Source organism: Mycoplana sp. BE70 (genome assembly GCF_031455855.1).
Classification (GTDB): domain Bacteria; phylum Pseudomonadota; class Alphaproteobacteria; order Rhizobiales; family Rhizobiaceae; genus Mycoplana.
In genome coordinates, this window is record NZ_JAVDTM010000010.1 from 167,115 (window position 1) to 214,326 (window position 47,212).

The 47,212-nt window shown below is 62.2% G+C and carries 43 protein-coding genes and 1 pseudogene (1 of these 44 running past the window's edge); 13 read left to right on the forward strand and 31 right to left on the reverse strand.

What is annotated here, in order from left to right; genetic code table 11:
- The 3 genes from J2Y48_RS19215 to yajC all read right to left on the reverse strand — a co-directional run.
- Positions 1–161: the 5' portion of an Mth938-like domain-containing protein gene (locus tag J2Y48_RS19215; protein WP_310421272.1), read on the reverse strand. The gene continues 226 nt to the left of window position 1, outside the view; only the first 161 of its 387 coding nucleotides appear in the window; the start codon lies at positions 159–161; the stop codon falls past the left edge of the window.
- Positions 162–163: 2 nt separating this feature from the next.
- On the reverse strand, positions 164–2,647 hold the full coding sequence (gene secD / locus J2Y48_RS19220) for a protein translocase subunit SecD (protein ID WP_310421180.1): 2,484 nt from the start codon (positions 2,645–2,647) through the stop codon (positions 164–166).
- Positions 2,648–2,745: 98 nt separating this feature from the next.
- Entirely contained in the window at positions 2,746–3,081 is a 336-nt protein-coding gene (gene yajC / locus J2Y48_RS19225; protein WP_310421182.1) for a preprotein translocase subunit YajC, read from the reverse strand.
- Positions 3,082–3,280: 199 nt separating this feature from the next.
- Here yajC and J2Y48_RS19230 point away from each other — a divergent pair, with 199 nt between their 5' ends.
- Positions 3,281–4,150, forward strand: coding sequence for an ATP-binding protein (locus J2Y48_RS19230; RefSeq protein WP_310421184.1), 870 nt, complete (start codon positions 3,281–3,283; stop codon positions 4,148–4,150).
- A gap of 49 nt (positions 4,151–4,199) precedes the next feature.
- Here the strand turns inward: J2Y48_RS19230 and J2Y48_RS19235 are convergent, their stop codons facing one another.
- From J2Y48_RS19235 to J2Y48_RS19305, 15 genes are all read right to left on the reverse strand, one after another.
- Positions 4,200–5,684, reverse strand: a complete 1,485-nt coding sequence (locus J2Y48_RS19235) for a peptidoglycan DD-metalloendopeptidase family protein (protein WP_310421186.1) — start codon at positions 5,682–5,684, stop codon at positions 4,200–4,202.
- Positions 5,685–5,849: 165 nt separating this feature from the next.
- Entirely contained in the window at positions 5,850–6,476 is a 627-nt protein-coding gene (locus tag J2Y48_RS19240) for a biotin biosynthesis protein BioC (RefSeq protein WP_310421188.1), read from the reverse strand.
- Positions 6,477–6,732: 256 nt separating this feature from the next.
- Positions 6,733–7,389, reverse strand: coding sequence for a protein-L-isoaspartate(D-aspartate) O-methyltransferase (locus J2Y48_RS19245; RefSeq protein WP_310421189.1), 657 nt, complete (start codon positions 7,387–7,389; stop codon positions 6,733–6,735).
- Positions 7,390–7,403: 14 nt separating this feature from the next.
- On the reverse strand, positions 7,404–8,159 hold the full coding sequence (gene surE / locus J2Y48_RS19250; RefSeq protein ID WP_310421191.1) for a 5'/3'-nucleotidase SurE: 756 nt from the start codon (positions 8,157–8,159) through the stop codon (positions 7,404–7,406).
- Positions 8,160–8,175: 16 nt separating this feature from the next.
- Entirely contained in the window at positions 8,176–9,459 is a 1,284-nt protein-coding gene (gene serS, locus J2Y48_RS19255) for a serine--tRNA ligase (RefSeq protein ID WP_310421193.1), read from the reverse strand.
- 68 nt (positions 9,460–9,527) lie between these two features.
- Positions 9,528–10,370, reverse strand: a complete 843-nt coding sequence (tatC, locus tag J2Y48_RS19260) for a twin-arginine translocase subunit TatC (protein ID WP_310421195.1) — start codon at positions 10,368–10,370, stop codon at positions 9,528–9,530.
- On the reverse strand, positions 10,367–11,104 hold the full coding sequence (gene tatB / locus J2Y48_RS19265; RefSeq protein ID WP_310421197.1) for a Sec-independent protein translocase protein TatB: 738 nt from the start codon (positions 11,102–11,104) through the stop codon (positions 10,367–10,369). Before tatB ends, tatC begins: the two co-directional genes overlap by 4 nt.
- A gap of 45 nt (positions 11,105–11,149) precedes the next feature.
- Positions 11,150–11,341: a twin-arginine translocase TatA/TatE family subunit gene (locus J2Y48_RS19270; protein ID WP_310421199.1), complete on the reverse strand. Its 192-nt coding sequence runs from the start codon at positions 11,339–11,341 to the stop codon at positions 11,150–11,152.
- 37 nt (positions 11,342–11,378) lie between these two features.
- Positions 11,379–12,446 (reverse strand): ABC transporter ATP-binding protein, encoded by a 1,068-nt coding sequence (locus tag J2Y48_RS19275; RefSeq protein ID WP_310421201.1) that lies wholly within the window; start codon positions 12,444–12,446, stop codon positions 11,379–11,381.
- Between the two features lie 139 nt (positions 12,447–12,585).
- Entirely contained in the window at positions 12,586–13,251 is a 666-nt protein-coding gene (scpB, locus tag J2Y48_RS19280) for an SMC-Scp complex subunit ScpB (protein WP_310421275.1), read from the reverse strand.
- A 46-nt stretch (positions 13,252–13,297) separates the two neighbouring features.
- Positions 13,298–14,104, reverse strand: coding sequence for a ScpA family protein (locus J2Y48_RS19285; RefSeq protein WP_310421203.1), 807 nt, complete (start codon positions 14,102–14,104; stop codon positions 13,298–13,300).
- Between the two features lie 91 nt (positions 14,105–14,195).
- The gene (gene nagZ, locus J2Y48_RS19290; RefSeq protein WP_310421205.1) at positions 14,196–15,215 is read right to left on the reverse strand and encodes a beta-N-acetylhexosaminidase; all 1,020 of its coding nucleotides are present in this window, start codon (positions 15,213–15,215) and stop codon (positions 14,196–14,198) included.
- A gap of 130 nt (positions 15,216–15,345) precedes the next feature.
- The gene (locus J2Y48_RS19295; protein ID WP_310421207.1) at positions 15,346–18,693 is read right to left on the reverse strand and encodes an SPOR domain-containing protein; all 3,348 of its coding nucleotides are present in this window, start codon (positions 18,691–18,693) and stop codon (positions 15,346–15,348) included.
- A gap of 60 nt (positions 18,694–18,753) precedes the next feature.
- A complete protein-coding gene (gene argS / locus J2Y48_RS19300; RefSeq protein WP_310421209.1) occupies positions 18,754–20,514 on the reverse strand; it encodes an arginine--tRNA ligase in 1,761 nt (586 codons plus the stop codon).
- Positions 20,515–20,580: 66 nt separating this feature from the next.
- The gene (locus J2Y48_RS19305; RefSeq protein WP_310421211.1) at positions 20,581–21,798 is read right to left on the reverse strand and encodes a deoxyguanosinetriphosphate triphosphohydrolase; all 1,218 of its coding nucleotides are present in this window, start codon (positions 21,796–21,798) and stop codon (positions 20,581–20,583) included.
- 212 nt (positions 21,799–22,010) lie between these two features.
- Between J2Y48_RS19305 and erpA the strand changes: the two genes are divergently transcribed.
- The gene (gene erpA / locus J2Y48_RS19310) at positions 22,011–22,343 is read left to right on the forward strand and encodes an iron-sulfur cluster insertion protein ErpA (protein WP_310421214.1); all 333 of its coding nucleotides are present in this window, start codon (positions 22,011–22,013) and stop codon (positions 22,341–22,343) included.
- A 59-nt stretch (positions 22,344–22,402) separates the two neighbouring features.
- Positions 22,403–23,185 (forward strand): exodeoxyribonuclease III, encoded by a 783-nt coding sequence (gene xth / locus J2Y48_RS19315; RefSeq protein ID WP_310421277.1) that lies wholly within the window; start codon positions 22,403–22,405, stop codon positions 23,183–23,185.
- Between the two features lie 57 nt (positions 23,186–23,242).
- Here the strand turns inward: xth and exoR are convergent, their stop codons facing one another.
- The 6 genes from exoR to J2Y48_RS19345 all read right to left on the reverse strand — a co-directional run bounded on the left by exoR (position 23,243) and on the right by J2Y48_RS19345 (position 32,679).
- On the reverse strand, positions 23,243–24,046 hold the full coding sequence (exoR, locus tag J2Y48_RS19320; RefSeq protein WP_310421216.1) for an exopolysaccharide production regulator ExoR: 804 nt from the start codon (positions 24,044–24,046) through the stop codon (positions 23,243–23,245).
- Between the two features lie 452 nt (positions 24,047–24,498).
- A complete protein-coding gene (locus J2Y48_RS19325; protein ID WP_310421218.1) occupies positions 24,499–25,821 on the reverse strand; it encodes an OmpP1/FadL family transporter in 1,323 nt (440 codons plus the stop codon).
- Between the two features lie 348 nt (positions 25,822–26,169).
- The gene (locus J2Y48_RS19330) at positions 26,170–29,010 is read right to left on the reverse strand and encodes a valine--tRNA ligase (protein ID WP_310421220.1); all 2,841 of its coding nucleotides are present in this window, start codon (positions 29,008–29,010) and stop codon (positions 26,170–26,172) included.
- A gap of 319 nt (positions 29,011–29,329) precedes the next feature.
- The gene (locus J2Y48_RS19335; protein ID WP_310421222.1) at positions 29,330–30,115 is read right to left on the reverse strand and encodes a DUF2497 domain-containing protein; all 786 of its coding nucleotides are present in this window, start codon (positions 30,113–30,115) and stop codon (positions 29,330–29,332) included.
- A gap of 167 nt (positions 30,116–30,282) precedes the next feature.
- Positions 30,283–31,686, reverse strand: coding sequence for a TolC family outer membrane protein (locus J2Y48_RS19340; protein ID WP_310421279.1), 1,404 nt, complete (start codon positions 31,684–31,686; stop codon positions 30,283–30,285).
- Between the two features lie 342 nt (positions 31,687–32,028).
- Positions 32,029–32,679, reverse strand: a complete 651-nt coding sequence (locus J2Y48_RS19345) for a protein-L-isoaspartate O-methyltransferase (RefSeq protein ID WP_310421224.1) — start codon at positions 32,677–32,679, stop codon at positions 32,029–32,031.
- Positions 32,680–33,003: 324 nt separating this feature from the next.
- Between J2Y48_RS19345 and J2Y48_RS19350 the strand changes: the two genes are divergently transcribed.
- Together J2Y48_RS19350 and J2Y48_RS19355 are read left to right on the forward strand one after the other, a co-directional pair.
- Complete coding sequence (locus J2Y48_RS19350; protein WP_310421226.1) at positions 33,004–33,171, forward strand: hypothetical protein; 168 nt, start codon at positions 33,004–33,006, stop codon at positions 33,169–33,171.
- 578 nt (positions 33,172–33,749) lie between these two features.
- Positions 33,750–34,004: a hypothetical protein gene (locus J2Y48_RS19355; RefSeq protein ID WP_310421228.1), complete on the forward strand. Its 255-nt coding sequence runs from the start codon at positions 33,750–33,752 to the stop codon at positions 34,002–34,004.
- A gap of 531 nt (positions 34,005–34,535) precedes the next feature.
- On the opposite strand, the pseudogene J2Y48_RS19360 reads toward J2Y48_RS19355, so the two are convergent.
- Positions 34,536–34,730: pseudogene (locus J2Y48_RS19360) on the reverse strand (hypothetical protein); the annotation flags it as partial.
- Between the two features lie 43 nt (positions 34,731–34,773).
- Between J2Y48_RS19360 and J2Y48_RS19365 the strand changes: the two are divergent.
- Together J2Y48_RS19365 and arsK are read left to right on the forward strand one after the other, a co-directional pair.
- Positions 34,774–35,115 carry a metalloregulator ArsR/SmtB family transcription factor gene (locus tag J2Y48_RS19365; RefSeq protein ID WP_310421230.1) on the forward strand — a complete coding sequence of 114 codons (342 nt, stop codon included), beginning with the start codon at positions 34,774–34,776 and terminating at the stop codon, positions 35,113–35,115.
- A 19-nt stretch (positions 35,116–35,134) separates the two neighbouring features.
- Positions 35,135–36,340 (forward strand): arsenite efflux MFS transporter ArsK, encoded by a 1,206-nt coding sequence (gene arsK / locus J2Y48_RS19370; RefSeq protein ID WP_405030261.1) that lies wholly within the window; start codon positions 35,135–35,137, stop codon positions 36,338–36,340.
- Here the strand turns inward: arsK and arsH are convergent.
- The 6 genes from arsH to J2Y48_RS19400 are packed head-to-tail and all read right to left on the reverse strand — an operon-like array spanning position 36,337 to position 39,859.
- A complete protein-coding gene (arsH, locus tag J2Y48_RS19375; protein ID WP_310421232.1) occupies positions 36,337–37,050 on the reverse strand; it encodes an arsenical resistance protein ArsH in 714 nt (237 codons plus the stop codon). The genes arsK and arsH overlap by 4 nt on opposite strands.
- Positions 37,043–37,465: an arsenate reductase (glutaredoxin) gene (gene arsC, locus J2Y48_RS19380; RefSeq protein WP_310421283.1), complete on the reverse strand. Its 423-nt coding sequence runs from the start codon at positions 37,463–37,465 to the stop codon at positions 37,043–37,045. The genes arsH and arsC overlap by 8 nt, the downstream gene beginning before the upstream one ends.
- Before the next feature lie 2 nt (positions 37,466–37,467).
- Positions 37,468–38,526 carry an ACR3 family arsenite efflux transporter gene (gene arsB / locus J2Y48_RS19385; protein ID WP_310421234.1) on the reverse strand — a complete coding sequence of 353 codons (1,059 nt, stop codon included), beginning with the start codon at positions 38,524–38,526 and terminating at the stop codon, positions 37,468–37,470.
- Entirely contained in the window at positions 38,526–39,053 is a 528-nt protein-coding gene (locus J2Y48_RS19390) for an arsenate reductase ArsC (protein ID WP_310421236.1), read from the reverse strand. Before J2Y48_RS19390 ends, arsB begins: the two co-directional genes overlap by 1 nt.
- Positions 39,054–39,068: 15 nt before the next feature.
- Entirely contained in the window at positions 39,069–39,509 is a 441-nt protein-coding gene (arsN2, locus tag J2Y48_RS19395) for an arsenic resistance N-acetyltransferase ArsN2 (RefSeq protein WP_310421238.1), read from the reverse strand.
- Positions 39,506–39,859 carry a metalloregulator ArsR/SmtB family transcription factor gene (locus J2Y48_RS19400; RefSeq protein ID WP_310421240.1) on the reverse strand — a complete coding sequence of 118 codons (354 nt, stop codon included), beginning with the start codon at positions 39,857–39,859 and terminating at the stop codon, positions 39,506–39,508. The genes arsN2 and J2Y48_RS19400 overlap by 4 nt, the downstream gene beginning before the upstream one ends.
- Before the next feature lie 125 nt (positions 39,860–39,984).
- Here J2Y48_RS19400 and J2Y48_RS19405 point away from each other — a divergent pair, with 125 nt between their 5' ends.
- The 6 genes from J2Y48_RS19405 (at position 39,985) to J2Y48_RS19430 (ending at position 46,823) form a co-directional block, all read left to right on the forward strand.
- The gene (locus tag J2Y48_RS19405) at positions 39,985–40,710 is read left to right on the forward strand and encodes a glutathione S-transferase (RefSeq protein WP_310421242.1); all 726 of its coding nucleotides are present in this window, start codon (positions 39,985–39,987) and stop codon (positions 40,708–40,710) included.
- A gap of 154 nt (positions 40,711–40,864) precedes the next feature.
- On the forward strand, positions 40,865–41,941 hold the full coding sequence (locus J2Y48_RS19410; RefSeq protein WP_310421244.1) for a murein L,D-transpeptidase family protein: 1,077 nt from the start codon (positions 40,865–40,867) through the stop codon (positions 41,939–41,941).
- A gap of 145 nt (positions 41,942–42,086) precedes the next feature.
- Complete coding sequence (locus tag J2Y48_RS19415; RefSeq protein WP_310421246.1) at positions 42,087–42,308, forward strand: heavy-metal-associated domain-containing protein; 222 nt, start codon at positions 42,087–42,089, stop codon at positions 42,306–42,308.
- A 559-nt stretch (positions 42,309–42,867) separates the two neighbouring features.
- A complete protein-coding gene (locus J2Y48_RS19420) occupies positions 42,868–44,343 on the forward strand; it encodes a multicopper oxidase domain-containing protein (RefSeq protein ID WP_310421248.1) in 1,476 nt (491 codons plus the stop codon).
- Positions 44,344–44,356: 13 nt separating this feature from the next.
- Positions 44,357–46,579, forward strand: a complete 2,223-nt coding sequence (locus J2Y48_RS19425) for a copper-translocating P-type ATPase (protein WP_310421250.1) — start codon at positions 44,357–44,359, stop codon at positions 46,577–46,579.
- Positions 46,580–46,601: 22 nt separating this feature from the next.
- The gene (locus J2Y48_RS19430; RefSeq protein WP_310421252.1) at positions 46,602–46,823 is read left to right on the forward strand and encodes a DUF2933 domain-containing protein; all 222 of its coding nucleotides are present in this window, start codon (positions 46,602–46,604) and stop codon (positions 46,821–46,823) included.
- Positions 46,824–47,212: the final 389 nt, after the last annotated feature.

The window sequence follows — 47,212 nt, forward strand, 5'->3', positions numbered from 1 at the left end:
GACTGCGCGTCCTGCTTGTCCCAGCCATAGATTCCCGAAGGCAGGAAGAGCACGGAACCGCGATGCGACATGTCGGCGAAGCGAAAGCCACCATTGCCGTAAGCGTCGATCGGTGCGCGGCCGGGGAAATGCGCCTGTCGAATTTCGATGCCCTTTGCCATCGTCATGCCTTTTCTGCCTCGGTCCCGCGACCGCCGAGACGATAGCGATCGGGCCGCAATCCAAACAGGATCAGCACGGGGCCGGCTATATAGATAGAAGAGAAGGTCCCGACCGCAATACCGAAGAACATCGCCACCGCGAATGCGCGAAGGATCTCGCCTCCGAAGATGGCCAGTGCCGCCAGCGCGATCAGCGTGGTCGCCGCCGTCAGCACCGTGCGCGACAATGTCTGGCTGATCGCGGCATCGATCAGCAACGGCAACGGCATCTGCCGGTATTGCCGGAGATTCTCGCGAATACGGTCATAGACAACGATCGTATCGTTCAGCGAATAGCCGACGATGGTCAGAAGGGCGGCCACGCTGCCGATGTTGAACTCCATGCCGGTCAGCGCGAAGAGGCCTGTCGTCAGGAGGATATCGTGCATCGTCGCGACGACCGCGCCGATGGCGAACTGCCAACCGAATCGAACCCAGACAAAGCCGATCAGAGAGACAAGCGCAAACGCCATGCCGATCGTGGCCGCGGCAATCAGGTCGCCCGAGACGGTGGGACCGACCACTTCGACCCGCCGTATGTCGTAGTCGGCCTCAAGCTCGCCGCGCGCGACCAGGGCCGAGGTCTGCTCGGCGTTCTCGCCGCCACCCTGCGGAGGAATGCGGATCGTCGCCATGGCGGGGTCGAGGCCGACCCGCACCGCGACGTCACCCAGATTCATCTCTTCCAACTGGCCGGCGATCTGCGCCGCATCGGCCTTGCCCTGTCTCGCCTTGACCTGGAGGAGCGCGCCGCCGGTGAAATCGATGCCGAGGTTGAGGCCATTCAGCGAAACGAGGACGGCCACGGCAATGGAGACCAGCGCGACCGCCGAGAAGACGTAGTTGCGGATCGCCATGAAGCGCAGATGCAACCCGCCGAACAGGCCGCTGCGGACGGTTCGGGGCAGATGCGAGATCTGCCGGCTCTTCACCCACCGCCAGGCGAGCCAGTGCGACAGCGTGAAGGTGATGAAGACGGTGGTGACAATGCCGATGCCGACGATGGCGGCAAAACCCTGCATCGGCCCGGATCCGAGGAAGAACAGGACGAGGACCGCGATCATGGTCGTCACGCCGGCATCTGCTACCGTCGAAAAGGCACGCGAGAAACCGGATGCGAGCGCCTCCGGCAAGGGGCGGCCATTGGCCGTTTCCTCGCGCATACGCTCATAGATCAGCACATTGGAATCGACGGCCATGCCGATCGTCAGCACCATCCCGGCGATGCCCGGCAGGGTCACGACGGTCCCGGTGAGCGCGACGATCGCCAGAATGAGCAACAGGTTGAAAGCCAGCGCGATCGCGGCGATGGCGCCGAACGCACCGTACCACCCGACCATGAACAGGGTGACCGCAACCCCGGCAACGCCGACCGCCAGAAGCGCCGAACGCAACGAAGCCGATCCGAGCGCCGGATCGACCGAGCGTTCCTCGACGACGGTCATGGAGGCCGGCAATGCGCCGCTGCGCAGAACCGCGGCGAGGTTTGCGGCGCCCTGCTCATCGAACTCGCCGGTAATCTGGCCGCGCCCGTCCGTAATGGGGCCGTCGATGGTGAAAGCGGTCAACACCTGATCATCGAGCAGGAGTGCCATCGTTCGCCCGACATTGTCGCGCGTCGCTTCCGCGAGCCGGGTCGTTGCCTCTGGCGATAAACGGTAGGCGATCGAGGTCGCGACCCCTTCCTCGCCCGACACGACCTCGGCGGCAACGAGATCGCCTGAGGTGAACAGGCTCGCTCGCCTCACGACGTAGCCGACCGGCGGCTCGCCCATCGTGTAGGCGACCTCGGTGCCGGGCGGCGGTCCATTTTCGAGCGAAGCGTTCGGTTCGACGAGACGGGCGGAAAACGCTCCGCGCTGCGCCAGTACGTCCTTGAGCCGCTGCGGGTCGGAAAAGCCCGGAACCTGCAAGGCAATGCGATCCTGCCCCTCGCGGCGAACGTTCACCGCCAATCCCCCGACTTCGCTGACGCGCCGGCTGACCACGTCCAGGCTTGCGGCCGCCGCCTCGTCCCGCGCGATGTCGAGCGATTCATTTGTCAGATCGAGCCGCACCACGCCGTCGGCTTCGATGGTCAGCGCGGTCCCGGATATCGTGGCGAGCGCAGCTTTCGCCTCTTCGGTGCGCGCGGCATCCGTGATTCGAACAGACAGGCTGCGCTCGGACCCGGCAAGCCCGGCATAGGGGATCTTCGCTGCCCGGAGTGCTGCCCCGGCCGCGTTGACCGCGGCCACCAGTCGATCGTTATCGATGTCCGACCGTTCGAGCTTGAGCACGAGACCGGCCCCGCCGCTCAGATCAAGGCCGGGCAGCAGCCGAGGAAGCGGCATGCCGGGAAGGTCCGACCGCCGATCTGTTCCCAGTGTATTGGGCAAGAGAACGACAAGGCTCGCCACAACGGCGAGCCAGGCGAGCAAGGTTTTCCAGCGGGCAGGTTGCAGCATCACACTCTCGAAATGCCCGGCAATCGTGCCGGCAGGAAACCCGACAAAACGACGTCGCCCGGAAGCGGTGGTACACCGCCGCCGGAACGAAGATCACATTATTCCTTTACCGGCTCGCCCTTGACGCGAACCTCGGAAATGCCGCCGCGCACAACCCGAACCTTGATCCCTTCTGCGAGTTCAACCTCGAGCTCCTTGTCGTCGATGACCTTCGTCACCTTGCCGACGATGCCGCCGCCGGTCACGACCTGGTCGCCGCGCCGGATGTTCTTCAAGAGTTCATCCCGCCGCTTTGCAGCAGCGCGCTGCGGACGGATGATGAGGAAATACATCACGACGAAAATCAGAAGGAACGGCAGCACGGACATCAGAAGATCCGTACCACCCGGTGCGGCAGCCGGCGCCGTCTGGGCGAAAGCCTCGGTAATGAACATTCAAAACTCCTTGAAACTGGTAGCACCGGGCGAAAATCCACTCGATGCAGTCGGCGCGAATATAGGCAAGCCAAGCTCGAATGCAACAGAACAGCCCCAATCCTGCCGGAAATTCAGGGATTTCTCTCTTTTCGCCCCAACACCGACATGCTACCGCCCCAGAGCAATGTTTGCCGTGGACGGCAAAGGAGTGAGAAACGTGCAGGAAGAACAAACGCAAGCGATCCTGAATGAAATCGCGGGCCTTCGGGCGGCACTTGAGCGACTTGCCGGCCCGCCACCGGCCGAGAATGACTGGAACGCCGCGGAATGCTTCGTCTGGGTACCGGCGCGGCAGTATCTGCAGCCGGTCTCCCGGCCGAATCGCGTCGATCTAAGCCTGATCCGCGGCGTCGACCATGTGCGGGACATCCTCGCCGACAATACCCTGCGCTTCGCCAACGGCCTGCCCGCCAACAACGTGCTGCTCTGGGGCGCGCGCGGCATGGGCAAGTCTTCGCTTGTCAAGGCGGTTCACGCCTCGACCGCGCGCGAAACGGGATTGCCGCTGAAACTGGTCGAGGTTCATCGCGAAGACATCGCCACCCTCCCCGCGCTGATGGAGATCCTCAAGGCTGCGCCGATGCCGGTCATCGTCTTCTGCGACGACCTTTCCTTCGACCACGACGACACATCCTACAAGTCCCTGAAGGCGGCGCTCGACGGCGGCGTCGAGGGGCGGCCGGACAACGTCATCCTCTATGCGACCTCAAACCGCCGGCATCTCCTGCCACGCGACATGATGGAGAATGAGCAGTCGACCGCCATCAACCCGTCCGAAGCCGTCGAGGAGAAGGTTTCGCTTTCGGACAGGTTCGGCCTGTGGCTAGGCTTCTACAAGTGCAGCCAGAACGAATACCTGGAAATGATCGACAGCTACGCCGACTACTTCGGGCTGGACGGCGACCGCGGCGAGATCCATGCCGAAGCGCTCGAATGGTCGACGACACGTGGTTCGCGCTCCGGCCGTGTTGCCTGGCAATTCATCCAGGACCTGGCCGGCCGTCTCGGCAAGTCGCTGACGAAATGAAAAAGGCCCGGTCTCCCGGGCCTTTTTTCTTGTTTGGTTTGCCACGTCGCTATTCGAGGAATGTCATCGGATTGACCGGCGAGGCGTTCTTGCGCACCTCGAAGTGAAGCTTCGGACGGGCGGCGCTGCCGCTCATGCCGGACGCAGCCAGCGTCTGGCCGCGCTGGACCTTCTGACCGCGCTGGACATTCAGGCTCGATGCGTGACCATAGACCGTCACGGTACCGTCGTCGTGGCGGACCAGAACGGCATTGCCGAGCTCCTTCAGGCTGCTGCCCGAATAGATGACCACGCCGTTCTCGGCGGCCTTGATCGGAGTTCCCTCCGGAACTGAGATATCGATGCCTTCGTTGCGGCTGCCCTCGACGTTTGCACCGTAGCCGGCAATGACCGCTCCGCGCACCGGCCAGCGGTACTTGCCGATGCCGGTCGACTCGGGTGCCGCCTCGCTCAGATCCGCCTTCGTCTCGATCTCGGCCACCGTCTGCGTCTTTGCCACCGGCGCGTAGGCTTCGGCCTTTTTCTCGACCGGTTCTACCGCCTTCTTCGCATCCGGGAGCGAAGCCGTCATCGTCTTGTCGGTCGCCGACGGGCTTGGAATGCTCAGCTTCTGACCGACACGGATCGACGCCGCCGTCAAGCCGTTTGCCTTCTTCAATTCGTCGACCGTGACGCCGTTCCTGGCTGCGATCTTGGCCAGCGAATCACCAGGCTGGATTTCGTAACCGCCGGTCTTGCCTCCATCGCCCGCTGCAAGCTTGGTCTTGTCGGCATCACCGGCAGCCTTGTCGCGACCCTTCGCGGAACCGGGAAGGATTGCCACGTCCTCGCCCGTTTTCTTGTCGGGCAGCGGCTGCCGATTGTCGGTGTTGAGCGCGGTATCGATCGAGGCCTTGGCAGCACTGGGCGTCGTGCCGAACACCGGGATCGTGATCTTCTGACCCGGCTCGGCATCCGATGCGCTCTTCATGCCGTTGGCCTTGAGGATTTCCTTCTCCGGAACGCCATAGCGGTTCGACAGCGTCTTCACGCTCTCACCGGGGCGCATCATGACGACCGGAGCGTTGGCAGTCGACCAGCCGTTGCTGCTCTTGCCGCCCTTCGAGGTACCGGTATCGACGGCGGCCTGCGCCTTCGGAGCCGTCGGTATCGGCTGTGCCATCGCGACTTCCCGCTGGCTGGAGCTCGACCCGGCCGTGGGATCGGCAAGCGCGGTGCGCTGTACGTCCATCGGCGTCGTCGCCATGCGGGCGCTGGAGCCACCTGCGCCGTTGCCGGCGTCCTGCACCGGGTAGGGTTGGTTCATGGCCACAGCCTGACCGGCGCTGTTCACATCGCCACGCGGAACGGGGCTACTGCTGCCGAACAGCGTGCGGCGCGGGATCGAATTGGTCGTTATGTCGTCGGAAGATGAAAACAGTCCGCCGAAGCGGGTGGCATCGGAACTGCAGCCAGTGGCCGCACCGGCCAGCAACACCGCCACGAGAAGCCGTGGCGCGGTCTTACCAAAACTCGGTGATACACTCTTACGCATGTCTGACAACCCAATCGAAACACAACAACAGCCGTGCAATGATTAAAGCGCGTTAGAGTTACTGCCCGGTTAAGACCGGACCAACAGCGTCAGATCTTTGAGATATTGCTAATCATGATCCGGCCGAAAAGCGGGACCGACCGCCTGGGTCTCCGGCAAAAGCGGTCAGAAGCTGCCGAGATACATGGACGTGGCGCGGGAGGCGGCAAAGCTTTGCCGGCCCAGGCCATCGGCACTAAGAGGGGCGGCCCCCGGCGACAGCATCTGCGGAACATCGCGACGAATCGTGTTGCCGCTGGCGAGGATTGTATCCAGCACCGCCGGCACCTCGGTTCCGAGGTCGTCATCCAGCGCCTTTTCCGCATAGGCGAGCGAGCGCAAGGAGGAAACCGCAATCTGGCGGCTGCCGATATAACGCGGGCTCGATTGATCCTGCGGCCTCAGGTTGTCGAAGTACTCTATGAAGGCGCGGTAGTAGCTCTTCATGTCGCCGTCATCGCGGAAGTGGCGGAAAGCGGCGTACTCGCGTTCTTCAAGCTCCGGCGAGACGATATTGTTGCGCTCATCCTCGGTCAGGGGCCGAAAGCGCTGAGTGTCGCGGGACGCACTCAGGACCAACAGGGCTTCGACGGAAAGCGAAACCTGGTCGGACGGATCATACGAGCCGGCTGTGAAGCCGTTCTGCCGCCCACCGTCTGTGGCCTCTTCACCGGCCTTGCCCGCGGCCCTGGCGGCAAGATTTGCAAGGCTGTCGCTCGTTGCGCTGCCGGCGATCCTGTTCGAGATTTGCATGCTCATCTCCATCGGATGGCGATCCATTGCTGGTTCGTTCGACGTGTGGATACATGTCGCTAGACAACCCGCTTAGGGATCGAACCTTGCGCGAGGCTTGCATTGGTTAACAAAAGATTAACAAGCAATGATTTCCGGACCTCGCTGCCCACTGCATGAATGGGATGTCGAGCAACCGAGCTGGCGAACCGACGAGCAGATGCGCACCGGTCAAAACGGCCAGTCGATTCGCGTCCGATGAGACGGGGGTGATCGGTTAGAGGCTCTTGGCCTGATGGGGCACGATCGGCAGGTATGGGACCTCGAACAGGTCCTCGCGATCAAAACGGCTGCCGGTCTTGACCAGCTTCACCATCCTGCATGTCTCGTCACTCACCATGACCGGGGCGAGCAGCATGCCGCCCGAGACGAGCTGATCGACGAACTGGCGCGGCATCGCCGGGAAGGCAGCGGTCACGAGAATCCGGTCGAACGTCCCCTCACCCACCAGGCCGTTGCTACCGTCGGCCTGGCGGACGATCACGTTGCGCACGCCGGTCTTATCGATGTTCTGCTGCGCCCCGGCGACGAGCGTCTTGTAGCGGTCGACGGTCAGCACCCGCTCCGTCAGGCGCCCCATGACCGCCGCGGTAAAGCCGCTGCCGGTGCCCACCTCCAGGACGCGCTGGCCGGATTTGAGATTGAGCAGATGCAAGAGCCGAACGGCCAGGTCGACCCCCTCCACGAAGGAGCCGCAGTCGATCGGCAGGAGCCGGCTCGAATAGGCGTCCCCGGAAAACTGCGGCGGCACGAACAGCGTGCGCGGCGTCTGCTCCACGGCGGTCAGGAGATCGAGGTTGTTGATACCCTCGCCGCGAAGCCGCAAGGCAAGTGCCGCGAAGCCTTCCTTCTCAATCACCCGTGCCGTGTTCAATCGCAACCTCCAGCTTAGCCAAGCGCACGCTTGACGCGGTCGAGGACCGCGTAGTCCGTCAGATCGAGCTTGAGCGGCGTCACGGAAATCGCATTCTCCCGCAGGGCATGGATGTCAGTGCCGGCGCGGAAATCACCGTGTCGATCGCCAAATCGCAACCAGAAATACGGGTACCCGCGGCCATCCTTGCGCTCTTCGATACTGATCCCGAAATCCAGCTTGCCCTGGGAGGTGACCTCAGTGCCGGCAACGGCATCGGCAGGGCAGTTGGGAAAGTTGAGATTGAAGAACGTCCCATCGGGAAGCTCGACGTCCATCAGACGACGGATCAGATCCGGCGCGTGCCGCTCCACGACTTCCCAGGGCACCATATGCCCGTCGGCATGGCGGAAGGCCTGGCTCAGTGCCATCGACCTTATGCCCTGCAAGGTGCCCTCGATCGCACCGGCGATCGTCCCCGAATAGGTGACGTCGTCGGCCATGTTCGCTCCGGCGTTGACACCGGACAGCAGCAGATCGGGCGGGCCCGGCAGGATCTCACGGACAGCCATGATCACGCAGTCGGTCGGCGTGCCGCGCAGGGCAAAGCGCTTGTCGCCCACCTTGCGCAGGCGCAGAGGCTCGGAAAGGGTCAGCGAATGCGCGAGCCCGCTCTGGTCGGTCTCCGGCGCCACGATCCAGACATCGTCGGACATCGTGCGCGCAATCCGCTCCAGGACGGAGAGGCCTTCGGCGTGCACGCCGTCGTCATTGGTCAGCAGAATGCGCATTCGCTCTTCCGTCTCCTCAAATCGCCTTTTCGATCTTCTTCAGCCCGCCCATGTAGGGCAGCAGCACGTCCGGGATCGTGACCGAGCCGTCCTCGTTCAGATAGTTCTCGACGACGGCGATGAGCGCTCGCCCGAGGGCGACGCCCGAACCGTTCAGCGTGTGCACGAATTTCGGGCTCTTGTCGTCCTTGCCGCGATAGCGCGCGTTCATGCGCCGCGCCTGAAAATCGCCGCAGACCGAGCAGGAGGAAATCTCGCGATAGGTGTCCTGCCCCGGCAGCCAGACCTCGATGTCGTAGGTTTTCTGGGCTCCGAAGCCCATGTCGCCGGTGCAGAGCGTCACGACGCGGTAGTGAAGGCCCAGACGCTTGAGAATCTCTTCGGCGCAGGCGGTCATCCGCTCGTGCTCGGCCACCGAGCTCTCTGCGTCGGTGATCGAGACAAGCTCGCACTTCATGAACTGGTGCTGGCGCAGCATCCCGCGCGTATCGCGGCCGGCCGAGCCGGCTTCCGAGCGGAAGCACGGCGTCAGTGCGGTGAAGCGCAGCGGCAGCTTCTCCTGGGCGAGGATTTCGTCGCGGACAAGGTTGGTCAGCGGCACTTCCGCGGTCGGGATCAGCCAGCGGCCGTCGGTCGTCTTGAACAGATCCTCAGCGAACTTCGGCAACTGCCCGGTGCCATACATCGCCTCGTCGCGGACGAGCAGCGGCGGTTGTACCTCGGTGTAGCCGTGTTCCTGCGTGTGGGTGTCGAGCATGAACTGGCCGAGCGCCCGCTCCAGTCGCGCCAGTTGGCCCTTCAGGATCGTGAAACGGGAGCCGGCGATCTTCGCCGCGCCCTCGAAGTCCATCCAGCCGAGTGCCTCGCCGATCTCAAAGTGTTCGAGCGGCTTGTGATTCCAGCCCGGCTTTGCGCCCCACTTGTGCTTTTCGACGTTGTCATTTTCATCGGCGCCGACGGGAACTTCGTCGAGCGGTATGTTCGGGATGCGGGACAGCGCATCGTTCAGCTCGGCGGTGATCCGGCGCTCTTCCTCTTCGGCTGCCGGAAGCATCGTCTTGATCTCGGCAACCTCGGCCTTCAGCTTTTCGGCAAGTGCCGTGTCCTGCTGGGCCATGGCAGCGCCGATCTCCTTGGAGGCGGCGTTGCGGCGCGACTGCATGTCCTGCGCCTTCTGGATGACGTTGCGGCGGGTCTCGTCGAGCGCGATCAGGCTGGCCGCGAGCGGCTCGGCGCCGCGCTTTGCCAGCGCTGCGTCGAGAGTCTCGGCGTTTTCGCGGATCCATTTGATATCAAGCATTGTCGCTCCAGGCGTAATAGGGTTGCGGCCCCTCCGCCCGGCAGCGTCCGCTTGCGCCAGCTATCGTGTCAAGCCTTGTCGGCTTCCTGCGATGCCGGCACGTCCGCCGCATCCTTTTCGGAGTCCGAATCCTGGGCGGCGCTCGCCCGCTGCCGTTCGATGAGTCGGGCCGTATAGATGCCAATCTCGTAGAGAAGGATGGTCGGTAGCGCAAGGCCGATCTGGGAGATTGGATCCGGCGGTGTAAGAACCGCCGCGGCAATGAAGGCGATCACGATCGCGTACTTGCGCTTGTCGACCAGCGACTGCGAGGTGATGAAGCCGGCGCGCACCAGGAGCGACGATACCACCGGCAACTGGAACACCAGGCCGAAGGCGAAGATCAGCGTCATGATCAGGCTGAGATACTCGGACACCTTCGGCAGAAGCTGGATCGAGACCTGCCCCTCACCGCCGCCCTGCTCCATCGACAGGAAGAACCACATCACCATTGGGGTGAAGAAGAAATAGACGAGCGCGGCGCCGATCAGGAACAGGATCGGCGAGGCGATCAGGAACGGCAAAAACGCGGCGCGCTCGTTCTTGTAGAGACCGGGCGCAACGAACTTATAGATCTGCTGGGCGATGATCGGAAAGGCGATCACCAGTGCGCTGAACATCGCCACCTTGATCTGGGTGAAGAAGAATTCCTGCGGCGCAGTGTAGATCAACTCGATATTGCGATGCGTCAGCCCGGCCCATTCGACCGACCACTTGAACGGCAGTACGAGCAGGTTGAACAGCCCCTTGGCGAAATAGAAGCAGACGAGAAACGCGACGAAAAACGCGCCGACGGCCCACATCAGCCTCCGCCGCAGTTCGATCAGGTGCTCGATCAGCGGCTGGGGCTTGTCCTCATAATCGCCGCTCATGCCTGATCCTTCTTGGGCTTGCGTGTCGTGGCCTTCTTGGCGGCTTCGCCGGCGGCCTTGCGCGCCGGCTTGGCAACCTTGTCCGCGGCCTTGGCGGCGCTGGCGGACTTCGCGGGCGCTTTCGCACTCGAAGGCTTCCGTGCCGGCTTCTGCTCCGGCTCCTTGGCCTCTGCCGCCGGCGCCGGCTTTGTGGTTGCCGGCCTTTTCGCCGTTGCGGCTTGTTCGATCGCCTTCGCGGTCGCCTCAACCGGATTGATCGGAGCCGATTTCACCGGTTGAACCGGGGCCGCCGCCACAGGCGAAGCAACGGTTGCCGACGCTGCCGCCCCGGCGGCCGGCGCACCTGCACCGTTTTCGGTGACGGCAGGTTGAGCCTCGCCGGGCGCCTCCGTCGAGAGCGAAGAAGCGGCAGTCGATTCCATCTGACCGACGCTCGTCGCCTTCTGCAGGTCCGACTTGATCTCGTCGCCCACCTGGCGAAGCGGATTGACCGCGTCCCGGATGGCGTTCATCGGGTTCAGCTTCTGTGCGTCGTCGATCGTCTTTCGGACGTCGTCGAGATCCGCTTCCCGCAGTGCCTCGTCGAACTGCTGGCGAAACTCACCCGCCATGCTGCGCAACTTGGTGACCATGCTGCCGAACGTCCTGAGCATCTGTGGCAGGTCCTTCGGACCCACCACGATTATCAGGACGATCGCAATGACAAGAATTTCGGTCCAGCCGACTTCAAGCATAAGAACATTTCCTCAGACCGCTGCGACCGCCGCGGCCATGGCCGGTCACTTGGTTTCGTCGGCCTTGTGCTCGACAGTCTTGGCCTTGTCGGCGGCTTCCTCGTCCGACATGCCTTTCTTGAAGTTCTTGATGCCCTTGGCGACGTCACCCATCAATTCCGGAATCTTGCCGCGGCCAAACAACAGCAGCACCACTGCCAGAACGATCAGCCAATGCCAGATGCTGAAAGAACCCATTCCCGTACTCCTTTAGAATTCCATCGATGTAAGACGTTCAGCCGTCTTTTTCAAATACTAGTATATCTCGCTCGTTAGCGGAAAGCTTGACCTCGCGCAATCCAAACGGAAGTTGGCCGGCACGAATACGGGCGCGAACCGGTTGATCCGTGCCTGGAACCGCCAGTTCCAACAGCTCGACGACCCCGAGGAAGCGCCGAGACAGCACGCGCGCCGGAACCGCGCCATCCGACTGCGACACCGCGACGCCCGAAAGCCGCACCGCGATGCGCACTTTCGCACCGTCCGGAAGCGGACCGGCCGCAACATTTCCCAACGGTGTCTCCACCTTTCCCGCCTGAACAGACCCGCGAAAGATGTTGATCTCGGAAAAGAACCCGGCAGCAAAAAGGTCCGCGGGCTTGAGATAAAGTTCCTCGGCTGTTCCGACCTGCACGAGCTTCCCGTCGCGCAGCAGCGCGATGCGGTCAGCCATCCGCATCGCCTCCTCTGCGTCATGGGTGACGACGATCGCGGTTGCACGGGAATGGCGCAGGATCGCCAGCGTATCGGCACGAATGGAGTCCTTCAGCCGCGAATCGAGCCCAGAGAACGGCTCGTCCATCAACAGCACCGACGGGCGCGGGGCGAGTGCGCGGGCAAGGGCGACGCGCTGCTGCTCGCCGCCGGAAAGCGCGTGGGGAAATTTGTCGGCGTAGTGCGCAAGCCCCACGCGCTCGAGCGCCAGATGCGCCTCGGCCACGGCTTCCTTCTTCGGCAGGGCTGTCAGCCCGAAGCGGACGTTGTCCAGCACCGACATGTGCGGAAAAAGCGCGAAATCCTGAAACATCAGGCCGACACCGCGACGTTCCGGTGGCAGGAAGACCTTGGGACCGGCAATCTCCTGATCGTTCAGGAGCACGCGCCCGCCCTGCTGCGCCTCGATTCCAGCAGCGATTCGCAACAGCGTCGTCTTGCCGGAGCCGGACGGGCCGAGCAGGCACAGGACCTCTCCCGGCTGCGCCGACATCGTAATGCCGCGGATCGTCTCCTTGCCGTGATAGCTGTGGTGAATGTTCTCGAAGGATAGCTTTGCGGCAAAGGTGACCGCCGATGCGGTTCGCATTGCGCTCCCGTTCAACTCAGACGAACCTGAAGCCATGCCTTGCCAATCCCTGCCTTCACGCTTGAGCGCAGGGAGGCCCCTGTCGCTCCTGCCCTTCGTCCGAAAAGCGCAGGCAATTCAGGACGACGATAAGCTTCCGCTATTCGTCTTCTTTTCCGCCCGGTGTCAAGAGGCCAAGCTCCTCCAGATCCAGCGATGTGATCGGATCCTCGTCCTCGGCGAGTTCATCCTCGCCGAGCGGCAATGGTATCTGGAAGTTCGAGGGGATGCGGCCGGACAGGAGGCCGGCCCCTTTCAATTCCTCCAGGCCCGGCAGATCTCGAAGCTCCTCCAGTCCGAAGTGATCGAGAAAGTCCTTGGTGGTTCCGAACGTTACGGGGCGGCCAGGCGTGCGCCGGCGACCGCGAAAGCGAACCCAGCCAGCCTCGAGCAGCACGTCGAGCGTCCCCTTCGACGTCTGCACGCCACGGATGTCTTCGATTTCCGCGCGCGTCACCGGTTGGTGATAGGCGATGATGGAAAGCACCTCGAGGGCCGCACGCGACAATTTGCGTACCTCACCCTCTTCGCTGCGCACGACAAAGGAGAGGTCCGCCGCGGTGCGGAATGCCCAATGATCGCCAACCTGAACGAGATTGACACCGCGTCCCGCGTACAGCGTCTGCAACTGCCGCATCACATGGCCGACGTCGACGCCGACCGGCAGGCGATCGGCGATGTATCCTTCGGCCACCGGGCCGGCGGAGGCGAAAACCAGGGCTTCGGCAATGCGGGCGGCCTCGTGCAGGCGACGGGGATCGACGATCGTCGCGCTATCGGACGCACTGGCCTTGCTTTCGACGTCGCTCGCCTCAGACACGGTCGTTATCCTCAGCGCTGCCTGTGCGCGGCGGCACGCCACGGCGCAGATAAATCGGCTGGAACGCACCTTCCTGCCGGATTTCGAGGTGTCCCTCGCGCACCATTTCGAGAGAGGCGGCAAAGGCGCTGGCGATCGCCGTCTTGCGCTCGGAAGGGTCCGTCATGTAGCGCAGCAGGAAATGGTCGAGGGCCGTCCAGTCATCGATCTCGCCGATCAGCCGATGCAGGATCTCGCGCGCATCGGCCAGCGACCAGACATTGCGCTTTTCGATCGTGACCTGGGTAATGGCGTGGCGCTGGCGGAGCGAGGCATAGGCGCTGAGCAAGTCATAAAGCGAGGCGTCGAAGGCCGACCTGCGCTGGGTCGGAATGTGCTCCGGTGCACCGCGCGCGAAAAAATCGCGGCCAAGCCGGTTACGGTTGATCAGCCGTGTCGCCGCGTCGCGCATCGCCTCCAGCCGCTTGAGGCGGAACGCCAGCGTCGCCGCCATCTCCTCGCCCGTCGGGCCTCCGTCCTTGGGAGCCTGCGGAATGAGGAGCCGCGACTTGAGATAGGCAAGCCAGGCCGCCATGACGAGGTAGTCGGCGGCCAGCTCAATGCGGATGCGTTGGGCGCGATCGATGAAATGGAGGTACTGTTCCACGAGCGCGAGGATGGAGATGCGCGCGAGATCCACCTTCTGGGTCCGGGCGAGGTGCAACAGCAGATCCAGCGGCCCTTCGAAGCCGGCGATGTCGACGACGAGCCCCTCTTCGTGCAGTCCACGACCGTCGTCGTCCTGCCACAGCTCTTCCATCGGCGCACTGTCCGATCCTTGAAGTTTCTGCGGCTTGAACCTCGATCCGTACACCTGTGCTCCTAGCGCACGCTTGCCTGACCGCGCAGCCTCAGGCGATCGCGATCAGGGCATTGAATTCCTCTCGCAGCGCCTGTTCGTCCGCGCCGTCGGCCTGCGGGAAAGCGGCCGTGACAGCGTCAGCCCGCTGCCGGCCTTTTCCTACCAGCGGCGGCACATTCTCCGCAACTGCAATCATTTCTTCCATGATGCCGTGGCAGTGCAGCACCAAGTCGAGACCGGCCGCGACGATCCCGCGCGCCCGCGCCGCGATATCGCCACGAAGGGCGTTCATCGACACGTCGTCGGACATCAGCAGTCCGTCAAAACCAATATGGCCACGGATGATGTCGCGAACGACCTTCGGCGAAGTCGTCGCCGGATTGTCCCGGTCGATTTCCGTGAAGACGATATGAGCCGACATGGCCATCAGTTCGTCCTTCATGCGCCGGAAGGGAACGAAATCGACTGCCTCAAGCTCCTTAATCGGCGCGTTCACCACCGGCAGATCGTGATGGGAATCGACCATGGTGCGGCCATGTCCGGGCATGTGTTTCATCACCGGCAGCAGGCCGCCCGCTTTCAGGCCCTCGGACGCCGCCTTCCCCATCACTGAGACGATCTCCGGTTCCTGCCCGTAGGCGCGGTTGCCGATGACGTCGTGCACCCCGGGGACCGCTACATCCAGCACCGGCAGGCAATCCACGTTGACGCCGAGGCGCGAGAGGTCGAAAGCGAACAGGCGCGACATCAGCCAGGCGGCGCGAAGCCCCTTTTCCTCGTCCTGCCGATAGATGGCCCCGAGTGCCGCAGCGTTCGGATACTGCGGAACATATGGCGGCTTCACGCGCTGAACCCGACCGCCTTCCTGATCGATCAGCACGGGAATGCGCGCGTCACCGCCGATGGTATCGCGCAGCGCGGCCGTCAGATCGGCAACCTGCGACGGCTCGCCGATATTGCGGCCGAACAGAATGAAGCCCCAGGGGCGTTCGTCCCTGAAGAATGCTTTTTCGTCATCGGTGAGGGTGAGCCCCTTGCAACCGGAAATGAAGGATTTTGATTCGCTCATGGGGTCGAATCATACGGGGCCTGACGCGAAAGGCGAGAGTGGTCACGGCTCTTTCACAAAAAAGCATGCCGCAAACGCAGAAGTGGCGCGGGATGACCGCGCCACTTGTCGATATGCCTTGTAGGTCAGCTTACCGCGTCACGAGGCAGCTGCCGCCTGCACTCTTGTACTTGGCACAAAGCGCATTGGCCTCTTCGCGCGACCCCGCCGGAATTCGGACGCGGAAGTAGGTTCCCTTGTTCGGGATATCGGCCTGCTTGATGTCCACGCCGCGACCGCCGATGACGCCGGAGAATTTCGCAGAAAGGCTGTTGTAAGACTTCTGCGCTTCCTCTGCCGACGGCAACGAAGCGATCTGGATGACATAGCCACCCGGATTGGCGGCGGCGGCCGGTGCCTGTTCAACGGCCGGCTGCTGAGCTGCGTCCGACGCGAGTGCCGCGGTCTCGGTGGGGTTGGCATCGGCCACGCGCCCGCGCTCGGTCACCGTTCCGACGACATTGACGGGCTGATCGGCCGGCCGGGTGACGGGGACGGCCACCTTTCCAGCCGCCTGTTCGCCGCCGGCCGAAGCCGTTGCATCGGCAGCAGCGCCGAGGGTTGTCGTCCGTACGACACGAACCGGCGCGCTGTCCGTAACTGCGGCGTCGGCGGCATCTTGCAGCGCGCGCGCGTTTTCATCCAAAGCTGCGGCGGCTTCGCCGGTACGCTCGGCCCGCAGTCCGGCCTCAGCCGTTGCCGAAGCGACGGCGGACGCAGGCGCGGTGGATGAACCTGCATTCGCATTGGTCCCGGCGCCCTCGACAGCATTATCAGCGGAAGCGAGCGCGCTTTCCGGTGCCGAGACGGGCTCCTCGCGGGCAACGAGCGTTCCGTCGGGCTTGACGATCATCGTGCGGACCTTGCGCGGCGAAACGACCGGCGATCTGTCGTCGTGCCTGCCGGGCTCCCCTGCGGTATCGTCGACGCCAGGCAACAGACGCTCGTCCACGGCGGTTGCATCGTCGGCCGGCATCTCGTCTTCCGGTCCGTCGAAGGGCAGCGATTCCGGCGCCAATGTGCGTTGGACAACGTCCACCGGCTCTTCGGTCGAGGTGACGAGCTGCTCCTGCTGCGGCCTCGCTTCGGACGATCCGGCAACGCGATCATAGACGGCCTTGTCCTGGTTCGGCACCGTCTTCCCGCCCTTTTCTTCGGGCACGATCTTCACCGGCTCTTTGTCAGCCATAATGACGCGCGGTTCTCCACCACCGGTTCCGATCGCGCCCGAACCAGCCATGAAGGCATAAACACCTGCACCACCAAGGACGACCACGGCCGCCGCGGCGGCAACCAGCAGCCCCCTGCCGCGACGCACCGGTTCGTCATAACCATCGCCGACAAAATCGCCGTCGACCTGTTGCGCATCGAGCGGGATGGCGTGGCGCTCCGGCTGGGAGAGCGAGCGGCGCAGATCCTCCTCCAAGGCCTTGTCGAACTCGTCGGTCTCGACGGATCCTGCTTTCGCCGCGGTCGCGGCGGGCGCGGCAGTGCCGGCCCGCTCGCCATCGCGAGCCTCCCCGGCCCCGGGATTTGCGAACAGCTGTGCCATTTCGGCATCGATGTCGAAATCGAATTCCGGCGGATGAACCGGCGGCTTTTCCTTTTCGATTGCCGGCAACTGCGGCACATCCAACTCGGCGACGGGCGCGACGCCGGTATCGGTGTCGGCGATCAGCGACGGATCGAACGGCAAGACGCCATCATTGTCGAGCGGCTCGGGCGCATTTGCCACTGCAGTTTCGACCGGCAATGCAGGCTCGAAGCGCGCCTGTGCAACCTGACGTGAAAGCGGCTGTGCCGGCACGCCCGCAACGTCCACCGTTCCGGTTAGGGGAACGGATACCGAAACGGGCGCCGGTTGCGGCGCCAATTGCGCAGCCGCGGGCTTCGCCTCATCCCCCAGCACGAGCTCGGCAGGATCCAGGTTGAACTCAACGTCGGAGAAATCGATCTCGAAATTCGCGAAGGCGTCGTCGACTGCAGCTTCGGCAGCGTCGCGATCGCCCACCGGCTCCGCCGGCTGCTGCACTGCATAGCGAGGCGCCGCAACTTCCGGCAGCGACTGGACAGCCACGACAGCCGGAGGCACCGCCGGCGCAACCGCCTGGGCCGGTGCAACCGGTGTCGGCGCGGCCGGCAGCGGCTGTGCCGCAGCACTGGCCTGCTGCCGATCGAGCGCAATCGGGGTGGCGCGGCCGAACTTGATGCTCGAAAAGCCGTCCAGCGTTCCAGGGCGCGGGCGCGACGTCTCCAACGGGGTCGTAACCGGTGTACGGCTCTCCGGCACAGGGAAGCGTTCGACCTCGGCCAGCAGTTCATCGAGCTCGTAGCCATTTTCCGCGCGCGCGGCAGGTGCAACCTCGTAGGACGGCTCGGGCTCGAACGTTTCGATTGTTTCCGCTGCGGATGTAGCCAGCGCATCCTCGGCGACAGCCAAAGGAGCATCGACCTGCTGTTCGGGCAGCCAAGCAGGCACGAAATCGACCGAACCAACCTCGACCGGGAGCTCCGCAGCCGCGAAATGCGCCCCATCGCCGCCTTCCGGACCTACCGGCATCAGCTCCGAATAGGCAGGCGGCGGCAAATCCGCGTCCGCACGATCGGACGCGTTCCCCGTGAAAAGTGATTCGATGATTGAGCCGCTCACCGCACCGACGTTCGCGTCGTCGGCAACCAGGCCGGCCGCGGCTGCGTCATAGGATCGGGCCGCTTCCGGCAGGCGCGGTGTATCGGCATGATGCGTCTGCGCCGCAACGTGCGAGACTTCCGTTGTTTCGGCGAACGCATCCCCGAGCGACAGTTCCAGCTCACGATCAAGGTCGAGCGGAGCCGGTTCGACGGCTGCGTCAGAAAACTCGGCGGGCTGCAACCCGAGGAACACGGGCTCATTTGTTGGCGACGCATCGTGAGCGAGCACAGGCACAGGCGTTGCTGGCACAGGCGTTGCGACAGGCCACCATTCGACATCCGAAGCCGACAGATCCGGCACCGGCTCCGCCGTACCGGGGTTGTCGGCTGCGACACCGTGCGGCCCTTCGTCAGGCGGCAACGTGCCAGCGGCCGGCAGCGGATCGAACTGATCGGGCATCGGCAACTGGGTTGCCTCATCGGAATGAAGCCCGGAATGCGCAACAACCGTGTCCGACAGGTCGGCTACGGCCGGGACGCCGTCGCCGGACAAATCGATCGCGACATCGCGATCGACATCGGCAACTGGGTCAAGCGGCGGAGCGTCGTAGCGCGCAAACTCGCGGAGCAACTCGCCTTCCAGATCGAAGGCGGGCTCCTGCAAGGGTTCCGGCGGCACGGGGCGCGCCGCCGTCGGCACATTGCGTGGCTCGTAGCCGACAATGCGTGCGAGCTCCGCCAATGGATCATCGTCCGACAGAACGTCGATGTCGGCGGCTCCGCTACGCGCAAGATTTTTGTCTGCCATACTGCTCCACTCGCAAGCTACAAAACGCGTTTGCCAGCTTAATGTGGGCAAATGGTGACACTACCGCATCTCGTCCGGCGCGGCAGTGCCCGTAATGGCAAGGCCCGACTTTAGAACAGATGCGACGGCATACACCAGCCCGAGTCTGGCTATACTCAATTCTCGGTTTTTATCATTAACAAAACGTAAGTCGGGCTGATCTTTGCCCTTGTTCCAGTGCGCATGGAATGCACTTGCGAGATCATAAAGATAAAACGCAATCCGGTGCGGCTCGTGGGCCGATGCCGCCGCCTCGACCGCACGCGGATACTCTGCGAGTTTGGCAAGCAACTGCAGTTCCGTGGGATCAACGATCTTGTCCTTCACCGCCGAAGCGAGATCAAGACCATCGAAGTCGACGTCCGGGAAGGCTTCCGCCGCCTGCCGGAAGACCGACATGCAGCGCGCGTGCGCATACTGCACGTAGAAGACCGGATTGTCCTTCGACTGCTCGGTAACCTTGGCGAAGTCGAAATCGAGCGGCTCGGAGCTCTTGCGATAAAGCATCATGAAGCGCACCGAATCACGGCCCACCTCCTCGACGACCTCGCGCAGCGTGACGAAGTCGCCCGAGCGCTTCGACATCTTCACCGGCTCGCCGTTGCGATAAAGCTTGACGAGCTGGCACAGCAGAACCGTCAGCTTCGCCTTGCCCTCGGAGATGGCGCGGCAGACGGCTTCAAGCCGCTTGACATAGCCGCCGTGATCGGCGCCGAGGACGTAGATCATCTCATCGAAGCCGCGGTCGAACTTGTCCTTGAAATAGGCGACGTCGGCGGCGAAGTAGGTGTAGCTGCCGTCGGACTTGATCAGCGGCCGGTCGATGTCGTCGCCGACTTCCGTGGAGCGGAACAGGGTCTGCTCACGGTCTTCCCAATCCTCCGGCAACTGGCCCTTCGGCGGCGGCAGCACACCCTTGTAGACATGCCCCTTGAAGGTCAGGTCGTTGATCGCCGTCCGAATCGATGCGCCGCCATTGGCGTGCAGCGTGCGCTCGGAGAAGAAAACGTCATGGGAGACGTTCAGCGCCAGCAGATCCTCACGGATCATCGCCATCATCGCGTCGATGGTGCGGTCCTTGACGATCGGCAGCCATTTTTCCTCCGGCATCAGCCGGAGACTCGAGCCGAACTCGGCCGCCAGCGCCTCGCCGACCGGGACGAGATAGTCGCCGGGGTACAAGCCAGCCGGGATCTCGCCGATGTTCTCGCCGAGCGCCTCGCGATAGCGCAGGAACGCCGACCGGGCGAGGACGTCGACCTGCGAGCCGGCGTCGTTGATGTAATACTCTTTCGTTACGCCATAGCCGGCGAAAGCCAGAAGATTGGCAAGCGCATCGCCAACGACGGCGCCGCGGCAATGACCGACATGCATGGGACCCGTCGGGTTGGCCGAAACATACTCGACATTGATCCTGCGCCCCGAGCCCATCTGGCTGCGGCCGAACCCCGTGCCCTGGCGGATGATGTCGGCGAGCACCTTCTGCCAATAGCCGACCGACAGGCGGACGTTGATGAAGCCGGGACCGGCCACCGAGACCTCGGCCACTTCCGGGTCCTCGCGCAGCTTGCCGACGATCAGTTCAGCCAGCGCGCGCGGATTGGTGCCAAGCGCCTTGGCCAGCACCATCGCGGCGTTCGTCGCCACGTCACCATGGCTGGCATCGCGCGGCGGCTCGACACCGACTCGAGAGAAATCGACCTCGGCGCGCTTCTCGCGCACGACATCAAGTCCTTCCAGTACGTCTTTGATTCTGGTCTCGAAATCGACAAAGAGGTTCATGTCATCCATCCGTGCGCCAAACCGCGCCACGCGCTCAAAGCGCTGATTTTCCGGTCGGCCGGGTGACTATCGCAATTCCGGGGTCCGGTCAAACAGCCGTTTGTGGGTATCGATTGCGTAATTGTCGGTCATGCCGGCCAGGTAATCGCCGACGTGGCGCGCCTTCGCCGCCTCGGGCATTTCCCGGATATGGTCCACCCAATAGTGGCCCTGCATCTGTTGCGGATCGTTCATGAACGCATGGAACAGGTCGGTGACGATGGTCGCGGCATTGGCGCGCACCCGCATTACCTCGGGATGACGGTAGATGCGGGAAAACAGCATCTTCTTGATCGCCTTGTCCGTCGCAGCAAACGAATCAGAAAAGGTCGCCATGACCCGCCCGGCCTGGCGCACGTCGTCTACACATTCCGGCCCGACCTCGCGCAGCGCAGCCTGCGCATAGCCGATCACGTCCTCGACCATGGCGGTGATCTGCCGGCGCATGATCTCGTGGGTGAAGCGGGATGGCTCCAGCCCCGGATAGAGACGCCGTACCTCCGTCATCAGCCCGACGAGGAACGGAACCTCCTCCAGCATCTCCAGCGTAAGATAGCCCGCACGAAGTCCGTCATCGATATCATGGGTGTTATAGGCAATATCGTCGGCAATGGCGGCAACCTGAGCCTCGAGGCTGGCGTAGCTGGCAAGTTCCAGATCGTGCAGGGCGCAATAGTCGAGGATCGGCTGAGGCACGGGGCCGCGGGTGCCCTCGCCTTGCGGCGTCAGCAACGGCCCGTTGTGCTTGACCAGCCCTTCGAGGCTTTCCCAGGTCAGGTTCAGCCCGTCGAACTCCGCGTAGCGCCGCTCCAGCTTGGTGACGATGCGCAGGGATTGCGCGTTGTGGTCAAAGCCCCCATAAGGCGCCAGAACCTCGTGCAGGGCGTCCTCGCCCGTGTGACCAAACGGGGTATGGCCGAAATCATGCACCAGCGCCACGCCCTCGGCGAGATCCTCGTCGAGCTTCAACGCGCGGGCAAGCGCGCGTGCGATCTGCGCCACCTCGATCGTATGGGTCAGTCGGGTGCGGTAATGGTCTCCGTCGGCGGCGATGAAGACCTGGGTCTTGTGTTTCAGCCGGCGAAACGCGGTCGTGTGGACGATCCTGTCGCGGTCCCGCTGAAAATCGGAGCGGGTCGGGCTCTGGCCCTCTTCAAAAAGCCGCCCGCGACTCGACCATGGATCGGCCGCATAGATTGCCCTCTGGCCTGCGCCGAACCCGAGGGCGTGTCTGTCCAGTGTCATAGCTCACCTGCTTCGGGCCGCCCATTGACGCGGCCCCGACGCCTTCATACCTATACTGTGCACAGCGTAAAGGCGCACTGCAAGAAGCATGCTTCTTTATATATGAGATCAATCACTTATCTCAGCGCACGCCGACGTGTGCAGCAGCCGATTGGCAAGGATCGGCAAAGAAATCGAATCTCGGCGGACCTTGACCCCGCCCGGAGGCCGCCATGAGCGACAAGAACGTCACCCTTTCGGACGCCGCAGCCAAACGAATTGCCGCCATTCTCGGCGCCGATTCCGCCAAGACGGCGATGCGCGTCTCGGTCGAAGGCGGCGGCTGCTCCGGCTTCTCCTACAAGTTCGATCTCGTGGACAGTTCCGAAGCGGACGATCTGGTTCTTGAGAAGGGCAGCGCGCGCGTGCTGATCGATCAACTCTCGCTCGTGTACATGGACGGCGCGGAAATCGACTTCGTCGACGATCTGATGGGCCAGTCGTTCCAGATCAAGAATCCCAATGCGGTCGCAAGCTGTGGCTGCGGCACCAGCTTTTCAATCTGACCGTTCGACGCTCCGCCGACATGATTACCCCAACCGATCGTCCAGAAAGACAGATGCCGATGAAGATCGCGACATGGAACATCAACGGCGTGCGCGCCCGTATCGACAATCTTCTCACCTGGCTCAAGGAATCGGCACCGGACATCGTTGCGCTGCAGGAAATCAAATGCCAGGACGACGCCTTTCCGCGCTTTGAGGTCGAGGCGCTCGGCTACCACGTCGAGACGCACGGCCAGAAGGGCTTCAACGGCGTCGCCCTTCTTTCGAAAATCCGCCCGGACGAGATCAATCGCGGACTACCGGGAGACGATGGCGACGAGCAATCGCGCTTCATCGAGGGGGTCTTTTCCCGCGATGGCGGTGTCATCCGCGTCTGCTCGATCTATCTGCCGAACGGCAACCCGCCCCAGGATCCGACGAAATACCCCTACAAGCTCGCCTGGATGGACCGGCTGGTGGCGTTCGCGCAGGACCGGCTGGCACTCGAGGAACCGATCGTGCTCGCCGGCGACTACAACGTCATTCCCGAACCCCACGATTGTTGGGACGTGAAGGTTTGGCAGGGCGATGCCCTCTACCTACCGCCCACGCGGCAAGCGTTCCGGCGGCTTGAGAACCTCGGTTACACCGATGCGGTGCGCGCATCGACCGACGAGACGCCGCTCTATACCTTCTGGGACTACCAGGCCGGCTGCTGGCAGAAAAACAAGGGCATCCGCATCGACCATCTGATGCTCTCGCCGGAGGCGTCCGATCGCCTTGTCTGCACCGCTGTGGAAAAGCACGTTCGCAACTGGGAAAAGCCGTCAGATCACGTGCCGGTCGTCGGGCATTTCGCCTGACGCGCCGATGCCGCGTCGAGCGAGGCGGCTGCCGGAGACCGGGACCGGACCTTAAATCTAATTGACGCCCTGCTTCATCTGCTGCGTCATTGAGACGGCTGCGCGGCGATCCTTTTCGCTGGCAAGCGAGAAGGCCTGCTCCTGCATCTCCTGCAGCCAGGAACAATCCTTCGGGGCACAATTGTCGAGGGCGGTGGTCATCATGGCCAGGCCGCGGGCCGACTGCCCTTCCTGGAAGATCAGATTGCCGAGCAGGCCCATGGCACCGGCATGGCCGTGCTTCTGGGCCCTGTTGAGCCACTTCTTGGCCTGATGGACGTTGGCTGTGCCGCCCTCTCCGGACAGGATCATGCGCGCCAGTTCGAACTGCGCCTCCGGAATGCCGAACGTCGACGCGGCCTGGAAATAGAGCTGTCGCGCCTGCCCCAGGTCGACCTTTACCGGCGTATCCGGGATGCCACGCCGATAGTAACCGGCAAGCGCGATGAGCGCATTCGCGAAAAAGCCGGTGTCGTCGGACCCGGGCTCCACGCCCTGGTTGGCAATCGCGCTGTACATCTTGAAGGCCTCGAGATCGTTCTCGGCCACGCCGTCGCCGTCGGCATACATGTTGGCGAGCGCCCAGCGCGACCCGGTGTGCCCCTTCTCGGCCGCATAGCGATAGGCTTCGATGGCATCTTCCTTGCGGCCTTCCTTGTAGGAAAAGAAGCCGAACTTGAAGAGGTCGAACGGCCGGCTCTCCTTGTTCACGCCCGATGCCGGATCGAAGGCGTGAGCGCCCGTCGCCGTCAGCCCGTTGCCCAAAGACAGACAGAGACCAAAGGCCAGACATTGTATCGAAAGTGACGCAGACTTGGACATGGCTACAACTATCTTCCGCCCTACCCCTTGCCGGAATGGATGCGGTTTTCCAAAGGGCAAACAGTGACTTGAAGAAGGCTACCCATGTCCCGAACGCGCGCCGGGGGACATGCCACTCGCCTTGCCGATGCACCGCACCATCCGCGTTCCTCCGGCAATCTTGTCAACAATGACCTTACCAATGGCACCACTCGGTTCATGGTTTCCTTCCGCGCCTTTCCAGCGCGCTCTCGGGCCTATCGCTGCTCCCCGTTTGTGGCGGGAAATGGACAGATCGGTCCGCCGTTACTGTCTAGCAAACTATCGCAAAGAATGTGTTGCCAAATCGGCACAGACACCGGAAGGCGAACCCGGCCTGCCGAGCAGCGTTCTTTTGCGACCTTGCCGCTGAGCATCGAATAAAAAAAAGGCCCGGGTATGACCCGGACCTCATCGCGGCAATGTACAGTGGATCAGAACTTGACCTTCAACTCGGCCGACAGGGCCGAGACCAAGTCGGTGCCGTACTCGTAGCTGGCAGTGGTCATGTTGGTCGGATTGGACTCGCCGCCGGTCAGGATGCCGAGGGCGCCGGCAAAACGCAGTTCGACGTTCTCAGTGGGCGTATAGGCCGTACCAAGCCCGACGGTCCAGCTGTCGGAATTCGATCCGGTCACGGTGCTCGTGCCGCGGTCCCAGGTCAGGCTCGCCCCGCCACTCCACTGTTCGTTGAACTTGTGGCCGACGCCGCCCGTCACGGTCCAGCCATCGCGATAGAAGAGGTCGAGGGCGGTCAGCGGCACACCAGTCGCATTGCCACAGAAGGCGGCACTGCCGTCGCAGGTGAATGCCACCGACTGCAGCAGGCTCCAGTTCGTCCATTTGACAGAACCGAAGGCCAGCCAGTCGGGCGCAACACCGGATTGCAGCTTCAGTTCCAGCGAATCCGGCAAGGTCGCTGAACCTATTACCGGGGTCTTCTGTCCAAATACACGCTCATAGACGGCCCGTTTGAGCAAGTTTGTTTCCAGCAAGGCCGTAGCCGCTGGAACACCGGTCAGGTTCAGCGTTCCACCAATGCTGTCATACTTGACCCTGCTGTTGTATACGAGGCTGGCGCGCATGGCATATTCAGGGATTTCGTAGCCGATCCCCAACCGCCATCCGCCGCTGCGATCCTCCATACCCTCGAGCCGGCCAAGCCCGCTGAAGCCAGAAAAGTCCAATCCTCCAAGCTCCGCCCCGAGCGCCGGCAGTATTTCCGGCGCGAACACGATAGCTTCCTTGTGGCCGCCGATCTCCTGGTAGAAGCCACCACCGATCACCCGGAACTGTCCCGGACCGGCATCGAACTTGTAGGAGCAGGTGCCGCCATAATTGCGACTGAACACCTCGATCTCGGTCATATCCTTGGCGCCGGTCCAAAAGCGCCCCGGATTGGCGTTGGCGCCCCATGGCTCCGAATAGTCGATCATGCAGTCGATTGAGTCGCCGATTGCCGCTTTCGCGCCGACATAAGGATCGACGTAGTTTTGAGCCCCGTCCGCGGAGGTCGAATAAGTGCCGATGTTGTTGAGATTGGTCGGATTTCCTGCCGGAACGCTATGATCCACCGCGTTTTTGAGCTCGCGGTTTGGCATGACATAGGTCACCGTGCCATCGAACACGTAGGGCGATTTCTCGAACAACAGGTCGACGTCATAGCCGTGACGTTCCAGGCCGCCTGCAAGTGCCGTGCTAGACAGGGCGAATGCCGCAAGCCCAATCGCGCCTGACGTCAGTGTATTTCTGTGCATGAAAGTCCCCTTGCATCACCGCGCCGGCCAGGTCCCCGAAACCGTTGCAGTGGCCGGACTATCGGAAAGTGCGCGCGGATTTGCAAACGGGCGAATTGCGCAAGTCGCCCTGAGGAGACGAACTGAATTGCGTAAGCTCTTCCCACCGCAGCCGGAATTGCACTGCCGTAGAAATTTATTCGCCTACCCTCAGCGCAATGCCCCGAACTGAGGTATTCCATTCCACGCCATCGGCGGCGTGTCACATTTCGACCACATCGGCAGTTTTGGTCTGGCCTAACAAAACACAACCGCGCCATCGAACGGCGCGGTTGCATTGTTCCCGCAAAGATAGCGGCTCTGACCGACTCAGCCGGCCTCGGCGACTCGGGCAAGTGCAATGCCGAGGGTCGACAGTTGCTGCTCCAGCTCCGCAAGCCTTTCGCGCTCGGCCTCGACGACCTCCGGCTTCGCGTTGGCGACGAACTTGTCATTCGACAGCTTGCCGCGGATGCGATCCGCTTCCGCGCCCGCCTTGGCGATCGCCTTCTCCAGGCGAACAGATTCAGCGGCGAGATCGATCAGGCTGCCGAGCGGCAGGCAGGCCGTCGCCTCGCCGACCACGATCTGCGCAGACCCTTTCGGCGCGTCGTCGGCGAGCGTAATCGCATCGACGCGGGCCAGCCTGCGGATCGCCGAATCATGACGCTCCAAGCGGGTCCGGGTCTGCGCATTTGCGCCGACGACGACGAGCGGCGCCACGGCGGCCGGGGGAACATTCATTTCGGCGCGGGCCGAGCGGATGCCTGAGACGAGATCGACCAGCCAGTTGATCTCGTCGGCGGCGGCGTCGTCGCCATAGGCGGGGGACGGCCATTCGGCATGGCAGATCAAACCGATCCGCTCGCTGTCCTCGGCTGCCGTATGCGCCCAGAGCTCCTCGGTCATGAAGGGCATGAACGGGTGGAGAAGCTTGTAGGTCTCCTCAAGGACGTAGGCCGCGCAGGCTTGCGATTCCGCCTTCGCGCCGTCGTCTTCGCCGTTGAAGACGGGCTTGAGCAGCTCGAGGTACCAGTCGCAGAACTGGTTCCAGATGAAGCGATAGAGAGACCCGGCCGCGTCGTTGAAGCGATAGTTCTCGATCGCTTCGGTCACGTCGCGGGCGGTCCGGGCGAGTTCGGTAAGGATCCAGCGGTTGATCGTCAGCGAGACGGCTTCCGGTACGAACTGCGGATCGGCCTTCACGCCGTTCATCTCGGCAAACCGTGTCGCGTTCCAGAGCTTCGTGCCGAAATTGCGATAGCCGGCGATCCGCGCCGGGTCGAGCTTCACGTCGCGGCCCTGCGCGGCCATGATCGCCAGCGTGAACCGCAGCGCGTCGGCGCCGTACTCGTCAATGAGCTCGAGCGGGTCGATGACGTTGCCCTTGGACTTCGACATCTTCTGCCCGTTTTTGTCGCGCACCAGCGCGTGGACATAGACGGTGTGGAACGGCTCGACCGGGTTGCCGACTTCGTCCTTCATGAAGTGCAGTCCCATCATCATCATCCGGGCGACCCAGAAGAAGATGATGTCGAAGCCGGTGACTAGCACGTCGGTCTGGTAGTAGCGATCGAGTTCCGGCGTCTCCTTCGGCCAGCCGAGCGTGGAGAACGGCCACAGCGCGGACGAGAACCAGGTATCGAGCACGTCCTCGTCGCGGGTCAGGATCTCCCCAGGCGCGAAATTCTCCAGCTTCTCCTCGACCCAGGCCTTCCACGGGCCTTCATGGGCGATGTAGTGCTGGATCGCGGCGTGCAGCGCCTCTTCCTCGGTCTTCTCGACGAAGACCTGGCCATCCGGGCCGTACCAGGCGGGGATTTGGTGGCCCCACCACAGCTGGCGCGAGACGCACCACGGCTGGATGTTCTCCATCCACTCGAAATAGGTCTTTTCCCAGTTCTTCGGCACGAATTTGGTGCGACCTTCGCGTACCGAGGCGATCGCCGGCTTTGCGAGCGTCTTGGCGTCGACATACCACTGCTCGGTCAGACGCGGCTCGATCGGCACGCCGCCACGGTCGCCGTGCGGAACCGTGTGCTTGTGCGGCTCGATCTTGTCGACGAGACCCGCTTCCTCGAGGATCGCAACGATGAGCTTGCGCGCTTCGAACCGGTCCTTGCCCTCCAGTTGATCCCAGGCGCCATGCAGCGCTGCGGGATGATCGAGGCCTTCGAGGAAGTCTTCGTTGTCCTTGATGGTGACGCGTCCCTCGATCGTCAGGACGTTGATGGCACGCAGGCCACGGCGCTTGCCGACCTCGAAGTCGTTGAAGTCATGGGCGGGTGTCATCTTCACTGCGCCGGTACCGGCCGTCGGGTCCGGGTATTCATCGGCGACGATCGGAATGCGCCGGCCGACGATCGGCAGGATGACGTGCTTGCCGACGATGCCCTGATAGCGCTCGTCGTCCGGGTGAACGGCGACGCCGGTGTCGCCGAGCATCGTTTCCGGCCGCGTCGTCGCAACGACCAGATAGTCGCGCGTCTCCCATTCGACGGGGTTGCCGTCGTCATCGAAGGCGACCGGATGCTGATAGGTGACGCCGGGCTCGAGCGGATAGCGCAGGTGCCACAGGTTGCCGTTCATCTCGACTTGCTCGACCTCGAGGTCGGAGATGGCGGTCAGAAGCTTCGGGTCCCAGTTCACAAGGCGCTTGTCCTTGTAGATGAGGCCTTCCTTGTAGAGCGAGACGAAGACCTCGAGAACGGCCTCCGAGAGACCCTCGTCCATGGTGAAGCGCTCGCGCGACCAGTCGGCCGAGGCACCGAGGCGGCGCAGCTGGTTGAAGATCAGGCCGCCGGACTCGGCCTTCCACTCCCAGACCTTCTCGATGAAGGCTTCGCGGCCCATCTCGCGGCGATGCTGCTGCTGCTCCATCAGCTTGCGCTCGACGACCATCTGCGTGGCGATGCCGGCGTGGTCCATGCCCGGCTGCCACAGTACGTCCTTGCCGCGCATGCGCTCGAAGCGCACCATGACGTCCTGCAGTGTGTTGTTGAGCGCGTGGCCCATGTGCAGCGAACCGGTCACGTTCGGCGGCGGAATCACGATCGAGAAGGTCTCGGCGCCGGGCTTCGCCCCGGCACCGGCGCGAAACGCATCCGCGTCTTCCCAAATTTTCGCAATTCTCGGTTCTACGGCCGCGGAATCATAGTTTTTCTCAAGCATCTTACTGGCCACGCCCATTGTTGCAGTCATCGGGTTCTAAACCGGATGCCCAGATTGAAGTCAACAACAACACAAGAGAAAAGCCACGCCACGCGGCGCGGCCTAGTACCGGCCTGCGCCGATATTGTCCTCTTGCGCCGGAACGATTTCGATCGCGCTCCGGCCCGAGCAATCGGTCGACACTAGCGCAGGCTTATATTGCTCGTGGCGCATCCCCATCGGATCCGCCATGGATGCGTTAGCATCAGAATTCGCGCAAAATGCGATCCTGAACCAATATCGCTTTCTGCAGGAATGCTGGGGATGGTTGCGTGGACGGTTACCGGCGCGGCCCACGCGCCACGCGCGCGATTTCTTCCCGCACCAACCGCTCCACCAACGTCGGCAGATTGTCGTCGAGCCACTCCTGCAGCATCGGCCGAAGCATTTCCTCGGCGATCTCGTCGAAGGACCGTCGTGGACCGGCCTCCACGGCCTCCACCAGCGCGCCGAAAGAACTGGCGACCTGCGCACCCACTGACGGCGACACGAGGGATACGGGTGCAGCCGGCAACACCGCCTCGGACACCGGCGCAGCGGTCGCAACGTAGGCGTCGTCGGCTTCGTTCGAGCCGGATGGCCGAAGGTTCTCGTCGGGCATGACGCCTTGCGCCCGGACACCCGCGGCACCCGATGGCATCATGCGCGCCGTCGTCAGCGGACTGGTGTTGTGTTGGGGCGCCGGCGTGTCGACGTCCAGGTCGAACCTGCCGACATGTTCGTCACGCGGCAGCATCCCGTTGCGCTCGGAGGCCGCACGCACCCGCGCTGCGACGTCGGCCAGCGACATTGCGGGCTGAGCCGCACGCGGTTCTGGCTGAACCGGGGGCGCGTCGACAACCTCGATCTCACTCGTTGCAGCGGCGCGGCGGGCCTCCTCCGCGTGAAAGTCGGCGACGATCGTCTCGTCATCGAAGCGGTCTTCGTTGGACGCATCTTCTGCGTCGGCCGTCGAAACCAGCACCGGTGGGGGGCCAAGGGGGGGCTCGTTGCTCTCGATGATCCGGCGGATCGACGCCAGGATCTCTTCCATCGAGGGTTCACGCGCTACATTCGGCTGAGCCATTTTCATCCCCGTTCACTGCAATTCGCAGCCGATGCCGAACACGATTCGAGGTTCGATGCGGTGCGAATAAGCAAGAGCATAGGCCACTCGCGAGGGCAAAAAAATCGTCGCGAATCAACTCTTAACAGTGATGCACAGAATTGTGGGCCCTGCCAATGCGCGGGGTATCAGCGGCCGTCGACGGTGCGCAGGCCGAACCACTTGTCCTTGACGGCTTGATAGTGATCGCCGGCGCGATATTCGGCAACCTGCAGCCCCTGGTCGCGGACTGTCAGACGTCCCATCGACGCAAGGAGCGAATAGCTGGCGACGACTGCGATCCGCTGCGAAATCACAAGCCGCTCCTGCGCATCCAGCACGGTCTGCTGGGCGATCAGCACGTCGAGTGTGGTCCGCTGGCCGACGTTGCGCTCCTCGATCACGCCCTTCAGCGCGAGGTTCGCGGCTTCGATTTCCGCCTCGTTCGCCTTGATCGACGCAAGTGCGGCCTCAAGCTGCGTATAGACCGAAATGATCGTCTGCTGCACCTCAAGACGCGCCGAATCGACGAGAATGCGCTGCTGGCCGAGCCGCTCTTTCGCCTGGCGGATCTGACCATACTCGGCGCCGCCCTGGTAGAGCGGGATGGTCACGCGGGCGGAGATGCTGCCGGCGACGTTGTCATTGGTGCTGCCGCTATCGTTCACCGACTTGAAGACATCGCCCTGGAGGGAAACGCCCGGCAGCATCGTGCCCTCAGCCGCCTTGACGTTGTAGCCGGCCGCATCGACGCTGCGTTCCGCCGAGAGAATCTGCGGATTGTCGCGCAATCCGGCCGCGACCGCCTGATCGAGGTTCCTCGGAACCCCGCGCTTGGCCGTCGGTGGCTGCTTGATGTTCTTCGGCTGGTCCCCGACGATCTGGAAATAGACCGCCTCGCTCGACTTCAGCGCGGCCTGCGCGGAAACGAGCAGGGCCTCGGCCTCGGCGAGCTGGGCCTCGGCCAGGCTCACGTCTGTCTGGGTGCCCTCGCCGACATTGAGGCGTGCCTTGGAAGCATTGAGCTGCTCGCGCAGGAACTCCAGGTTCTTCTGGCGGATGACGACGATCGCCTGGTCGCGGGCGATGTTGGTGTAGGCTTCGACGGCGGCAAGAAGAATCGAGATTTCCTGCGCGCGCAACGCCTCCTGGTTGGCCAGCACGTTCGCCTCGGCCGAACGGACCCGATTTAGCGTCTGGAAGCCGTCAAAGATCTGCTGCGTGATGGAGATGCCGTAGGAGGAGTTGAAGGTGTCGGTCCTGTTTCCAAACCTAATACAGCCGAACGCACTGCTTTCCACGCATTGGTCTTTGTCGAAAGTCCTGCGTGCCGCGGTCGCTTCGGCTACACCGCTGACCTGCGGGCGCATGGCGGCCTTGGCGATGGTCACGTTCTCGTCGATGGCGCGCAACGCGGCCCGCGCAGCGTTCAGATCCGGGTTATTCGCGTAGGTCTTCGCCATGGCGCCGGCGATCGTTTCGGCCGACACCGAATGCGTCGTCGCCAGCAGGAAGGGAACGAGTGCCGCTGCCAGGGCGGTCTTGCGAATCATGGACACGTACAAACTCCAGACTGGACCGGCGTACCGGTCCCGCTTTACGTAACAACGACACCGACTGGTGTCGCAACACGCATGATTTCCTCGCGAGTGCAGCGATCGAACTGGTCGCCGCACTCAAGCTTCAAGCCGTCACCTGTATCTTTTCCCCACTCTCAGCACAAGTACTGAGGGACCATTGCACTTCATTCCGACCTGCGTCAGAGTAACATTCCACAGGGCTGTCGCAACCCCAATCCCCTTATGCGACGGCCAGTCGGCACGCGATGCACGTGATGACATGCTAAATTACAACAAAATCCTTTCTGAAATCCGACTCGAATTTTCGGCGATTTTTCAGAACACGAACTCGGCAGTCTTGCGGAAGCCCGGCAGCGGCTTGACGGCGGTGTTGAAGGCGGCGCGCTCGGAGACGAGACCGCGCTCCTTGACGAACAGCCGAGCCTGCGAGGCGTTGCCATAGCCCTGCACGACCACCAGCCGGCCGCCATCGCGCAACTGAGCAAACAGCGCCTCCGGAATCGTTTCGACTGCGCCGTCAACGACAATCACGTCATAGGGCGATTCCGCGCCGTAGCCCTTTTCCAATTCGCCGGTGACGACAGCGACATTGTCATAGCCATGCTCCGCCAGGGTCTCGCTGGCTTTCGTTGCAAGCGCCTCGTCGCCCTCAAGCGCAACCACCGATCCGGCAAGCGTCGACAGAATTGCCGAGGCATAGCCAGTCCCGCAGCCGACCTCGAGCACCAGGTCCTCCTTGTTGATCGTGGCCAGCTGGATGAGCTTTGCCAGCGGCGACGGAGACATCAGATAACGACCCGGTGCAAGTTCGATGTCGTTGTCGATGTAAGCGAGTGGCTTCACGGCGGTCGGCACGAACGCTTCACGCGGCACCGTCAGGAACGCCTCGAGGACGGAATGCGACGTGACGTCCGTCGTCCGGATCTGGTTGTCGACCATTTTGATGCGCGCTGCGGTATAGTCCATCATTGCTGCCCTGTCAGAAGCTCGCGACCGTTTGGCCGGTCGGCGGATATATATTCGGCCTGTCTTAATGCCCTTTCCCGTTGGGTGTCCATATCCATTGCTGCCACCTGTGGGCAAAAAAATGACGCAGGACCAAAGCGGCAGCCGATAAATATCATCGCGTCGTCGTGCTATATTGACCGGGCAGGCTAATTCTGCCCGCCGGCGGTTGCCATGGCATATCTGTCATGTGGCAGATTTATCGGCCGTTGGGATGCACTTGCCACTGATCGGCAACGAGAGGTAGATTGCTGCATGCCACATGCCCGGCAACGGAGGACGCCCATGACCTACCCTGCTACCATCACCATGCTTGTGTTGGCGCTTCTCGCACTGTCCGGGTGCGCCACGCAATCCGGCGCCTACAATACGTCTTACGCCCAGTATCAAGGACCCTCACCCGACGCGGAAATCACCGGGATGCGCAGCGGGACGATAAACGCCCAATACTAGAGACCAGCAAGAAGGATGGGTGCTGCAAGGCGGGCACCGACGAGGCGACGCGCCGCCGAGGGCGCGTCGCGCAACAGTTTTTCCCTTTATAGATGAGCCGGAAATCAGATGCCCCCGCGACGTTCACGCTGTCGCCGCCTTGATCAAAGAACCGGCTTACGCAAATGCCCCGAACGTCACGGGCATGCTTCGCCTCCGGCAAAGACGAGGCGGAACGTCCATCGGCGCACCCGAGCGTTCAGTCCTTCGAAGCCAGGCAAATCGGCAACAGGTCGACGGTGTCTGGAAGCCGCCGACCTACCGGATTGCCTCATACACAATACCGTGTCCAGGTGCCAAGTGTACCTGAACCTGCCCAAGCAAACATCATGATGCGAGCTTGAGCGCTGCTAACCACGATCGAGGCAGAAGGTTCCCTGTGCTCGCAAACGATTTGAAGAAATTTCTTTTGAAATCCAAACAACAGCCGCCACATCTTGCCACACGATGACAAACCGAGACGCTATACAATTCATCCATAACGGCTTTTCCGGGCACTCGTCCGTGTGCGAGCGGTTGCCGCGATCAGAGGGCAAGCCATGAGGAAAATGATTGGGGACCAGATCCCGGAGTTCGTCCAAGAGGTGCTGGCAACCGGCTGCGACATTCGCGCCGTCGGCGATGACGCGTATTCCATCGCAGACGCCCATCTCCCGGACGAGGTTTACGAGGCGATCGAGCCGGAACTGGAGCGGATCTCTGAGAAGTACGGGCGGCGTGACCATCTTCGACTTCAGATTGTGGCATACCTCCAGTCCATAGGCCGGACCCAACCTTCCAATCACCTGCATTAGCCGCGGGAACGGGCGCAGCAACGCGATCAGCGTTCGCGTACGAGCCTTGGGACGAATTGACGGGCAACATCTTCGATTGTCGGTTAAAGGGGCGGCTTTCGCACCTCAGACAAACAACATCACGACGGCTCCACCCACGCTAATCAGGAAGAGCCCTGCAATGAGCATTGGGATGAGCGTGCTTTCACTTTCCGGTCGATCCATATCAAGCCCTCCAAGCGTAGGTCACCGTGACAGGCTGCACGCGGGAGTCAAGCGGGGGAGAACTACCCGGCTTTGGCGTTGTCCGCTGAACAATAGAAGTCGGGAAGACCTCCTTTGTCTCTGGGACCTTCATAGAAGCCGGCCGGCACGAAATCGACGCTGGTCGACTCGTCATTCTTGAATGCCCATCCATCCGCCTGCGATGCACTCGGACGTACACGCTGCTAGACCTTGCAGACTGCGACCTTTATTCCGAGTTTCTCGCGGATTTTGATGCCGATCAAACCGGAGTTTTTCACGCTGTTCAACGCCGCCGCGAATAGCCAAGGCCTCCGGGTTCGCTCCGCAGTCGAGCGCGGAGAACTGGCCAATCTTGACCTCGGTCACGTGATAGCCGGGCTTCACGGGCTTTCCGTCGTACAGGAACACCAACGCCAGGTCCGGTGTTTCCGCGGCGTTGCCGAGCAATTCCCCAAGCGAGATGTCGGTTCTGTCAGAATGGTCATTGCCGATCGCGCTCAGTTGCATATATCGTCCGATCCAATTATTAAAGGATTATTGAAATATGGACGAGCGTGAAGCCCTCGCCTCCTTCGCCGCACTTTCCCAGGAGACCAGACTCGCCACCGTCAGGACACTGGTGGTCGCCGGCCCAGAAGGTCTGGCGGCCGGCGCGATTGCGGAGCGCATGAGCGTCTCCCCATCGAACGTCTCGTTCCACCTCAAGGAGTTGGACCGCGCGGGTTTGATCTCCCAGCGTCGGGAATCGCGTTCGATCGTTTACAGCGCAAATTACGACACACTTGCCGACTTGGTGACTTTCCTGATGGAAGATTGCTGCGCAGGACATTCGGGCATCCGTGGATCGGTAGAACGATCGATGGGATGCTGCCCGAGCGAAACGTAGGCCACCGAGGAAACCGGCATTGCACACCATCAAGGTTCCGGCGGGTATCGTCTCCGCTCTCGGTGTCACGCAGATCATTGGCTACGGCACTCTCTATTACTCCTTCAGCATCCTCGCGCCAGGGATGGCCAAGGACCTGAGCATCAGCCTGGAACAGGTCTTCGCTGTCTTTTCGGTCTCCCTGTTCATCGGCGGCCTGACGGCCCCCTTCATAGGCAGACACATGGACAGGGTTGGCGCGGCGGCCGTCATGACGATCGGCTCCGCACTCTCCTCCATCACGTTGGCGTTGTGTGCCTGGTCACCATCCGTGGCAATCTTCGCTTTTGCGATTGTCCTGCTCGAAGTCTCCTCGGGCATGGTGCAGTATCAGGCCGCCTTCGCGACGTTGGTCGAGCGCGAACCCCGCACTGCCTCTCGCAGCATAACGTATCTGACGCTGATCGGCGGGTTTGCATCCACGATCTTCTGGCCGATCGCCGCGGTGCTGACCGGATACCTGTCGTGGCGGGAAATCTACCTGGCGTTTGCAGCGCTGAACCTTCTCGTCTGCATGCCGCTGCACTACTGGATCATGCGGTCCAGAAGAGCGAGTTCCAAGCTGGAGGGCGCGAGAACCCGCGATGTCGTCATCGGCGCGCTCGAGCCGGAGGCGCGTCGCCGCGGTATGGTCCTGGTCTCATGCGCCTTCTCGCTTTCGGGTTTCACACTTGCCGCGATCCTCGCGCATATGGTGCCGATGCTCGGCGCGATCGGGCTTGGCAGCGCAGCAGTGGTGATCGGTTCGCTGTTCGGTCCGGCACAGGTCATGAGCCGCCTGATCAACATGGTCTTCGGCAAGAGCCTATCGCCGCCCGCGCTTGCTATCGTTTCCGCGACCCTCATGGTCCTCGGTGTCATCATACTCGGGGTTTCCGGCAACTGGCTGCCGGGCGCGGTGGCGTTCGCCGTCTTCGTTGGCCTCGGGTCCGGTATCAACAGCATCGCCCAGGGTAGCTTGCCGCTCTATCTCTTCGGGTCCGCTGGCTACGGGGCGATCACGGGGAAGATGGCAGCGGCGAGGCTGGCAGTCGGTGCGGCCGCCCCGTTTGTGTTCGCCACGGCGATGGAAAATCTCGGCATCGCCATGGCCCTGCTCGTCAATGCGTCGCTTGGCGCGCTCGGCATCGCTGCCTTCATGGCGGTGGCTGCGTCTACGCGGAGCTCCACAAAAGCGGGTGACTAAATCGACCTCAACGACACCCGCCTTTCGAGTTCGGCCGCACGCTCCTTCCGCTCGCTGTAGCGATCGGTCAGGTAGGCCGAAGAATCCCTCGTCAGCAGCGTGAACTTCACCAGCTCCTCGCAGACGTCCACAACGCGGTCGTAGTAGGAAGACGGCTTCATCCTGCCGTCGGCGTCGAACTCCTGGTAGGCCTTGGCAACCGACGACTGGTTCGGGATTGTGATCATCCGCATCCAGCGTCCGAGGACGCGCATCTGGTTCAGAGCGTTGAAGGACTGGCTGCCACCGGAGACTTCCATGATCGCCAGCGTCTTGCCTTGCGTCGGCCGGATCGATCCGAGCGACAGCGGAATCCAGTCGATCTGTGCCTTCATGATGCCCGTCATCGCACCGTGGCGCTCGGGGCTGACCCACACCTGGCCTTCCGACCATTGCGACAGATCACGCAGCTCCTGCACTTTCGGATGGCTGGCCGGGGCCTCGTCGGGAAGCGGCAATCCCCTCGGATCGAACATGCGTACCTCACACCCCAGACGTTCGAGAAGACGTCTGGCTTCGTGCGCGAGGAGCCGACTGTAGGACACCTCCCGGAGCGAGCCGTAGAGGATCAGGATGCGCGGCTTGTGCGTCGAAAAGGCTGGACGCAACGCATCGAAGTCAGTCGTCTGACGAAGATGCTGCTCCTGCAAGGCTGGAAAGGTCTCAGACAATGCGCTTGCCCTCCCGGTCGAGAACCTGCTCGCCGTCTTCCTTGAAGAAGGCTCCCTTGAAGGCGTCCGGCAGGATGTCGAGCACGACCTCGGATGGGCGCGCGAGCCTGGTGCCGAGTGGCGTGACGACGAACGGGCGGTTGATGAGGATCGGGTCCTTGAGCATTGCCTCGAGCAACTGGTCATCCGTCAGGTTAGGGTCGTCGAGACCCAGCTCCGCGTAAGGAGTGCCCTTCTCGCGGATCGCCTGACGGACGGTCAATCCGGCGTCAGAGATCATCCTTGCCAACTCGTCACGCGACGGCGGCGTCTTGAGATATTCAATCACGGTCGGCTCGACCCCGGCCGCGCGGATCATCTCCAGCGTGTTGCGGGACGTGCCGCAGGCCGAGTTGTGATAGATGGTGACGTCCATTGTCATGCCCTTTCAGTAATGGTGTTCCGGGAGACGGCGGGAGCTGCCTCGTACCAACCCTTGGTGCGGTTCACAGACCAGACGACCGTGAGCATCACGGGGACCTCGATGAGCACGCCGACGACAGTCGCCAGTGCCGCACCGGATTGGATGCCGAACAGGCTGATGGCAGCCGCGACCGCCAGTTCGAAGAAGTTGCTGGCCCCGATCAGTGCCGAAGGCCCGGCAACGCAATGACGCTCCCCCGACAGCCGGTTCAGGAGATAGGCCAGCCCCGAGTTGAAGTAGACCTGGATCAGGATGGGGACGGCCAGCAGGGCGATGATCGTCGGCTGGGCGATGATCTGCTCGCCCTGGAACCCGAAGAGGAGAACGAGTGTTGCCAGCAAGGCGACAAGTGAAAGCGGCTGGAGCTTCGCCAGCATTGCGTCCAACGCCTTCGTCGAGCCGTCGGCGGTCAGACGCGCTCTCAGGACCTGCGCGAAGATGACCGGGACGACGATATAGAGGACGACCGACAGAACGAGCGTGTCCCAGGGTACGGTAATGGCCGACAGACCGAGCAGTAGGCCGACGATCGGTGCGAAGGCAACGATCATGATGGCATCGTTCAGGGCGACCTGGGACAGCGTGAACAACGGCTCGCCGCGGGTCAGGTTGCTCCAGACGAACACCATCGCGGTACAGGGCGCAGCCGCGAGGATGATCAGGCCTGCGATGTAGGAGTCGATCTGGTCGGCCGGCAGATAAGGACGGAACAGCCAGCCCACGAATAGCCATCCGAGCAGCGCCATGGAGAACGGTTTGATGGCCCAGTTGATGAACAGGGTCACGCCGATGCCACGCCAAAACCTGCTTACCTGCGCCAGCGAGCGGAAGTCGATCTTGATGAGCATCGGGATGATCATCAGCCAGATCAGGATGGCGACTGGCAGGTTCACCTTCGCGATCTCCGCCGCGCCGATGACCTGGAATACACCGGCCATCAGATGGCCGAGGGCGACGCCGACGACGATGCAGAGGAACACCCAGATGGTGAGGTAGCGTTCGAACGTAGACATCAGGCCGTCTTTCCCTGGGTTCCCGTCGAGCCTTCCATCGCACCGATCCGGCTAAGTTTCGTTTCGAGCGCCAGGCGGTCGATCGATGCCAGCGGAAGACTGACGAAAGCCGTGATGCGGTTTTTCAGGAAACGGGCAGCCGTCGCGAAGGCGCGCTGAATTTCGGTTTCGGAACCGACAACCGCAGCCGGGTCTGCGACACCCCAATGCGCCGTCATCGGATGACCGATCCATACCGGGCAGGCTTCGCCGTACACGCTATCACAGACGGTGAAGATGAAATCCATCTCGGGCGCGCCCGGTTCGGCAAATTCATCCCAGCTCTTCGACGAAAAGCCGGTCACTGGATAGCCGAGCGCTTCAAGTTCCTTCAGGGCATGTGGATTGACCTCGCCCTTTGGCTGGCTGCCCGCGGAGAAGGCCCGGAAGCGTCCGCCGCCTTCCTTGTTGCGGATGGATTCGGCGAGAATAGAACGTGCAGAATTGCCCGTGCACAGGAAGAGCACGTTGTATGTCTTGTCGGTCATGGTTGTGTTCCGTGGTTAGGTCGGAGGTCTGCTGAGTTTCATGATCGTGGCCGATGCCGGGCAGATGCCCGAAAGCTGGCGGGTTGCGAGAACGGCTGGCGGAACATCGCCTCGCTCGACCACGATGAAGCCGCAGCCTTCGAAGAACGGCGCGGCGGTCGTCGTTGCCAGAAAGACCGGCGTGCTGCCGTCGATGGCTTTCAGAGTTGCTTGGACCAGCGATCTCCCTAATGACCTTCCGCGATGCTCGGGCAAGATGACCATCGACCTGAGGAGGACCGCGTCGCCGCACGCCTCGATGCCAGCGTAGCCAATCGTGCCGCCATCAGAGGAAACCGCCCTGAAGAACGAACGCCCCGGGGATTCGAGGTCTTCAGTTGGAAGACCGGAAGCCGACAGCGCCAGTTTCAGTTCCGGATCGCCTCCCGGGACTGGCTCCAGCCTGATGTCGCTCATGACTGCGTCACCTCGGGAGCACAGCAGGGCGTAAGTTCGGCGATGAGCGGCGCACAGAGTTCGGCCGATCCGCCGCAGCAGTCTTTCAATAGGAAGAGGGTCAGGTCGCGCAGCCGATGAAGATCCGCCCGAAAGATGATTGAACGGCTCTGCCGCTCGCCTGTCACGAGGCCCGCCCGGGACAGCGTGGCGAGATGTGCCGACATGGTGTTTTGCGGGACATCGAGAAGGCGGGCGAGTTCGCCGGCAGGCACGCCATCAGGCTCGCGCCGGACGAGAAGCCGGAATGTCTCAAGTCTGGTGGTCTGAGCCAGTGCGGCAAGCGCGGAGATTGCTTTGTCATTATCCATATATCCAGAATATCGGATATACATTGAGGATGTCAACACGCGAACAGTTGCGCACAAGACCTGCTGACGCCACAAATCCCTGGCACTCTCTCCCCTTCGCAGTCAGTAACGGAGCCGCGGGTCGGATGTCGTACGAACTGTATTACTGGGACGGGATTCAGGGCCGCGGCGAGTTTGTGCGACTGGCGCTCGAAGACGCTGACGCAGCTTACATCGACGTTACCCGTGAGCCGTCCCGCGGTCTCAACGAGATGCTAGGCCTCTTGAGTGATCCGAGTGAGGGACAACTCACTTTCGCCCCACCCTTTCTCAAGGATGAAACCGTCATCGTTTCTCACGTGGCAAACATTCTCCTGTACCTTGGCCCCAAACTGGGCCTTGCTCCAAAAGAAGAAGCGTTGCGTTGGTATGCAAATGGACTTCAACTGACGATCACGGACTTGGTGGCAGAGGTACATGACACTCACCATCCGATCGCGGTCTCAAAATACTACGAGGAGCAGAAGACGGAGGCGAAGGCACGTTCGTTTGAATTCTGGAATAACCGCATGCCGAAATTTCTTGCCTACTTTGAGCGTGTGGTGCAGCAAAATCCGGCCGATAGTGGCTATCTCGTCGGCAGTAAATCGACGTACGTTGATCTTTCAATGTTCCAGATAATCGAAGGGTTGAAGTATGCTTTTCCGAAAGCCATGAATGATTATGAACGGCGCTATCCGCTTCTCGCGCGGCTTCAAAACGCAATAAAAGGTAGGCCGAAACTCGCAGCGTATCTTGCTTCGCCACGACGACTAGCCTTCAACCAGGAAGGCATATTCCGCCATTATCCAGAACTTGACATGGCTGCCTAGCTCCAGTTGCACATTGGCCGAACCGGCGTCTCATCGCGTGTTCGCTTTGATGATCCTATGCACTCTCGCGCGCCCTCCATGTTTAACCAATGCTTAACGAAGTTGCACGAACGTCGATTGCCCTCCTCATTTTTAGCGCACCAGAACTTTCGACATGAACGCATCGGCCAAAATATATACCTCAACTTTGCTGAACACGACGGTCAACCTGATCCGCCATGCGCTGGCGGTCACGGCGAACGGTGGTACTCTTTCGGGTTGCATCGGCATGGAGTTGGATGATCTGTCGAGAGCGCCGCCTGAGCTCTCGCGCAAGACCGTGGCGGAGATGTCGAAAAGGAAGATGAAACCCGAAAGCCCGGTGCTCGTGCGCATCTTCAAGCAAGAGAGCGAGCTTGAGGTCTGGAAAGTCGACAGGTCCGGACGCTACGCCTTGTTCAAGACCTACCCAATGTGTCGCTGGTCAGGGAAACTCGGCCCCAAGAAACGGGATGGTGACCGGCAGGCTCCCGAGGGCTTCTACCATGTGCCGGCCGGTATGCTTAACCCGAAATCGCAGTACTATGTTTCGTTCAATCTGGGCTATCCCAACCGCTTGGAGTCGGCGCTGGGTTATACGGGCGAAGCGCTAATGGTACACGGAGCGTGTTCCTCGTCCGGTTGCTACGCAATGACCGATCAAGCGGTGGGTGAGATTTACGCAATTGTCCAGAAGGCCTTGTCCGCGGGGCAGGAACGGTTTCAGGTCCAGGCATACCCGTTTCGCATGACGCCCAAGAACATGGCCCTCCATCGAGGCGACGAAAACATGGCGTTCTGGCGGACCCTGAAGGAGGGGTACGATTCGTTCGAGATCACGCGGCAGCAGCCGAAAGTGTCGGTCTGCGGCGGGCGCTATGTGTTCAACTCCGAGTTCGAGGGTGGCGAACCCAGCGATCCCCTCGGAGTGTGTCCAGCCACGGTGACGTCGCCCGATGCCGAGGTGGTGGCAAAAATGGAAGCCGAACGGAAGCGGGTCGACTCTGCGCTTGCTGACGAGGCTTCTCTCCCGGTGTCCGCCTATGTCGATGGAGGCATGCATCCGAGTTTCAGAGAGCTTCTGAAGCGCGACGGGGCAAAGAAGATGGCGGAAAGCATCTCCGGAACAAATTATCCAATCAGCCGCCCCGAGGCAGCGCTAGCTGATCCGTTCACCGCGAAATGGAACGCAGGGGCTTCCGCCGCAGATTGACATGACCAAAGCGTTGCGACGCGCGCCGGACGGATGCACGCGCCTTCCGAAACGCCACTTCCAAATAATTTCCTGAGGGCTCTTGACCTTCCCACCGTGGGAAGCCCCATTTTGGTTCTAGCAAAATCCATCAGGAGACATCCTAATGTTCCGTCTCAATGTTCCCGACATGACCTGCGGCCACTGCGTCGGCGCGGTAACGAAGGCCGTCAAATCGGTCGATCCAGGGGCAAAGGTCGCAATCGATCTCGAGTCAAAAACGGCGTCCATCGAGTCCCAGGTCGGGGCCGACAGGTTCATCGCCGCGATCACTGAAGCTGGTTATGGGGCCACCGCCAAGAATTCGTGCTGCTGCCACGGGGCGTAACCCGCCATCCAATCCCATGTTCCCGCGCCTGGGAGGCATGGTCCATATTGATGAAGGTCAGGGCGCGCGCAGGAGAAGCACCTTACTTTGCGGTCCACGTCGAGGTTTGAGCCAAATTGATGGTAAGCCAAAAATGGTTTGCGACATTGTTGAGGTTGGTTTTGGCCGCAGTCGTTGCAGGCCTCCTCCTCAACACGCCTGCGCAGGCCATGTCGGCTGATTGCCATACCGAGGGCGTGGCCGTTCACGCCCTCGCATCGCCGCAACAAGGGTCCGTCGACGGAGACCATCAGCACAGCAAGGCGTTCAAGGATACGCTTTGCTGCGCGAAGGCATGCACCGCCTGTGTTGCCGCCATCCCTTCTCCCGCTTCAGTGGCGTGGAGTAACATCGTCAGCTCATCATACTTTCCCGACGTGATGGTCGGTCTGTCAGGCCAGGCCGCGCCTGACGTATTCGAGCCACCTCGATCCATCCCGCTTTGATGAACCCGGCTCGAGCCGTCTCGGGCCGCCATTTTAGCAGGTCGGGTTTCCGACCAGGATCGAGAGATATCAAAATGCACCGCCGACAATTCCTGAAGACGCTGGCCATTGGCGCAGCCACCATCGCACCAATCGCAAACTATCCCTGGTCCAACGCCGCCCGGGCGGCGACCAACAGAACAACCGATCTGTCCATCTCCAAGCGCGTCGTTGAGGTGAACGGGAAAGCCGCGACCGTATTTCAACTTGGCACGGCCGACGGAAAGCCCGGATTGGTCCTCAACGCCGGAGGCGACTTCAACGTCAACCTGTTGAACCAGTCGGGCGCAGACACGCTGATCCATTGGCATGGACTGACGCCCCCATGGGGTATGGACGGGGTGCCTGACAATCCAGCCAAACTGCTGGCCGCGGGCGAAAACCGCCACTACCTCTTTCCCGTTGGCCAGGGCGGCACGCACTGGATGCATGCGCATACGCTTCAGGAGCAAGCGCTGCTCGCGGCCCCGCTGATCGTGCGAACCGCGGCCGACCTGGCGCGTGACGAACAAGAAGTCGTCATCCTGCTGCATGACTTCTCCTTCAAATCCCCGGAGGAGTTGTTGGCCGGGCTGAAGGCCCCTGGCTCAAGCGGAGCCATGGCCGGGCATGATGGAGCCGCCGCCGATATGGGGTCCATGATGCAAGGCATGGAGGGAATGCACCAGCAGCACATGCCGGGCGTGACAATGCCGGGCATGGCAGCCATGGACCTGAACGACATCGAGTATGACGCCTATCTTGCCAACGACCGCACGCTGGACGATCCGGAAGTCGTCGCCGTCGAAAAGGGAGGGCGCGTTCGCCTGCGGATCATCAACGGCGCGACAGCGACCGCCTTCACCATCGACATCGGCACCCTTCCGGGCGAACTGATCGCTGTCGATGGGATGGATATCGTCCCGCGACAAGGCAGCCGCTTTCCCGTTTCAATGGGGCAGCGGCTCGACATCCGCCTACGGCTTCCGTCAGGTTCTGGGGCATTCGCTATTCTGGCTCTGCGAGAGGGGGCAAAGGAGCGGACGGGCATCATCCTCGCGACCGCGGACGCCAGCATCTCCAAGGTCGCTACGATGGCTGCAGACAGCGGCCCGGTACTCGATCTGGCGGTGGAAGAAGCGCTGCAGGCGGCGAACCCGCTAGCCGAGCGGGCCGTAGATAGGACATATGCCCTGACACTGACCGGAGACATGGCCTCCTACGTCTGGGAAATCGGGGCCGCAGATGGCCCGATGGAGGTGGCCACCGGGAACCGCGTCGAATTGGTGATGCGAAACATGTCGATGATGGCGCATCCGATGCACCTGCACGGCCATCATTTCCAGGTGGTGGGCATCAACGGCAAGCGCATCAACGGAGCGGTCCGCGATACGGTGCTCGTGCCGCCCATGGCAACTGTTGCCGTTCGGTTCGATGCGGCAAACCCTGGACACTGGCCGTTCCACTGCCACCATCTCTACCACATGGCGACGGGCATGATGTCGTTCGTTGCCTATGAAAACGCGATCTAGCCGGAGACTTGCCATGGCACATGAGCACCAAAAAGAGGGGCACGAACACTCCGGACACGATCACCACGGCCATCGTCCTGGATCATACCAGCCCAGCGCGACGTCAACGCAGACCGTGCCGGAGGGCACGGTCTACACCTGCCCCATGCATACGCAGATCAGGCAAATTGGCCCGGGAAACTGCCCGATCTGCGGAATGGCGCTCGAGCCGGTGATCGCCACGGCCGAGTCGGGGCCCAGCGAAGAGTACCTGGACATGCGTCGCCGCTTCTGGGTTGGTCTTGTGCTCTCCCTGCCAGTTTTTGTTCTGGAAATGGGAGCCCATCTGACAAACCTGCACATGCTGCTGGGTCCGCAGATGTCGAACTGGCTGCAAATGGTATTGGCGACGCCCGTCGTCCTCTGGGCGGGCTGGCCCTTCTTCCAGAGGGGCTGGCAGTCTCTGGTGACGCGCCACCTCAACATGTTCACGCTGATTGCGATGGGCACTGGAGTCGCCTGGCTTTACAGCGTGGTCGCCACTATCTCGCCCGGCATATTTCCCGCCACCTTCCGCTTCGCCGAAGGCTCCGTCGCAGTCTACTTCGAGGCCGCGGCCGTCATCACGGTTCTCGTCCTGCTTGGACAGGTGCTGGAACTGCGGGCACGCGAACAGACGGGCGGGGCAATCCGCGCCCTGCTCGACCTGGCGCCCAAGACCGCCCGCAGGGTAAATGCGGACGGCTCGGAGGAAGACGTCGGTCTCGATGTCGTGACGGTTGGAGACCGGCTGCGGGTTCGCCCAGGAGAGAAAGTGCCGGTGGACGGTACCCTTCTCGAAGGCCGCAGCTCGGTCGACGAGTCGATGATTACCGGCGAATCCATGCCGGTGACCAAGGACGCCGGCTCCAAACTGATCGGCGGCACGATGAACCAGACCGGAGCTTTCCTCATGGAAGCCGGGAAGGTCGGCCGGGACACGATGCTCTCTCAGATCATACAAATGGTCGCCGATGCCCAACGGTCCCGCGCGCCGATCCAGCGCCTGGCGGATGAAGTGTCCGGATGGTTCGTTCCGCTGGTGATCGTCATTGCGATCATCTCGTTTGCCGCCTGGATGGTGTTCGGGCCCGAACCAAGGTTTGCCCATGGGCTGGTGGCCGCCGTCGCTGTGCTTATCATTGCATGCCCTTGCGCATTGGGACTGGCGACACCGATGTCGATCATGGTCGGAGTGGGGCGTGGTGCGCGACTTGGCGTGCTGATCAAGAATGCTGAAGCCCTCGAGCGGTTCGAGAAGGTCGATACCGTTGTCGTCGACAAGACCGGAACGCTCACCGAGGGGCGGCCTAAGGTCACGGCCATCATCCCCAACGCCCCATTGTCCGAGATCGAACTGCTCCGCCTTGCCGCGACACTGGAGAACTCCAGCGAGCACCCGCTTGCCCTTGCGATCGTCAACGCCGCCAGGGAGCGCGACATCCCGATCGGTAGCGCACAGGATTTCGATAGCCCTGTCGGCAAAGGCGTCACCGGCAAGGTCGACGGCCACGACATCATCCTTGGAAGTCACCGGATAATGGAAGAGGAGCGAATCGACGTATCGTCCATGACGCGCAAGGCCGAGGAGTTGCGCGACGAAGGGGCCACCGTCATCTTCATGGCCATGGACGGCCGGGTGGCGGGTCTCTTCGCCATCGCCGACCCGATCAAGGCCACGACGCCGGATGCCGTCAAGGCGCTGGTCGAGGCTGGAATTCGCGTCGTCATGCTCACCGGCGACAACAAGACAACGGCGCACGCAGTTGCCCGTCGGCTCGGCATCACCGAAGTCGAGGCGGAGGTGCTTCCGGAGGACAAGAGCAAGATCGTCACGCGGTTGCGAAGCGAGGGGCGGATCGTCGGCATGGCCGGGGATGGGGTCAACGACGCACCCGCGCTTGCGGCTGCCGATGTCGGCATCGCGATGGGCACCGGGACGGACGTGGCGATCGAAAGCGCCGGGGTGACGCTCCTCAAAGGCGATCTCCAAGGCATCGTGCGTGCACGGCAACTCAGTCACGCGACAATGTCGAACATTCGCCAGAACCTGTTTTTTGCCTTCATCTACAATGCCTTGGGGGTTCCAGTTGCCGCCGGGGTTCTCTATCCCGCCTTCGGCCTCCTCCTGTCCCCCATCATCGCTGCGGCCGCGATGGCGCTGTCGTCGGTGAGCGTCATCGGCAACTCGCTGAAACTGAGGAGCGTCAAACTATGACTTCGTCCCGGACCCGGAGCTGATGACCGCATCCTTGGCCGTCATCGTCCTGTTCTTCGTCCTCCGGCAGCATTGGGAATACGCGCTTGGGTCCCTGCCCTACCTGATGCTGCTGGCGTGCCCCATCATGCACCTATTCCACAGGCAACGGCTTCACACCGCTTGGAAAGCGGCTCGTAATAGGGAAACGCGGGGTGCGACCAGCATTGAAAATGGAGGGGAAGCAAGGAAATCATGCGGTTGAGAGCCCCCCTCCCCCAGAACCGACGCGCCACAAGCCCTCAATAAGATGAGGCACGTCCGCATAAGTTGTTGTGCCACCAAGTGAGGGTGTGCCGGGGTGGCCGACAATCACGCACTGCCGCTCTAAGACTTCGCGCAAGTCATTGATGTTGTTTGGGGCGTGCCGACCGGTTTTTGGCAGCCAAGTCGTTGATGCGTGTGGCCAGGAAGAGCGTCGCCAAACAAGATGATGGTTGATTATTCCCGGTCGACCCACGCCAGATAGCGCGCTTCTTCGTCGTGGGCTTCCCGTTCAACCGAGCTATGGCTGCGAATGTATCTGACGGCGAAGCCCTGCACTCCCCAGTCTTGATACTGCCGGACATGGGTAAGTTCATGCACCCAGCCGAC

Excerpts from the sequence above, each read along its gene's own strand:
- secD (WP_310421180.1), bottom strand. The coding sequence starts at position 2,647 with ATGCTGCAACCTGCCCGCTGGAAAACCTTGCTCGCCTGGCTCGCCGTT.
- yajC (WP_310421182.1), bottom strand. The coding sequence starts at position 3,081 with ATGTTCATTACCGAGGCTTTCGCCCAGACGGCGCCGGCTGCCGCACCG.
- J2Y48_RS19235 (WP_310421186.1), bottom strand. The coding sequence starts at position 5,684 with ATGCGTAAGAGTGTATCACCGAGTTTTGGTAAGACCGCGCCACGGCTT.
- J2Y48_RS19240 (WP_310421188.1), bottom strand. The coding sequence starts at position 6,476 with ATGCAAATCTCGAACAGGATCGCCGGCAGCGCAACGAGCGACAGCCTT.
- surE (WP_310421191.1), bottom strand. The coding sequence starts at position 8,159 with ATGCGCATTCTGCTGACCAATGACGACGGCGTGCACGCCGAAGGCCTC.
- serS (WP_310421193.1), bottom strand. The coding sequence starts at position 9,459 with ATGCTTGATATCAAATGGATCCGCGAAAACGCCGAGACTCTCGACGCA.
- tatC (WP_310421195.1), bottom strand. The coding sequence starts at position 10,370 with ATGAGCGGCGATTATGAGGACAAGCCCCAGCCGCTGATCGAGCACCTG.
- tatB (WP_310421197.1), bottom strand. The coding sequence starts at position 11,104 with ATGCTTGAAGTCGGCTGGACCGAAATTCTTGTCATTGCGATCGTCCTG.
- J2Y48_RS19270 (WP_310421199.1), bottom strand. The coding sequence starts at position 11,341 with ATGGGTTCTTTCAGCATCTGGCATTGGCTGATCGTTCTGGCAGTGGTG.
- J2Y48_RS19275 (WP_310421201.1), bottom strand. The coding sequence starts at position 12,446 with ATGCGAACCGCATCGGCGGTCACCTTTGCCGCAAAGCTATCCTTCGAG.
- J2Y48_RS19285 (WP_310421203.1), bottom strand. The coding sequence starts at position 14,104 with ATGGAAGAGCTGTGGCAGGACGACGACGGTCGTGGACTGCACGAAGAG.
- nagZ (WP_310421205.1), bottom strand. The coding sequence starts at position 15,215 with ATGAGCGAATCAAAATCCTTCATTTCCGGTTGCAAGGGGCTCACCCTC.
- J2Y48_RS19295 (WP_310421207.1), bottom strand. The coding sequence starts at position 18,693 with ATGGCAGACAAAAATCTTGCGCGTAGCGGAGCCGCCGACATCGACGTT.
- argS (WP_310421209.1), bottom strand. The coding sequence starts at position 20,514 with ATGAACCTCTTTGTCGATTTCGAGACCAGAATCAAAGACGTACTGGAA.
- J2Y48_RS19305 (WP_310421211.1), bottom strand. The coding sequence starts at position 21,798 with ATGACACTGGACAGACACGCCCTCGGGTTCGGCGCAGGCCAGAGGGCA.
- erpA (WP_310421214.1), top strand. The coding sequence starts at position 22,011 with ATGAGCGACAAGAACGTCACCCTTTCGGACGCCGCAGCCAAACGAATT.
- xth (WP_310421277.1), top strand. The coding sequence starts at position 22,403 with ATGAAGATCGCGACATGGAACATCAACGGCGTGCGCGCCCGTATCGAC.
- exoR (WP_310421216.1), bottom strand. The coding sequence starts at position 24,046 with ATGTCCAAGTCTGCGTCACTTTCGATACAATGTCTGGCCTTTGGTCTC.
- J2Y48_RS19325 (WP_310421218.1), bottom strand. The coding sequence starts at position 25,821 with ATGCACAGAAATACACTGACGTCAGGCGCGATTGGGCTTGCGGCATTC.
- J2Y48_RS19330 (WP_310421220.1), bottom strand. The coding sequence starts at position 29,010 with ATGCTTGAGAAAAACTATGATTCCGCGGCCGTAGAACCGAGAATTGCG.
- J2Y48_RS19335 (WP_310421222.1), bottom strand. The coding sequence starts at position 30,115 with ATGGCTCAGCCGAATGTAGCGCGTGAACCCTCGATGGAAGAGATCCTG.
- J2Y48_RS19340 (WP_310421279.1), bottom strand. The coding sequence starts at position 31,686 with ATGATTCGCAAGACCGCCCTGGCAGCGGCACTCGTTCCCTTCCTGCTG.
- J2Y48_RS19345 (WP_310421224.1), bottom strand. The coding sequence starts at position 32,679 with ATGGACTATACCGCAGCGCGCATCAAAATGGTCGACAACCAGATCCGG.
- J2Y48_RS19350 (WP_310421226.1), top strand. The coding sequence starts at position 33,004 with ATGACCTACCCTGCTACCATCACCATGCTTGTGTTGGCGCTTCTCGCA.
- J2Y48_RS19355 (WP_310421228.1), top strand. The coding sequence starts at position 33,750 with ATGAGGAAAATGATTGGGGACCAGATCCCGGAGTTCGTCCAAGAGGTG.
- J2Y48_RS19365 (WP_310421230.1), top strand. The coding sequence starts at position 34,774 with ATGGACGAGCGTGAAGCCCTCGCCTCCTTCGCCGCACTTTCCCAGGAG.
- arsC (WP_310421283.1), bottom strand. The coding sequence starts at position 37,465 with ATGGACGTCACCATCTATCACAACTCGGCCTGCGGCACGTCCCGCAAC.
- arsB (WP_310421234.1), bottom strand. The coding sequence starts at position 38,526 with ATGTCTACGTTCGAACGCTACCTCACCATCTGGGTGTTCCTCTGCATC.
- J2Y48_RS19390 (WP_310421236.1), bottom strand. The coding sequence starts at position 39,053 with ATGACCGACAAGACATACAACGTGCTCTTCCTGTGCACGGGCAATTCT.
- arsN2 (WP_310421238.1), bottom strand. The coding sequence starts at position 39,509 with ATGAGCGACATCAGGCTGGAGCCAGTCCCGGGAGGCGATCCGGAACTG.
- J2Y48_RS19400 (WP_310421240.1), bottom strand. The coding sequence starts at position 39,859 with ATGGATAATGACAAAGCAATCTCCGCGCTTGCCGCACTGGCTCAGACC.
- J2Y48_RS19405 (WP_310421242.1), top strand. The coding sequence starts at position 39,985 with ATGTCGTACGAACTGTATTACTGGGACGGGATTCAGGGCCGCGGCGAG.
- J2Y48_RS19410 (WP_310421244.1), top strand. The coding sequence starts at position 40,865 with ATGAACGCATCGGCCAAAATATATACCTCAACTTTGCTGAACACGACG.
- J2Y48_RS19415 (WP_310421246.1), top strand. The coding sequence starts at position 42,087 with ATGTTCCGTCTCAATGTTCCCGACATGACCTGCGGCCACTGCGTCGGC.
- J2Y48_RS19420 (WP_310421248.1), top strand. The coding sequence starts at position 42,868 with ATGCACCGCCGACAATTCCTGAAGACGCTGGCCATTGGCGCAGCCACC.
- J2Y48_RS19425 (WP_310421250.1), top strand. The coding sequence starts at position 44,357 with ATGGCACATGAGCACCAAAAAGAGGGGCACGAACACTCCGGACACGAT.
- J2Y48_RS19430 (WP_310421252.1), top strand. The coding sequence starts at position 46,602 with ATGACCGCATCCTTGGCCGTCATCGTCCTGTTCTTCGTCCTCCGGCAG.